A 57,039-nucleotide genomic window follows, 5' to 3' on the forward strand; every position below is an offset into this window, starting at 1 on the left:
CGTTCGGCCAGGACCTCGCCGAACTCGACGCCCTGGCCGAGCAGTGCGAGCTGCTGGGGACCGGCTACATCAGGATCATGTCCTACCCCAACGACGGGCTCGACGAGCGGGAGTGGGCGACCCGGGTCATCACCCGGATCAGCAGGCTCGCCGACCGCGCGGAGCGGGCCGGGGTCACGCTGGTGCACGAGAACTGCGCGGGCTGGGCGGGTTCGGACGGCGAGCGGATGCTGCGGCTCGTCACCGAGGTCGACAGCCCCGCGCTGCGCCTGCTGTTCGACACCGGCAACGGCATCGAGTACGGCTACGACGCCGCCGACCTGCTGGAGCAGATCCTGCCGCACGTCGTGCACGTCCACGTCAAGGACGGCGTCCGGACCGACGGCGGTGCCGTCTACACGCTGCCCGGCGACGGCGAGTCCCGGGTCCGGGACTGCCTGCGCAGGCTGCACACCGCCGGGTACGGCGGATGGCTGTCGCTGGAACCGCACCTGGCGGTCCGCCCGCACGAAGGTCTCCAGGCGGACGGGGATTCCGCGGCGCTGTTCGTGTCGGCGGCGCAGCGGCTGCACGACCTCACTCGGGAACTCCTGTCATGACGCGGTTATCCAACGAGGAACAAGATCTGCTGCTGCGACTGCTCCGCACCTGCACCGTCGGACCGTTGGAGGCCGAGCCCGACGATCCGCCCCCGGAGATCCGGCAGGCGCAGCTCGACTACGCACGGGCAGCGGAGAAGATCGGCCTGCGAGTCGTGCACCACGCCAGCCCTCCGCCCGGGACCGCCATCCGCGACGACGTGCCCGAAACGGTGCGGCAGGCCGCCCGGAACCCGGACTTCCTTGAACAGCAACCCAGTCTGGTGCTCCGCCTTGGTCCGGAGGCCCCTCGGGAACGCACCGTGATGTTCAACGTGCACCTGGACACGGTCGCCGGACTGGAGCCGGTCTCCTTCGACCGCTCCCGGTTCACCGGTCGCGGCGCGATCGACGCGAAGGGACCTGCGGTCGCGCTGCTCGCCGGAATCCGCGCGGCCAGAGCGCGCAGCCGTTCCGTCGGAACTGACGTCAGCGTCCTGGTCCAGGCCGTGTCCGGCGAAGAAGGCGGCGCGATGGGCACCTTCGGCACCCGCCCGCTGGTCGACGCCGGATTCGTGGGCCGCCTCAACGTCTTCTGCGAACCGACCGGCTTCCGCTACCTCCGCCGCGCGACCTCCGCGATGACCGCCTGCGTGCGGGTCGACGGGGACGGCGCGATCGACGACCGCCCCGACGCCGGCCACAACGCCACGGTTCTGCTCGGATTCCTCGCGCAGCACCTCGCGCGAACGCTCGACACCGGGGCCCGGTCCGGCCGGGTCTGCGTCGCCGGACTGCACACCGGCGACATGCACAACCGCGTGTACGGCTCCGGGCGCCTCCTGCTCAACCTCTCGTACGCGACCTCCGAGGAAGGCACCCTGCTGGAGCGGACCTTCGGCGACGCCCTGGCCGCCGGGCTCCGCGAGTTCAGGGCCCGGTTCGCCGCGAGCCGGGAATTCGCCCGCACCGCACGGGACTGCACGAAGATCACCACGCTCCACTGGCACAAGCGCGGTCTGCCGTGCCTCCGCTCGGCCCCGGACTGGGCGGACGAGCTGTTCGAGCGGTCCGGAATCCGGCGGTGGCCCGACGCCGACCCCGCCTTCACCTGCGACGCCATCTGGATGGACGGCGTCGCGGGCGCCCACACCGCCGTGTTCGGCCCGGGCTCCCTGGACGGCAACAACGCGCACGCCGAAGGGGAGTTCGCCGACCTCGCCGACCTGGAGGCGTTCGCCTCGGCCGTCTCCGACCTGCTCGTCAACTTCAACACCGGGAGGGGGAAGCGCGTATGACCATCCAGCGCACCGAAACAGGCACGGTCCGCGTCGACTACGCGGACCTGCTGTCGTTCACCACCGAACAGTTCGTCGGCAGGGGCATCCCGGTCGACCGGGCGCACACCGCCGCCTCGGCGCTGTGCTACGGCGACCTGACCGGCCTGGACTCGCACGGCCTGTTCAACCTGACCCGCCTCTACCTGCCGCTGTTCTCCCGCGACAGGGTCGATCCCGCGGCGCAGCCGCGCGTGCTGACCGATCTCGGCGCGTGCGCGGTCATCGACTCCGACCGGGCGCTCGGGCTCTGGGCCGCGGCGGAGGCGATGGACAGCGCGATCGACCGCGCCACCCGGCACGGCGTCGGGCTGATCTCGGTGCGCGGCGGAACCCACTTCGGCTGTGCGGGATTCCACGCCGCCAGGGCGGCCGAGCGGGGCATGATCGGCGTGATCGCCAGCAACTGCGGCGGGCAGCGTATCGCCCGCCCGCCGGGCGGTGCCGTCGCCATGCTCGGCACCAACCCGCTGAGCGTGGCCGCGCCCGCGCTCCCGGAGCACCCGTTCGTCCTCGACATGAGCACGACGGTGGTGCCCACCGGGAAGGTCCGCACCGCCGCCCGCCGCGGCGAGCCGATCCCGGAGGGCTGGCTGGTCGACGCGGGCGGTGCGGCCGTCACCGACCCGGCCGCGTTCGACCGGGGCGAGGCGTACCTGAACTGGCTCGGCGTGGACCGGAACACCGGTTCCTACAAGGGATTCGGGCTCGGTCTGGTCGTCGAACTGCTCTCCGCGCTGCTGTCCGGCTCCGGGGTCGGCCCGGCTCCCGAGGCGCTGCGCGGGGACGGCCGCCCGCACGGCACGGACGATGACATCGGGTTCTTCGTGCTGGCCATCGCACCGGAGATGCTGCGCCCCGGCCAGGACTTCACCGGTGCCGCGCGGTCGATGTTCGAAACGCTCACCTCCTGCCCGCCGGTGCACCCGGAGGAATCCGTGCGCTACCCGGGCTGGTGGGAGGCAGAGCGCGCGCTGGACCGCCGGCGCGACGGTGTCCCGCTCACCACCGCACTGCACGCCGAGCTGGTCGAGCTCGGGCTGGAACGCTGGGAGTCCGCCTGATGCGGATCGCGATCGTCGGCCTCGGCGTCATCTCGAAGTTCTACCTCGCCGCGATCGAGGAACTGCCCATGTGGGAGCTCGCGGCGGTGTGCGACGTCCGGGAGTCCGCAATGGACCCGCACCGGGACAGCGTCCCGTGCTTCAGCGACCACCAGCGGATGTTCGCCGAAACCGAGCTGGACGCGGTCGTCGTCACCGTGCCCAACGACGTGCACGGCGACATCTGCCGCGACGCGCTGTTCGCCGGAGTTCCCGTCTGCGTCGAGAAACCGCTGTCGGTCAGCGGTGCCGAAGGGCGGGAGCTCGACGCGCTGGCGCGCATGCGCAACGTGCCGCTGTTCACCGCGTTCCACCGCCGCTACAACGGGAACGTCCTCGATCTGCTGGCCAAGCAGCGCACCGCGGGCATCCCCATCCGGTCGATGACCGTGCGCTACCTCGAACTCATCGAGGAGCACATCGGGCAGGACACCTGGTACCTCGATCCGCAGCGCTGCGGCGGGGGCTGCGTCGCCGACAACGGGCCCAACGCTTTCGACCTGGTGCGCCTGTTCCTCGGTGACGTCGTGGTCTCCGACGTGTCGATCACCCGCGACGACCACGGCACTGACCGGCAGGCGACGGTCGCGCTGCGCACGAGCGCCGGAACGCCGGCGACGGTGGAGCTGGACTGGTCGCATCCGGGCGAGACCAAGGACGTCGAGATCGTCCTGGCGGACGGGACCACGTGGCGGGCGGACATGCTCGACGGCCACGCGGAGTTCAAGTCGTCGCTGTGGCACGAGTACCGCGGCATCCTGCGCGCGTTCGCCGAGGCGGGCCCGGTGCGCACCGGCAACGGCGGCCTGGCCGCGCTGGAACTGGTCGAGGACTGCTACCGGCGGGAAATGTCGATTCGGGAGGGATCGTGAGCAACTACGAGGAAGACGGCGCGAAGCGGGCCGTGCGCGGCACGCTCGTGAAGGTGCTGCTGCACCACCGGGACGAGCGCGGCATGTCGCTGGAGCCGCACGCGAGCCGCTGCGTGCAGCGCGGTGAGATCCACGAGCTCGTCACCACCGACCACGTCGAGACCGCTCCCGGTGCCCGCATCGACCGGGTCGGGTTCCTGGGCTTCGCCGAGATCACCGCAGGCGGGGTGATCGACCGCGGGGACCGGTTCTGGATCGGGGAGAACGTGGTGGGCACCGTTCTCGGCTTCGACGCGTGCCATTTCCCGAACCACTACAACATCCTGATCAGCACCAGAACTCCGGTCAGCGGCCGGGATCTAGGCCTGAGCCCGGAATTGCCGGTCGGATTCGAACCGGCCCTGGTTCCGGCGCTCTGACGAACACAGCGGGACCTGACAAACACGCCAGTCCGGCAAACACAGCAAAAGGCTCTCACGCAAGCGCCAAATAGGGCGTGATCGCGAATCTCCGCGATCACGCCCTATTTCTTTTTCTTCACCGGCCTCACGCACTCCGGATTCAGCTCGCGCTCTCCGACGGCATATTCCCAACGAATTCTCCGCTCGGAGATCTCAGCGCCGACCCCCGCCCGGCGGAAACAGCCGCGAACACGAAAACGGCCGGTGGCCCCGGAACGAATCCCGTAAACCACCGGCCGCACGTTCAGCCGGGGAACACCCGGCGAGCGTCAGAACCGATCAGCCGAGGAGCTCGACCTCGAGACGACCGAAGTGGTAGTCCCGCACGGCGCCGAGCAGCTCGTCGACCGACAGCTGGCCGTTGCCGTTGGTGTCCACCTTCTGGAAGGCCTCGGCGGCCTCGTCCGGGCTCACACCGACGCCCACCAGCCAGTTGGCGAACTCCTGGGCGTTGATCTGCCCGTCGCTGTTCTTGTCGCACAGGCCGATGATGCCCTGGACCACCGGGCCCAGCGCACGGTTGAAGCCCGCCTCGCCCTCCTGGAAGATCAGGTTCCCGGCGACGTTGAGGAACTGCTCCTTCGCGATGGAGTCGCTCCCGTTGGCGAGGTAGTCGAACAGGCCGCCGAAGGCGTCCTTCAGCTGCTGGACCTCGGGGGACGAGGCGTCCTTGCCGAACGCCTTCGCGATGTTCTGGGCCTCCCGGTCGAAGTCAGCCCGTTCGAGAGAGCCGTTGCCGTTGACGTCCCACTTGTCGAAGCGCTTCTGCAAGCGGTCGTTGGCGATGGCCGTAGTCATAAACCCGCACTTCCTTTCCCGATGGGATGACGCTACTGCAAATTGCCAGCGTCAACGGCTGAGTCCGAACTGGGAGACCCGCGGAGACCGCTGACGCCTTATCGCGTTGAACTTCTCTCGAAGCTCGACGCAATCCTATAATCCAGGCTCGACGCCCGTCAGTAACACTTTCTAGTGATACGGCGCCTACCTATCTGAAATGCATCGACTCCGGAGGCGCTCACAATAACGTGACGCGCCGCCCGAAAATCTGACCGCGCGTGTCGAGCAACGCGCATTCGGCTGACGACAGCACGGCGCGGTCGTAACACGAATGGTCCTGCAAGAGGATCGCCACATCAGAACGTCGCAACGCCGCCGCCAGATCGCTCTGGTGTGGAACGTCCGCACCGTCCACCGAGAACCGCTCGACGTGCGGATCGTGGTAGCTCACCGCGGCGCCGAGCGAGCGCAGTCCCCGCGCGATCGGCACCGCCGGAGTCTCCCGCGTGTCCGGCACATCCGGCTTGTACGAGACGCCGATCAGCAGAACCTCGGCCTCCTGCAACGGTTTCCCGGCGTCGGAGAGCATCCCGCGCGCCCGCGCCACCACGTGCTCGGGCATCCGGTCGTTGACCCCGCGGGCCGCCGACAGCATCGTGAACGCGAAGCCCTCGGCGTCGGCTTTGCTCGACAGGTACAGCGGATCGACCGGGATGCAGTGCCCGCCGACCCCCGGTCCCGGCGCGAAGGGGGCGAAGCCGAACGGCTTGGTGGCCGCGCAGTGCAGCACGTCCCACACGTCGATGCCGACCTGGTCGCAGAACAGCGCCACCTCGTTCACCAGCGCGATGTTGATGTAGCGGTAGGTGTTCTCCAGCAGCTTGGCCATCTCGGCCTCCCTGGTGCCGCGGGAGACGACCACCGAGTCGACGAGCCTGCTGTAGAAGGCGACGGCGAACTTCGCGCACAGCGGCGTGCACCCGCTCACGACCTTGGGCGTGTTGCGGATGCCGAAGTGGGGATTGCCCGGGTCGACGCGCTCCGGCGAGTAGGCGAGGTGGAAGTCGTCGCCGACGCGGAGTCCGCTGCCCCGCTCCAGGATCGGCCGCACCACTTCCTCCGTCGTCCCCGGGTAGCTCGTCGACTCCAGCACGACGAGAACACCCGGGTGCAGGTGCGGCGCCACGCTCTCCGCCGCCGCGCGCACCGCGCCGAGGTCCGGTTCGCCCTCCGTGAGACCGGTGGGCACGCAGATCACGACCGTTTCGGCGGAGGCGATCACCGCAGGGTCCGTGGTGGCCACGAACCCGGCCCCGACCATCGCCCGCACCGCGCTGTCCGGCACGTCGGCGACGTGCGAGCGGCCGGCGTTGAGCCCGTCGGCCACCTCCGCGCTGATGTCGAACCCGGCGACCGACATCCTCTCCTCGTAGGCCCGCCTGGCGAGCGGCAGTCCCACGTAACCCAGTCCGACCACGACGAGGTCGACGGACATTTCTCCCCCTCCTGCGAGATGACCACAACGACCGCGGGAAGGGTGGAGCCGCGGGGACGCGGCTCCACCCCGCCGGTCAGACCGAGAAGCTCGCGCTGGCCGGCGGAACGTGCACGCCGTACCCGGGCTGGACGACCATGCTCGGCCCGAGGCACAGCGGGTCCCCGTAGACCGTGACCGGCTCGTCGGTCTTGTTGATCAGCACGTGCGCCCCGAGCGGCAGCAGGTTGCAATCCGAGGGGTTCTCGTAGGTGCTGGCTTGCAGGATCTCGTTCGAGAACACGATGACGTCGCCGCTCGCCGCGGAGGCGGGCATGGCGGACGTTCCCACCAGCAAGGCCGCTCCGGCAAGCACCATGGCTACTCGTTTCATCTCTACCTCTCCCACACTGACGACCGCCCTTCGCGGTCGACGACTGGCACCCGCGCCGGGGCGCGGATGTTGCGATAACGCAGCGGTTTCCCCGCGGCCTACTTGCTCGCGCGGCTCGCGCTGGACAGCGCTCCGACGCTAACCATCATCACGAGCGCTCCGAGGATTCCGATGAATCCCGCCGTGCGCTCCGGGTTTTCGAGCGGACCACCGGAGTCCAGCCGCTCCGGCGGCGGCGCGGGCGGGACGCGATCGGCCTGGGCCGGGGCCACCGGCTGGGCCAGGGTCAGGACCGCCGAGTTCCGGGCCGAGCTGGTGAACGCCGCGACCACGCCGTCGACCACGGGCAGTCCGGTGGCCGACAGCGTCACCACAGCTCCCCGCCCCACCCGACAGGTGTACACAGTGGACTGATCAGGTTCGAGCCTGCCCACCGGCCGGACGCACGCGGCGGGCGATCCTCCTACGGCGACCTGCTCCAGCGGAACCGGGGAGGTGTTGCGCACCCGGACCCGGACCGTCGCCGGTCCGGTGTCCCCGCGTTCGGCCGGGACCTCTTCGAGTTCCAGCGCGATGGACGGCCGGAACCCGTTGGTCCGCAGCTCGGCGGACGCGGTCGCGATGCGGCCGGTGGTGTCGCGCCCGGTCACCGCCACCGACGTCGTCGTAGGCGCGGACTTCGCCGAGGTCCGGCAGATCGCCGTCTTCTCCGCGCTCGGCAACAGCATTCCGGGGATCGGGTCGCAACGCACGCCCTCGCCGGCCAGCGACAGCCCGGACAGGTCGACGTCGCCGATGTTGCGGATCCGCAGCTCGTGGACGGCGTCCGTGCCTTCCAGCACCAGCGCGCGGTTCTCCGCGGCCGACAGCTCGACCGCCGGAGGCGCGGGTGCGGGTTCCTCGACCCACCACACCACGTGCAGCGACCACGAATCCGCGCAGGGCGGTCCTCCGACGCTGACCGCGATGCCGTGCCGCCCGACCAGCGCGCCCAGCTGGGCCGCGAGATCCGCGCGGTCACCGGTGATGCGGTCCGGGATGAGCCGCGTCGCGCCGAAAAGCAGGGCAGGCGGGCCGTCGCAGTGCGACCCGGTCCACTCCAGGTCGGCCGCCGCGATCACGGCACCACGCGGGATGTCCAGTCTGGCGACCGAAGATCCGGTGCCGCGGATGGTCGTGTCACCGCCGGGTGTCGACCGGTCGACCTCCTGGACGCCCACCGGCATCGGTGCCAGGACCACGGCCACCACCAAGGCGGACAGGCACAGGCGGACCGCGCGCAGCGGTCGGTGTGACGGTGTGCTCCTGCGGCTCAAGGACAGCCTCTTCCGGAAAACGCCCGCGCCGCTGTGCCGCACGGAACTCTCGGATGTCGGACGCCGGAGAAGCTAGCTCGCGGAAAACCGTTCCACCGCAGCAGGGTTGCGGACCGAACTGCCTGCTCCCAGGCCCGGCGGGACAACGCGTGCCGGTTTCGCGAGATCGCGCGGGAAACGCAAGATCACCCAATGTAGTGAAGCTCGGAAAATTCGTTGCGCAGCAAGGTGATCCTGCTGCGGTTCCGCGGTTACCATCGCGGGCGTCGCCCTCGCGACCGCACGGCGCGCTGTCCCTGCTGCCGTGACTTCATCCCTTCCCGCAAGAGAAATCCGGGTTCCCGTGTTCTTCCTCCTGCTGCTCCTCGTCGTCCTGCCCGCTCTGCTCGTCGCCGGTGCGCTGCTGCTGGGCAGACGCCGGAAAAGAACCTCGGCGGAGTCCGACTCCGACTCGCTGGGGTTCGTCGGCGGCGTCCTCAACGCGCTGTTCACCGTCGTGCTGGCCTTCTACGTCGTGTTCTCCTGGCAGACCGGCGACGACATCGAGAAGGCGGCGACCGCCGAAGCCAACGCGCTCACCGACGCGCACTGGCAGATGAGCGCGGCGCCGGAACCCGCCGCCTCCACCATCCGCACGCTCCTGACGCAGTACGCGGCGCGGGTCGCCGACCACGAGTGGCCCGCGCTGGACGCCGGTCGCGCCGATCCCGGCACCGACGCGATCCTGACGTCGCTGCGCGCCGAGGTCATCGGACTGCCTGCCGACACCGAGCTGCAGAAGGCGGCGCGCGAGCAGGCGACCCAGGACGTCCGGCTGATCGACGAGAACCACCGGGAGCGCGTCGACCAGGCCACCGACGACCAGTTCTTCACCGTCATCCTGCTGATCGGCACCATCCTCGGTGCGCTGCTCATGGTGGTCTTCCCGCTGCTGGTCGGGATCAGCCCCACCACGGCGAACATCGCGAGCATGGCGCTGCTGACCGCGGTGCTCGGCTGCACGGTGTTCATGTCGCTGGAACTCCTGCATCCGCTGCACGGTGCGTTCGGGGCCGATCCCGATGCGTTCCGGATCGCTTTGGAAAGCCTCGGAGTTCCGGCGCCGACCGGTACCTGAGGGTTCCAGCGCCGAACGGGCCGGTCCGACCTCGCGTCGGGCCGGCCCGTTCGCTTGTCCGCCGTTCGCTCAGGCCGGGTGCAGGGTCGAATCCCCGTCGGCGACGACGAAACTCGCCTCCGTGCGGGCCGGGGCTCCGGCACTGGTCACGTACGGCAGCACCCGGAAGTCCGCCCTGAGCTCACCGCCGGAGATCAGGGTTCGCACGTATCCCCTGCGGTTCTTGTAGAACTTCAGGTGCGGGTTCTCGTCGAGCGCGACGTTCGACCCGTCGTCGCCGTCGCCTCCGCTGGTGATCGACGTGGCGACGAGCTCGACGCCGACGCTCGGCGCGTCCGGGCGGTCGTAGTCCTGCTTGATCTCCCCGGCCCAGTGCCGGTGCACGTCTCCGGTCAGCACAACGGGATTGCGCACTCCGGCGTCGACCCAGCCCGCGACGATCCGGTCGCGGTTGGCCGCGTAGCCGTCCCAGGCATCCATGCTGTGCCGTTCCTCCGGACCGGCCGCGAGGTCCCGTTCGGCGAAGAACACCTGCTGGCCGAGCACGTCCCAGCGGGCGCTCGACTGCCGGAAACCGTCGAGCAGCCACTGCTGCTGGTCCGCGCCGACGATCGTGCGGCGGGTGTCGAGCCTGCCGGTTTCGGCGCCGTCGCCGGAAAGCTGGTCGTCGCGGTACTGGCGGGTGTCGAGCATGTGGAAGGTGGCCAGGCCGCCCCACTGGATCCGCCGGTACAGCTGCATGTCGATGCCCTGCGGCGCCGACGTCCGCCGCAGCGGCATGTTCTCGTAGTAGGCCTGGAAAGCCGCCTTGCGGCGCTCCAGGAAGTTCGGGTCCGGCTGCTCCGGGACCTCGTCGGCCCAGTTGTTCTCCAGCTCGTGGTCGTCGAACACGACCAGCCACGGCGCCACCGAGTGCGCGAACTGCAGGTCCGGGTCGGTCTTGTACTGGGCGTGGCGCCGCCGGTAGTCGGCGAGGGTCATGGTCTCGGCACCGGCGACCTGCCGGACGGCGGTCGGCCCGGTCGGACCCTCGTACTGGTAGTCGCCCAGGTGCAGCACCAGCCCCGGCTGGTCCTCGGCGAGCCGCCGGTAGGCGGTGAAGTAGCCCGCGCCCCAGTTCGAGCAGGAGGCGAAGCACATCGTCAGCGGCGGGCCCAGCAGGCCCGGTGCCGGGGCCGTGCGGGTCCGGCCCGCCGGGGAGAGGTGACCGTCGGCCCGGAAGCGGTAGAAGTACTCGCGGCCCGGTTCGAGACCGGCGGGCTCGACGTGGACGGTGTGCGCCGACTGCGGCGTGGCGTCCTCGACGCCGCGGCGCACGATCCGGCCGAACCGCTCGTCCTCGGCGATCTCCCACTCCACCGGCACGACCCGGTCCGGCATCCCGCCGAGCCCGTTGTCGTCGAGCGGGCGCGGAGCGAGCCTGGTCCACAGCACGAACCCGTCGGGCGACGGGTCGCCGGAGGCCACGCCGAGGGTGAACGGGTCGTCCAGCCGGCGGGACGCCGTGGCCATTCCCGGGGCCATCAGGGTTCCGCCGAGAACGGCGGCGCCGGTGAGGACGGTCCGGCGCGACACCGGTGATCCGCTGGGTTCTGGCATGTGCACCTCCGGTCAGGTGTGACAGGACGGCACAGATCCGAACCCCACGACGTGAACACAGCCGCGGCCGGTGGTGAGCAGCAGGCGAAATCTCGGAGTCGCCTACGCCGCGACGCGGTAGGCGCGGGCGGCGTTGCTCGCCGCGATGCCCGCGACCAGCCGCTCGGCGTCACCACTGGTCAGCACGCCCTCCGCGATCCACTGGTCCACCAGGCGCCCGCACTGCTCGCGCCAGACCACGGCGCCGAGGTGGTGCAGCTCCGGGAGCCCGTAGCCGTCGGAGGAGTAGCAGACCGCGCGCCACGGCGCGATTTCCAGCGTTTCGGCGAGCACCGCCGCGGCGCGGGCGCCGACGTGCGGGATGGTCAATCCCAGATCCACCAGCACGTGCGGGAATACCTGGGCCAGGTACGCCGCGTTGCGGTGGTAGGGCCAGCAGTGCAGGAGGACCACGGTGACGCCAGTGTCCCTTGTGGACTTCAAGAGTCCGGTGAGCCGGGCGGGGTCGGCGCCGAGCAGGTGCAGGTCGGGGTCGCCGAAGCCGGTGTGGAACTGCAACGGCAGCGCCAGCTCCGCACCGATCTCGGCGCCGAGGTGGACCAGCCACCCGAGCAGGTCCGGGTCGGCCAGCCTGCCGCCTCCGGCGGACAGCCACCGCGACGCGGCGCAGGCGACCGTCGCCGGGCTCGGCCGCCGCTCCGGGACTTCGAGACCGGTGCGGTAGGCCACGACGCTCTTGAGCCCGGCCGCGTCCGCGGCTCTGGCGCGGAGTTCCCGCTCCACCGCGTCCGCGAACCCGCCCGCCGCGACACCGGTCGCCGCGACGTCCTCGGCGACCGCCTCCAACCGCACGATCTCCCGCACCGATCCCGCCGCCAGCTCGCCGAACTCGGCGAGTCCGGTCAGCTCCGCGGTGGCGAATCCGGTGTCCACCAACCACGTCGTGGTCCCGGAGGCGCGAAGCAGGCGGCGGGTGACCTCGCGCCATCCGAGTTCCCGGCGCCGGGTCAGGTAGTCCTCGGCCGCTGCGTGCGGCGCGAGGTCGAGCACCGGTGCGCACAGCCGGCGAAGGGTCACGCCCAGCATGGACTCGAACGGGGCGCGCGGCAGGTCGCCCTCGGTCATCAGCAGTTCGAAACCGACCCGGTCGAGGTCGGCGTCGCGGACGCCGTGGCAGTGCTGGTCGAGCAGCGCGAGGTCGTCGGTGAGCATCCGCGCCTACCAGTGCCAGCGGGTCAGGGCGGTCAGCTCGGCGGGGTCGGCGTCGGCGAAGCGCCGCGCCTCCGCCCGGCGGACGGTCACCACGGCGTCGTGCAGGACCTCCCCCATCGCCTCGGCCAGGACGGCCGAACCGGCCAGCGCCTCGGCCGACTCCGCGGCGGTGGCGGGCAGCCGCGGGATGCCGTGGCCCTCCGGGAACAGCGCGGGGTCACCGGCGATCTCCGGCGGAAGCCGCAGGCCCGCCCGCAGACCGGCGGCCCCGGCGGCGAGCACCGAGCCGACGACCAGGTACGGGTTCCCGGTGGCGTCGAGGCACTTCACCTCCGCGTTCGCCGCCCATTGCTCGGTCCCGGCCGTTCCGGTCACCAGGCGCAGGCCCGCCTCGCGCGTCTCCCGGCCCCACGCCTGCCAGACCCCGGCCCAGCGGGACGGCTCCAGCCGTAGGAAGCTCGCCGGGTTGCCGGCTCCGACCGCCTGCAGCGCTGGGAGCTCCGCCAGCACCCCGGCCAGGAACGCCTCGCCCTCCGGGCGGAGCCCGTGCGGCCCGGCGCCTCCGGCGAACAGGTTGCCGCGTTCGTCGTGGGCCGACAGGTGCAGGTGCGCGCCCGACCCGGGCAGTCCGGGGAACAGGCACGGCGCGAAGCTGGCGCGCCAGCCGTGCTCGTGGGCGACCCGCCGGACGGTGTGCCGGACCAGGATCGCGTCGTCGGCAGCGGTCACCGGATCGGTCGCCGCCACCGAGAGCTCCACCTGCCCGGCGGTGTACTCCGGGTGGAACTGCTGGACTTCCAGCCCCTGCGCGTGCAGCGCGGCGACCAAGTGGCGGGCGTAGCCGGCGGCCTGCTCCAGCCGCGTCAGGCCGTACGCGGCCCCGGTCAGCGCGGGTACGAACTCGTCGGTGCCGCCCTGCCCCAACGCCCATTCGTGCTCGAACGCCGCCCGCACCCGCAGCCCGAGGCGCCGGGCCTGCTCCGCGGCGAAGTTCCGCTGGCAGGCGGGGAAACGACCGCCCTCCTGCACGAACTTGTCGGCCGGGGCCCACGCCCACCCGAGCTGGGCGGCCAGCGGCACGATCCGGTCCAGGTCGGGGACGAGCCGCAGGTCCCCGTCCGGCCCGCCCAGGAACCGGCCCTGCTCCAGCACGTCGTCGAAGGTGAAGGTCTCGAAGCAGGGCGAGGCGCCGACGCCGTAGCGCTGCGCGGCGCCCAACCGGTCCAGCGGAACGGACTTCACCCGCACCACCCCGGCGTTATCCACAAAGGACAGTTCGGTCATCGAGACGCCTGCGGCGCGCAGCCGGGCGACGACGGCACCGAGATCGGGTCGCTCTGCCGCCGGAATCCGGGCTTGGCTCATCTGGTCCTCCCTGGCTCTCCCGCGAACGTACTCCCCGGGCGTTGAGCTCGCCGCCGTTGCTCATCACGCCGACGACGACGTGCGAGCCGGTCAGCGGAAGTCGTTGACGTAGTGGTGCAGGTGGCTCGCGCCTTCGAGCATCGCGGTCGCCTGCGCGGTGATCGCGCCCTGCCGGTCGGAGATGGCCGCGCGGAGCGCGTCGCTGCTGCCCGCGCGGCGCAGGTCGTCCAGCACCGATGCGATCTCCGGCAGCCGGTAGTGGGCCTGCCGGAGCATGCTGATCATCCGCGCGTCGCGGACGTCGGCCGGGGTGAACCGGCGGTAGCCGGTGGCCCGGTCGCGTTGCGGGAACAGCAGTCCGGCCGACTCCCAGGTCCGCAGCGCCGAGGTGCGGACGCCGACGAAGGCCGCGGCGTCGCCGATCGGCACGTCCGACCGCGGTAGCGCCGGGGTGTCCTGCTCGGCGATCGCCTCCAGGGCTTCGCCCGTCGCGCGGAGCGCGCGGCGCTGTTCGTGCAGGGCGGCGTGCCCCGCGTCCACCAAGGTCAGCGCGAGCGGCAGGTCGTCGTCGTGCACGGCGCGCATGATCGCCTGCGCGCGGTCCGGCCCGAAACCGCGCTGGAGCGCCCGGTACGCGAGCAGCGCGGCGCGGTGCTGCTCGCCGAAGGCGCGGTACCCGCTGTCGGTGCGCGGGACCGGCGGCAGGATTCCCGCGTCGGCGTAGTTGCGGACCTGCTGGGTCGAGATGCCCGCCACCCGCGCCAGGTCCACGGGGCGCAGTCTGCGTTCCATCCGCTCTCTTCCGAGGTTCCCGGCCGTTCCGGATTCGCGGCCCGTTCGCCCCATTGTAGAGAGGCCCACTGTCCGCTGTGGACGGAACTCGCGCCGATCAGGGCTTGCGCAGTATTCCGCCGTACTCGTAGTGCCCGAGCTCCTCGTCGGTCGCTCCGACGAAAGCGGCCAGCGGCGCCGGCACCGCCTCCAGCGGCGGCTGGTCCGGGTCGGGCCGCCAGTCCCGGAGGTTGACCATGCCCGGCTCGACCGGCTCCAGCCCGTCGAGCAGCGCGTCCACCTCGGCCGGGGTGCGGGTCTGCCAGGGGATGCCGGAGCCCTCGGCCAGCTCGCTCATCTCCGCTCCCCTGGCCGGGTCGTCGTGCACGATCTGGGAGAAGGCCAGGTAGCTGCCCGGGGCCGCGACCTCGTCGATGACGTGCCGGACGGTGTGCCGCACGCCCCGGCCGACCTGGTCGGAGTCCTTGAGGTAGTGCCCGGTGGACAGGAACAGCAGCGCGACCGGCTCGGCGAAGTCGATGAGCGCGCGGGTGTCGGGGTGGTCCACGACCGATTCCGGCTCTCGCATGTCGGCGGTGATGACGGCCGTCGCGTCGTTGTCGGCGAGCAGGGCTCGTCCGTGGACGAGCACGATGGGGTCGATGTCGACGTAGACCACGCGCGCCTCCGGGTCGAACCGCTGCGCGACCTGGTGCACGTTGTCCTCGGCGGGAAGCCCGAAACCCAGGTCGATGAACTGACGGATCCCGGCGTCGCGCACCAGGTGGCGGACCGCGCGGTAGAGGAACAGGCGGTTCTGCCGCGCGATGTCGACGCATTCCGGGAAGCCCTGCAACGTCCGCAGCATGAACTCGCGGTCGACCGCGAAGTTGTCCTTGCCGCCCAGCATCCAGCTGTAGGCTCGGGCCGAAGTCGGCCGGTCGAGCGGGATGGAGTCGTTCCCCGGTCGTTTGTCAGCTGGCCGTTCGCCCGTGGCCATGCCGCCCCCATTCCGGCAGCCCCATTTTCCGGCAACCCCATTTCCGGCGGCCCCATTTCGGCAGCCCCGCTTCCGGCAGCCCACTTCCAACCGCTGCCGGACGCTTCCGAACCCTACCGGAAGATCGACTTCGCGACACCGGCGCGAGAACCGCGCGGTCGCCACCATCAGCCGTTCGGCCCAGTACCCCGGCGCGTTCGGCGGGTCGGGGTCGCAGCAGCCGGGTCCTCGGGCCACGGGTGCTTCGGATAGCGGCCCCGGAGGTCGGCGCGCACCTGCGGGTATCCGTTGCGCCAGAACGATTCCAGGTCGGCGGTGACCGCGGCGGCGCGGCCCGCGGGCGAGAGCAGGTGCAGCACGACCGGCACCCGCCCGTCGGCGATGCGCGGCACGTCGCGCCAGCCGAAGACCTCCTGGAGCTTGACCGGCAGGACCGGCTGCTCGTCCTGGTAGTCGACCCGGATCCGGGAGCCGGAGGGGACTTCGACGCGGTCCGGTGCGAGCTCGTCCAGCCTGCCGGCCTCAGCCCACGGGACCAGCCGGCGCAAGGCGCTGCCCGCCGGGATACCGCGCAGGTCGGACCGCCGCCTGGCCCCCGAGAGCTCGGGCTCCAGCCACTGGTCCGCGGTGGCCAGCAGCGCGGCGTCGTCGGTCGCGGGCCAGGCGTCGCCGAGCGCGGAGCGCAGGAACCCGAGGCGCTGGCGCAGCCGCCGCGCGTCGTCGGTCCAGTGCAGCAGTTCCAGCCCTTCGGCACGCAGGCCGTCCAGCAGCGCCCGGCGGACCTCGGCCGGATCCGGCTCCCGGATCGGACGTTCGGCCAGCGTGATGGCGCCGAGGCGTTCCACGCGGACCGCCCGCACGTCGCCGTCGGTCCAGCCGACCTCGTCGGAGGTCGTGACCAGCGCGGGAGCCGCGTCGCGGGCCAGTGCCTCGTCGGCGGGCGCGGCCAGCCGGACCGTGCCGGAGGCGCTGCCCGGCGCGCGGTCGGCGACGGCGATCGCGAGCCATTCCGAGTCCTGCAGGCCCGAGTTCCCAGGCACCTCCACCGCCGTGCCGGACGCCATCAGGTACACCGGCGACCCCGCCGACCGGCGGCGGGCCAGACGCTCCGGATGCGCGAGGGCGACGACCTGCGCCGCGTCGCCAGTGCCCGCGTGCGGCTGCACCGACGACCGCAGCCTGCGCACTTCCCGTCGCCAGCGATCGGTTCCCGCAGTGCCTCGGCGCAACCGCGCGAGCGCCTCCACGACGTCGGTTTCGGTTGTCAGGGCGTCGTTGTCGAGCAGGGCGACGACCTCGGCGGTGATATCGGTTCCGGCCGTTTCCCGGCCGTCGAGCAGCGCGCGGGCCAGCCTCGGGTGCAGGCCCAGCTCGGCCATCCGGCGCCCCCTGCCGGTCACCGCGCCGGAGCGTTCCAGCGCCCCGAGACCGCGCAGCACCTCGCGCCCGGCCGCGAGCGGGCCCGCGGGCGGCTCGTCCCACCACGTCAGCGCGGAGCCGTCCGGGGTTCCCCAGCAGGCCAGCTCCAGCGCGAGCCGGGTCAGCTCGGCGGTGCGGATCTCCGGTTCCGGGTAGGCGGGCAGCGTGCTGTGCTCGTGCTCCGGCCAGCAGCGGTAGACCGCGCCCGGCGCCTCCCGTCCGGCGCGGCCCCCGCGCTGGTCGGCGACCGCGGCCGACACCCGGACCGTGGCCAGCCCGGACAGCCCGCGCCGGGTGTCCACACGCGACACCCGAGCCAGGCCGGAGTCGACGACGGCGCGCACGCCCGGCACGGTCAGGCTCGACTCCGCGACCGCGGTCGCCAGCACCACGCGTCGCCGTTTTCCGATGCGCAGAGCCGAATCCTGCTGGGCGTGGGGCAGCCTGCCGTGCAGCGGAAGAACATCCACATCGGACCCGTCCAGCAAGCCGGCGACCCGGCGGATCTCCCCCGCTCCGGGCAGGAACGCCAGCACGTCGCCGTCCTGCTCGGCCAGCGCGGTGCGGACACCGCGCGCCACGCAGGACTCGATCCGCTCGCCGCGGCCCGGCGGCAGGTAGGTGGTGCGCACGGGGAACGTGCGGGCCTTCGCCTCCAGGACGGGCGCGCCGCCGAGGAGTTCGGCCGCGCGCCCGGACGCCACCGTCGCCGACGTCGCCAGGATCCGCAGGTCCGGCCGCAGCCCCTCGCGCGCGTCGAGCAGCAGTGCCAGCAGCAGGTCGGCGTCGAGGTGCCGCTCGTGGCACTCGTCGAGCACCACCACGTCAACACCGGCGAGCTCCGGGTCCGACTGGAGGCGCCGCACGAGCAGCCCGGAGGTCACCACCTCGACGACCGTGTCCGCGCCACGGCGCCGCTCGCCGCGCACCGAGTACCCGACGCGCTGCCCGACGTCCTCGCCGAGCAGCGCGGCCATCCGCTCGGCCGCCGCCCGGGTCGCCAGCCGCCGCGGCTCGGCCACCACGACGCGCGCTCCCCGCTCGGCGAGCGCGAGCGGCACCAGCGTCGTCTTGCCGGTGCCGGGCGGGGCGACCAGCACCGCGGTGCCGTGCTCGGACAGCGCGGCGGAGACGTCGTCGAGGACCGCGCGGACGGGGAGATCGGGGAACTCGGGCATAGCGGGACCATCCTGCCCGACCGCCGGGAACCCCCGCGGACCGCTACTGCCCGGGCGTCACTGCGGTGGCTGCTGTTGCGGCTGGGGCGGCTGCTGGGGCTGGGTGAACGCCTTGCACTCCGGCGCCTGCTGCGCCGCGTCGTTGAGCTCCTGGTTGTCGCCCAGCTTCGCCAGCGCGGCGTCGAGGTTGAGCTGCTTGCCCTTGTCCAGCTCCTGCTGGACGGCGTTCATGCCCTCCTGGAACCGCTGCCGGTCGGTCGGGTCGGCCTGGGCCGCCTTGTCCTGGGCGGTCCGCAGGATGTCGCGGACCTGGACGAACCCCTGCTCGAAGCTGTCGCTGACCTGGTCCGCGCCGGAGACCGGGGACGGTCCCATCGACTGCAGCCCGCGGACGGTGTCGTCGGCGGCCTGCGCCGAAGCACCGATCTGGTCCTGCACGGACTGCTTGTAGCGGGCGGTGTTGGACTTGTCGACGCCGGGGAGCTTCTGCTGGGCTTCGGAGAACCGGGCGACCTCACCGCACATCCGGCCCACCCACGCGATCCCCTCCGGCGAGGGGGCCGCGGCCTGCGGTGCCGGTGGCGGGGCGGGCTGGGTGGCCGGGCCGCCGCCCTGGGCGCACCCGGCGAGGGCCAGCGGAACGGCGGCGAGTGCCGCGACGGACGTCGAACGGATCTTCATTCGCACTCCACGGAACAGATCGGAGTTGCCTCACCGTGCAGCCCCGACTCTCTCCCATCCCCACCCGCCCGCCGAAACCCGGGGTGCCCGATCGAGTGAAACCCCTGCGCACGGCCCCTGGAGGCGCGGGCTCGCACCCGTCCACACTGGACGGACGCACGCCCGGCGGAGCCGGTGCTCAGCCTCCCAGCCCGCTGACGTTGAGCAGCTGGTTGGACACGCCGCGGACGTCGCTGATCTTGCCCGGGGCAGAGCTCCTGAGGATCCTGGCGTCGGCGACCGGTTCGCGCGGCCTGCCGTTGAGCTCGAGCGCGAGCGCCCCGGCGACGTGCGGGGTGGCCATGGACGTGCCGCCCATCTCGCCGCTGCCACCGCCCTGGGTGGTGGAGGTGATGGTGCTGCCGGGCGCGAACAGGTCGGCGCAGCGGCCGAAGTTGGACGATCCGGCCTGGTAGATGCTGCGCGCGTCCGGCGGTCGGACGCGGCCACCATGAGCGCGTCGGGCGCGCTTGCCGGGCTGGTCCCGCAGGCATCCTTGCCCTCGTTGCCCGCGGCGTCCGCAGGTCCGAGGCGTCGGCGTCGTTGTCATCGATGCGTGGCGGTACCGATCTGTTGGGAGCTGCGGACGATCAGACCGGCCACTGTGGGTGCAGGCGGTTCCGGGCCTTTCGAGGGGGCGTCGCCCCGACCGCCGCACCGACGAGTCAACCGGCGACTTCCTGACGTGGTGTCGCATTAACGTGACAAGTTGTCATATCCTTCGGGCGGTCCGTCGGACCAGCACGCGACCCAGAGCCTCCGGGAGCACCGATGCCGCAGACCGCCGAGCCGATGGGAGCGCGGTTCTCCGCCGCGCTCCGGACGACGACCTGGGCCGACCACGAGCAGGCCGAGTCCGCCGGCTACATGCGGGCGATGCTGGCGGGCGAGCTCCCGGTCACCGCCTACACCGACCTGGTCGCCCAGCACTACTTCGCCTACCGGGTTCTCGAAGAGGCCGCCGCGGCGATGCGCGAAGACCCGGTGGCCGGCCGGTTCGTCTTCGACGAGCTGACCCGGCTGCCCGCGCTGGAACGCGACCTGGAGCACCTGGCGGGCGCGGACTGGCGGGAGCGGATCCGGCCGAACCGGGCCACCGAGCGGTACTGCGAGCGGATGCGCGAGGTGTGCTTCGACTGGCCCGGCGGGTTCGTCGCGCACAGCTACACCCGCTACCTCGGCGACCTGTCCGGCGGGCAGGCGATCCGCGTCGCCGTCGAGCGGACCTACGGCTTCACCGGCGGCGACGGCGTGCGCTTCTACCTGTTCCCCGGCATCCCGAAGCACCGCGAGTTCAAGGACGGCTACCGGCGGCGGCTGGACGAAACGGGGTGGTCGGCGGTGGAGCAGGCCCAGGTCATCGACGAGGTGCGGGTGGCCTACCGGCTCAACACCGAGGTGCTGGTCGAGCTGGGGCGGTCATGAGGCGGGCAGCCGGCGGGGACGTCCGTCCCGGTCCAGCCGCGCGCCGAGCCCGCGCAGCACGAACGCGGTGGTGACCTCGATGGCCCGCTCCAGCCGCTGCCCGGCCAGCCCGGCCGCGCGCTGCGAGATCGTGCCCGCCAGCACCGGCATCAGCACGTCGAGGTCCTCGCGCGGCAGGTAGCGCTCCCGCATCGCACGTTCCAGGATGTCGCGCAGCTGGTCCCAAAGCGGGGCGACGTGCTCGTACATCTGCCTGCGGCCGGCCTCGGAGAGCACGCCGGACAGCGCGCCCGCGGACAGGTGCTGGGTGGCCAGCTCGGTGAGCTGCATCCGAATGAAGGCCCGCAGCTGGTCGACCGGGTCGGACCGGGCGGCCAGGTCGCGGACCAGGCGGTCGACGTAGCGCTGCGTCTCGTGGTGGGCGTGGGCAAGCAGCAGCGTTTCCTTGTCCTTGAAGTAGTTGTACATCGCCGTGCGGCTCACGCCCGCCCGCGCCGCGACGTCGGCCAGGGTCAGCGCGGCGTACCCGCGTTCCTCCGCCAGCCGCGCCAGCGCGGAGAAGATGCGGTCGTGCATCTGCTCGCGGTGCTCCTCCAGCGAGCTTCCGATGATCTTCGGCACGGTGGCTGTCTCTTCGCGCTCGAGGGGTGCCGCGGGGCACCCGCGAGGTCACTGGTGGTCGCCGCCGGTGCGCGGCGGAACTCCGAGAATGTCACACGCTTCGCGGTGCATCCGGACCACCTCGGCCCGGATCTCGGCGCGTTCGGTCAGCGGCCTGCTCCACGGGATCCGCACCTCGACACCACCCTCGCCCGCCTGCGCGTCGAACGAGATGGCCTCGCCGTCGACGCCGGTGGCGGTCGCGCTGGTGGCCTCCGGCAGCCCGCCGAGCGCCCGGACGATGAGCAGCGAGTCCGCGGCGTGGTCCTCGTTCATGTGCCGCACGACCGCGTCGACCACCTGCTGGTCGAACGGATTGGGCTTGCTCATCGGCGCTGTCCTCCCGGAGTCGGCGTCAGGACAGCATGTCACGAAACCTTGCCGTTGACCCCGGTGAGGGCGAAGAACTCCTGCCGCGAACGGGCGTCCTTGCGCAGCGTGCCGAGCAGCGTGGAGGTCACGGTGCTGGAGCCGGTGGCCTGCACCCCGCGCAGCGTCATGCAGCTGTGCTCGGCTTCGATGACGACCCCGACCCCCTTGGGCCGCAGCTGCTCGCGCAGCCAGTCGGCGACCTGCTTGGTCAGCCGCTCCTGGACCTGCGGGCGGCAGGCGAAGTGCTCGACGACCCGGGCCAGCTTGGACAGCCCGAGGATCCGCTCGCCGGGCAGGTACCCGACGTGGGCGACGCCGACGAACGGCAGCAGGTGGTGTTCGCACACCGACCGCACCGGGATCGACCGCGCCAGCACGAGTTCGTCGTAGTTCTCCTCGTTCGGGAACGTCGTCAGGTCGAACGGCCGCGGCGTGAACAGCTCCGCGTACGCGCGGGCCATCCGGCCCGGCGTGCCCCGCAGGCTCTCGGAGTCGGTCGAGATGCCCAGCGCCCGCAGCAGGTCCCCGGCCGCCTTCTCGGCGGCGGGCAGGTCGATCTCGCTGTCGGGCTCGTGGACGACGTGCAGGGCGGGGGCCGGTGCCATGGTGTTCCTCGAATCGGTTGCGGGCAACGCTCCGGGAGGGATGCCGATCAAGTCTCTTTTCGCCAACGAAGATTAGTCTTATTCTCGTAATCGGGTCAACGCCGCAGCACTTCGGCCTTGGGTCGGGAAAGTGTGCACCACAATGTGCGATGGAGGCGATACCGTGTGGGGATGAGCGAGCGACCGGGGTTCTCCGTGGCGGCGGTGGCCGCGCTGGACGACGACCTGCGACGCGGGATGTACGAGTTCATCCGCCGCGCGCACCGGCCGGTGACCCGGGACGAGGCCGCCGCGGCGGTCGGCATCTCGCGCAAGCTCGCGGCCTTCCACCTCGACAAGCTGGTGGACACCGGCCTGCTGCGCGCCCGGTGCGAACCGGTGGACGGGATCCGCCGGGTCGGCCGCGCGCCGAAGGTCTACGAGCCCGCCGAAACCGAGATCCGGGTCAACATCCCGCCCCGGCACCACGACCTGCTCGCCGACATCCTCCTCGACGCGGTGCTCACCGAAGGCGAGCAGGAGAACGCGCACCAGGCCGCGCTGCGCACCGCGCGGGAGCGCGGAGCAGCCCTCGGCGCGGAGCAGCGCCCGCGCGGGCCGGGGCGCCTGGGCGCGGAGCGCGCGCTGACCAGGAGCGCGGAGGTGCTGGTGGACCTCGGTTTCGAGCCGGAACGGCAGACGCCGACGTGCGTGCGGCTGCGCAACTGCCCGTTCCACCCGCTCACCGGGAAGTCACCGGAGCTGGTCTGCGGGATCAACCGCGCCTTCCTCGAAGGCTTCCTCACCGGGCTCCGGGCGCACTCGGTCGAAGCCGTTCTCGCTCCGCAGCCCGGGGAATGCTGCGTCTCGCTGCGCAGCACGTGACCCGTCGCGCGCCAGGTCTCGGAGGTTCGCGCTCTTCTCCTGGTTGCACTGCGCACACAGGAGTTGGAGGTTCTCCTCGGTCGAGCCCCGGCCTCACGACCGGCGGAACGCGCGGCCGATGGGCAGCCGGTGGTCGTGGACGACCTGCGGCCGGGAGGACAGGTGCTTGAGGCTGGTGGAGACCATGAACAGGAACGCGACGACGCTCGCCTCCTGGTAGCCGGGATCGCCCGGGCGCGGCGGGTTGAAGTGGGCGTTGAGCAGATCGTGCGCGGTGAGCTGGTCCTCGCCGCGCAGGGTCGCCTCGACGCGGTCGACGAAGGCGTCCACCTCCGCCTTGTCGAGCGCGGGTTGCTGCGCGGTGGGGGCTTGCAGGACGTCGGCCGGTCGCGGTGACCCCGGGACGGGGAGCGGGGCTTCCGGTCCCGGGAGGGGATTCCTGTCGACCACGTCCGGATTCCTGTCCGCAGGGGAAGGATTCCCGTCCGGCCGGAGCAGGCGCCCGCCCGTCGACGCCGGATCCTTGCCCGCGAGAACCGGGTGCCGGCCCGTCGACGCCGGGCCATCGCCCGCCGGAGCCGGGGTATCGCCCGCCCGAGCCGGGCCATCGCCTGCCGGAATCGAGCTATTGTCTGCCGGAGCCGAGCCATTGCCCGCCCGAGCCAAGCCATCGCCTGCCCGAGCCGAACCATCTCCTGCCGGAGCCGAGCCATCGCCTGGCGGAATCGAGCGTCGGCGCGCCGGGAGCAGCTGACCACCCACCGGAGTCGGACGATCGCCCACCGGAACCGGGTGCCGGCCCGTCGAAGCCCGGCGGTCGCCCACCGAAGCCGGATCATCGCCCACCGGAACCGGGTGCCTGCCAGTCGAAACGGCCCGGCCCCGTGCCCGGCCCGAACCCTCCTGAGCCGGGTCCTCCCCGGCCGGAGCCACCTTCCGCCCACCCGAAACCGGGCTCTCCCTGGCCGAAACCGAGCTCCGCCCGCCCGAAACCGGGTTCCGGCCACCCGAAACCGAGCTCTCCCCACCCGAAACCGGGCTCTCCCCGGCCGAATCCTTCTTCCCCCCGCCCGAGCCCGGGCGCTTGCGCACCGGAGCAGACCGCCTCCCCGCCGTAGCCGAGTTCTCCCGCGCGGGAGCGGACTTCTCCCCCGCCGGCTTCGGCTTCCCCTTGCCCGCCGCGGAGTTCTCCTCCTCCCCGGCCCGGCCGGACTCCCGCACCTCCTGCTTCAGCAGCGCCAGCGCAGCCTGGTCCAAGAACTCGTCGACCTGGGTCTTGCGGTATCCGCGCTTGCCCTTCTTGCCGGAGCTGAACCGGACCTCCAGCACGTCCCGCGCGGTGACCAGCCTGCGACCGGCCAGCGTCTCGGCGACCAGGTCTAGGAAGTCGTCGACCTCGTCCTCGTCGTAGCCGCGGTCGCGGCGCCGCGTCGTGGCGAACGCCGCCTTGTAGACGTCGTCGGGGGTGAGCATCCTCGTGCCTCCAGGGCAGCCGCGCCATCCTCTCCGGACGCATGCCCGGCGCGCCGACGCCGGGCCCCCGACCGCCCGTTGTGCCCGAACAGCTTGCCCAACGTCCCGCGCGAGATCAAGGTCCGTCCACTTCGCGCGCGGGCGGACTTCTCGGCGCAACCCCGCGGAAATCTCCCGATCAACTCTTCTTGACCCCGGCTTGGCGCGACCGTAGCCTGCACTCCCAGGATCGACGTAGGACGTCCCACGTCCACGTGGCACTCGTCCACCGTCCTCGCGAAACCGCCCCGGGAGGCACCGTGAGTCCCCTCGTTCCCCGACACCCGGTCAGCCGCCGCTCCTTCCTGCGCTACAGCGGGGCGCTGAGCGCCGCGGCGGCCGTCTCCGCGACGGTCGGCGCCTGCGGCGGCCCCGCCTCGACCACCACCACCGGCGACGACAAGGACCTCGTCACCGCGGTCATCGGGTACGGCAACGACCAGACCTGGGATCCGACGATGACCGCGTCGGCCTTCGCGATGGCCGCCAACAACCACATCTACGAGGGGCTGGTCGACACCGACCCGGTCACCCGCGAGCCCTACCCCGCGCTCGGCACCGCGCTGCCCGACGCCGCGGGCACCACCTGGCGGTTCGCCCTGCGGCCCGGCGCCAAGTGGCACGACGGGCAGCCGGTCACCGCCGAGGACGTGCTGTTCACCTTCGAGCGGGTGCTGAGCCCGGCCGCGAACGTGCTCACCCGCTCGTTCTTCGCCACCTGGCTCCAGGAAGTGCGCAAGGTCGACGACAACACCGTCGAGCTGGTCCTGAGGTTCCCGTTCCCGGACGGGATCGAGCGGCTGACCATCGCCAAGATCATGCCCAGGCACGTCTACGGCGCACCGGGCGGCTGGGACGCCGCCAAGGCGGGCAGGGCCGTCGGTTCCGGCCCCTACCGGCTGGTGGAGCACAACCCCAAGTCCAACAGCAGGTTCGAGGCGTTCGCCGAGTACAACGGTCCGCGCCCGCCCGCCGTGCGGAAGATGAACTGGCTGTCCATCGTGGACGCTTCGGCGCGGGTCGCCAAGATCTCCGGCGAATCCGCCGAGGCCCAGATCGCCGAGAACATCCCGTACGCCAACATCGACCAGCTCCGCCAGGGCGGGCTGACCGTCGAGGGCGGCAAGGGCATGAACCACATGTTCCTGATGTTCAACACCGCGCAGAAGCCCTTCGACGACAAGCGGGTCCGGCAGGCGCTGTTCCACGCCATCGACACCCGCAAGATGATCGACGTCGCGCTCAAGGGCCACGGCACCCCGGCCACCAGCTTCCTCAACGAGCAGAACCCGGCCTACGCCAGGGCGAGGACCGTCTACGACTACGACCCGGACCGCGCCAGGGCGCTGCTGGCCGAGGCCGGGGTGTCCGGCCTGTCGGTGACGCTGATGGCGGTCAACGTCAGCTGGCTCGCCGACTGCCTGCCGACCATCGCCAACTCCTGGGAGGCGGTCGGCGTCCGGACCGTGCTGGAACCGCAGGACACCAGCGCGCTGTTCACCAAGATGGACCAGTCGCAGGACTACCAGGTGGTCGCCGCGGCCTCCAACCCCAACCAGTTCGGTCTCGACCCGGACCTGATCCTGCGCTACAACTACACCTCCGGCGGCACCTGGATGAAGTACACCAAGTGGGACTCCAGCCCGGACGCCCGGGCGCTGTTCGACCTGATGGACCAGGCGACCCGGGAACCCGACCCGGCGCGCAAGCTCCAGCTGGTGCACTCCTACCTCGACCTCGTCGCCGACCAGGCCGTGCTGTACCCGGTCGTGCACAACGAACTGATGAGCGCCTGGAACGGCCGGCGGGTCGACGGGGCGCAGGCACTGCCCTACCCGGGCGTCAACTTGTTGCAGGCCAAGCGAATCTGAGGTTGCACCCGTGGTCGTGATCGCCCGGATGCTGGTGCGCCGGATCCTCGTCCTGATCCCGCTGCTGCTCGGCGTCATCCTGTTCGTCTTCATCATCATGCGGTTCTCCAACAACAAGCCGGAGTACGCCTACTTCCAGGGCGCCAACCCGACACCCGAGCAGATCCACCAGTTCCAGCTGGAGAACGGCCTGCTCGATCCGCTGCCGCTGCGCTACCTCCGGTTCGTCGGCGAGCTGCTGCGGGGCGACATGGGCACCAGCGTGCTGACCAACGCGCCGGTGCTGGACTCGGTGCTCACCGCGCTGCCGCTGACCCTGCAGCTGACCTTCCTGGGGCTGGCCCTGGCGGTGGTGCTGGCGCTGGTGTTCGGCGTGGTCGCCGCGCTGTTCCGGGACCGCTGGCCGGACCAGGTGATCCGGGTCGTCTCGCTGGTCGGGGTCGCGGCACCGGCGTTCTGGATCGCACTGCTGGTGATCCAGTGGCTGGCGGTGGGTCTGGGCTGGTTCCCGACCGGCGGCTACGTCAACCCCAACGACTCCTTCGGCGGCTGGCTGGTGTCGATGACGCTGCCCGCGGTGTCGCTGTCGCTGCCGGTGGCCGCCCAGCTCATCCGGATCGTGCGCACCGCCGTGGTCGAGGAGCTCGACCGCGACTACGTGCGCACCGCGATCGGCAACGGCCTGCCGCCGGTGGTGGTCGTCGGGCGCAACGTGCTGCGCAACGCGCTGATCAACCCGCTGACCGTGCTCGGCCTGCGGGTCGGCTACCTGCTCGGCGGCGCGGTGGTCATCGAGACCATCTACTCGCTGCCCGGCATGGGGCAGCTGATGATCAACGCGGTGCGCAACGGCGATCCGGCCGTCGTGCAGGGCGTGGTGCTGACCATCGCGACCGGCTTCGTCGTGGTCAACCTCGCCGTCGACGTGCTGTACCTGCTGGTCAACCCCCGACTCAGGAGCGCGGCGTGATGCGCAGCGGACTCGCGAATCGACTCTCCCGCCCCGGCGTCCGGTTCCGCCGCCTCGGCGCGCCGTCCTGGATCGCCGTCGGCCTGCTCGCGGTGATCGTGCTGGCGGCGGTCCTCGCCCCGGTGCTGGCACCGCACTCGCCCTACGCGCAGGAGGCCACCACCGCCGCGCCGAGCGCGGCGCACTGGATGGGCCTGGACAGCGCCAACCGCGACATCCTCAGCCGGTTGCTGTTCGGCGCCCGCTGGTCGCTGCTGATCGGCCTGGGCGCCACCCTCACCGCGCTCGTCGCGGGCGCGGTCGTCGGCGCCGTGGCGGCGACCGCGCGCGGGTGGATCGCCGAGACGATCATGCGGGTGCTCGACGTCATCATGGCGTTCCCCGGGATCGCGCTGGCCGCCGTGCTGGTCGCGGTGTTCGGCGGGAGCATCCCGGTGCTGGTGCTGGCGATCGCGTTCGTCAACACCCCGCCCATCGCACGGGTGGTCCGGGCGAACGTGCTCGCCCAGTACGGCGAGGACTACGTGGCCGCCGAGCGGGTCATCGGCGCCCGCGCCCCGCACATCCTGGTCCGCCACGTCGCGGTCAACTGCGCCGCGCCGGTGCTGGTGTTCTGCACCGTGATGGTGGCCGAGGCGATCGTGTTCGAGGCGTCGCTGTCGTTCATCGGCGCCGGGGTCCGCCCGCCCGACCCGTCGTGGGGCAGCGTGATCTCCGACGGCAAGAACATGGTGCTGACCGGCGGCTGGTGGGCCACGGTGTTCCCCGGCGCGCTGATCCTGATCACCGTGCTGGCGCTGAACATCCTGTCGGAGGGCATCTCCGACGCCTGGGCCGCACCCGCCGCCCGCGGCGGCTCGGCGCCCCGGTCCGAGGCCGGCGTCCGGACGGGCACCGGGGAGGTCACCGAACTGCCCGGCCTGCCCGACGCCGCGCGGCGCCTCGCCACCCGGGCCCGACCGCTGCCCGGAGGTGATCCGGTGCTGGAGGTCCGCGACCTGGCCATCGGGTTCGACGACCGGCACGCCGGGGTCGACATCGTCGACGGGATCTCCTTCGACGTCCGGCCCGGCGAGGTGCTCGGTCTGGTCGGCGAGTCCGGTTGCGGCAAGTCGCTGACCGCGCTGACGGTTCTCGGGCTGCAGCCGCGCGGCGCGCGGATCAGCGGCGAGATCCGCTTCCGGGCGGGCGACGCCGAACCGGTCGACCTGCTGGCGCTGCCGCGCAAGCAGCGGCGGCGGCTGCTCGGCCACGACATCGCGATGGTCTACCAGGACGCGCTGTCCTCGCTGAACCCGGCGATGACCATCAGGGCGCAGCTCAAGCAGCTGGTGCGGCGCGGCGGCAAGCACAGCCCGGCCGAGCTGCTGGAGATGGTGGGCCTGGATCCGGCGCGGACGCTGGCCGCCTACCCCAACGAGCTGTCCGGCGGGCAGCGCCAGCGGGTGCTGATCGCGATGGCGCTCTCCCGCGAGCCGCGGCTGATCGTGGCCGACGAACCCACCACGGCGCTGGACGTGACCGTGCAGGCGCAGGTGATCCAGCTGCTGCTGCGGTTGCGGGCGGAACTGGGCTTCGCGCTGGTCCTGGTCTCGCACGACCTGGCCCTGGTCGCCGACGTCACCGACCGCACGGTGGTCATGTACGGCGGGCAGATCGTCGAGACCGGGGTGACCTCCGAGCTGGTCGGCGAACCGGCGCACCACTACGCGCGCGGGCTGCTCGGTTCGGTGCTGTCGCTGGAGTCCGGTGCGCGGCGGATGACCCAGATCCCCGGCGTGGTCCCCTCCCCCGCCCACTTCCCGCCGGGCTGCCGGTTCGCCGACCGGTGCCCGATGGTGACCGAGGTGTGCCGGGAGCGGACCCCGGTCCTGGACGGCGGGCGGACGCACGCGGTGGCCTGCCACCACCCGGCGACCGAGCTCGTCCCGCTGGCCGCCGCCACCACCGCCGAGACCGACCACGGGGAGCCACGATGACCGAGACGCTGGTCGAGCTCAGCGACGTCCACGTCACGCACAGGGCGCGCTCCGGCGGGCTGTTCCGGCGGGACCGGGTGCACGCGGTCACCGGCGTGGACCTGACCGTGGCGGCCGGTGAGACGGTCGGGATCGTCGGCGAGTCCGGGTGCGGAAAGTCCACCCTGGCCCGGGTGGTGGTCGGCCTCCAGAAGCCGACCTCCGGCGCGGTTTCCTTCCGCGGCACCGACATCTGGTCGCTGCCCGCGGCCGGGCGGCGTGCCGCGATCGGCGCCGACATCGGCATGGTCTTCCAGGACCCGGCGACCGCGCTGAACCGCAGGCTGCCGATCCGCCGGGTGCTGCGCGACCCGCTGGACGTGCACGGGCGGGGCACCGGCCGGGAGCGGGACGACCGGGTGCGGGAACTGCTCGACCTGGTGGGCCTGCCCGCCGGGGTGGCCGACCTGCTGCCGGGGCAGGTGTCCGGCGGCCAGCGGCAGCGGGTCGCGATCGCGCGGGCGCTGGCGCTGCGGCCCCGGCTGCTGGTCGCCGATGAGCCGACCAGCGCGCTGGACGTGTCGGTGCGGGCGCAGATCCTCAACCTGCTGCTGGACCTCAAGGACCAGCTGGGGCTGGCGATGGTGTTCGTCTCGCACGACATCCAGACCGTGCGCCGGATGAGCGACCGGGTGGTGACGATGTACCTGGGCCGCGTGGTCGAGGAGACGACCGCGGAAGCGGTCAACAGTGGCACAGGCATCGGGGAAGCCCGCCACCCCTACACCCGGGCGCTGTTCTCGGCCGCGCCCGGCCTGCTCTCGCCGATCGAGCCGATCCCGCTGAGCGGGCCGGTCCCGTCGGCCACCCGGCCGCCGAGCGGCTGCCCGTTCCGCACCCGCTGCTGGCGGGCCGACGAGATCTGCGCGACCGAGATGCCGGGGCCGCGGGGCGACGGCGCGGGCGGCGTCGTCCGCTGCCACCACGCCGTCGAGCCGGGCACGACCGACCTCGAACTGCTGGAGCAGGCTACTGGCCCGCACCGGTCCTGGAGATGATCTCCTCGATCACCGCGGACTTGGCGTCGGCGTAGTCCTGGACGTACTCCCAGCTGCGCGCGGCGAGCTCCCGCTTGGTGCGCAGGTAGCGGTCCCGTTCGTCCGGATTCGCGCGGAGGTGGTCGCGGAATGCCACCATCCGCCCGATCTCCGGGCATCCGTCGCTGAACACGTGCAGGTTCACCGCCGGATCCCGTCCCTTGAGCAGCCGGTGCTCGTGCCAGCCGGGCTCGCGGACGTGCAGCGCGTAACCGGCGGCTTCGAGCTCGGGCACGTAGGCGTCCTCGGCCGCGGAATCGGCGACGACGAGCACGATGTCGAGGATCGGCTTGGCGGCGAGTCCCGGCACCGAGGTCGATCCGACGTGCTCGACCCGCAGCGCACGGGAGCCGAGGGCGGCGCGGATGCGTGCTTGCTCCCGCTCGTAGCGCTCCGCCCACGCGGGGTCGTGCTCGTCGAGGGTGATCGAACCGTCGGCGCGGTCCCGGTTCCGGACGTACTCGGGTTCGTCGGTCATGCCGCCCAGTATCGGGGTCGGCCAGTATCGGGGCCCCGCGGCTAGCGGATCCGCCCGGCGAGTTTCTCCTTGCCCGGACCAGAGAGTTCGTCCACCACCCCGCGCCTGCCCGCGACGGCGAGCAGAAGTGCTTCCGCCGGGCCGCGCACCTCGGGTCCGCGTCCGGTCGTCCAGTCCAGATCGGTCGGGACCAGCCGCAGGCCCCGGGCGCGCCAGAACGCCCCGACGGGCGGGGCGACCAGCGCGAAGCGCAGCGCCGCACGCAGCCGGTCCGGCGGGATCTCGCGCGGACGCCCCAGCGGACGGCGGATGTCCTGGTGGTGGATCATCCCGTCGAGGAGCGCGATCCTCCCGCCGAACGCGGCGGTCAGACCTCGCGGCGTGGTGTGCGCCCGCACCAGCGCGAGCAGCGCTTCGGGGCCGCGCGGGGCGTACTCGGCGACACCGGCGGCGTTCGCCCGCCGGATCCCGCCGCGGCCGAGCCGGCGCACCAGCTCCCGTCCCGTCAGCTCGTCGTAGCTGATCACGTGCGCGACCACGTCCTGGACGCTCCAGCCCTCGCACAGCGTGGGCGCTTCCCACTCCCGCGGGGTCAGCGTCGCCAGGAACTCCGCGAAGTCCTCCCGCTCCGCGCGGGCGAGGTCCATCAGGCTCGCGCGTTCCGGTGGCCGTGTTACCGACATGCCGGAGAGCATGCTCGACGGGGCGCCCGCGAACAAGCTCAACCCCTCGGATCGAATGGGATCCCCTCCGGCTTGGCCTTCTCCAGGTTGTCCTCGAAAGCGCCGTCCTTGATGGCCAGGCTGGCGCTGCCGAAGTCGGCTCCGGTCAGCTTGTCCCTGATGCCGTCCGGGAAGTTGTTCCAGCTGACCAGCGCCGGGTGCTGCCAGGTGCCGTAGTGGTTCTCCGGCTGCTCGTCGGCGTTGGCGAACCGGAACGCGTGCGTGCTGGCGCCGTCCTTGTGGTAGACGATCTTGGCGTGGGTGCCCTCCCACGAGACCTCCTCGGCGGGACGGGTGGAGTACTCGCCGTGCGCCGAGGCCGACACGTACTTCGCCTGGTCCTCGTGCACCCACACCACGACGTGCTCGATGTCGTGCCGGTGCCCGAAGGCGTCGTGCACGCCGTCGAGTGCCTGGTCCTTCTCGAAGTACAGGTCGTAGAGGTACGCGCACCAGCCGCTGTCGTCGCACTTGGCGCGGGCGTAGGAGTTGGTGTTGTCGAGGTCGGACTGGTCGTGGCAGTTCCCGTTGAGCGAACCGGACGGTTCCAGGCCCTCGGCGATCGTCCCGTCCGGACCGATCGCGGGCGTCGGGTAGCAGCCGTCGCCGTCGTAGTCGAACGCCGGCTGCCACTTCCCGTCCGGCTCGGCGACCGACGACGGCAGCGCCGAGGGCGGTTCGGCGTGCGCCTGGAGCGGCGGGAGGACGAGGACCAGCGCCGAGGCGCCGATGGCGGCGCGCGCGGCGAAGGCGGCCGGTTTCCGGCGCATGCCTGCTTGCATGGGAGGACCTTCCTGGTCGGCTGGCGGCGGGATCAACGGACCGTCCACTGTGGCCAGTTCCGGCCCGGGAGCGTTCCCATGGTGCTTCGGGGAACATCACGAGCAGGATGCCCAGACCGAGCCGCCGGCACTACCGGCTGAAAGGCCGAATTCCCTCTCGCGCGGGCTGGCCACTCCCCTTTCCACACCATATGCTCGGCGTCACTTTTCGCCGTTGACCGTCGCCGGGGCCCGGCAGCGGGGAGGACGTCCCGATGAGCGGAATGCACGCCGATCTGTCCCTCGTCGATCCGCTGGTGGTGAACCTGACCCACCGCGCCGCGCTGGGCGACGTGCTCACCAGGGGCGCGCAGACCTACGGCGACCGGACCGCCGTCGTCGACGGCGATCACGAGGTGTCGTACCGGGAACTGGACGCCCGCGCCAACGCGGTGGCGCGCGGGCTGCTGGCCGACGGGCTGGAGCGCGGTGACGCCGTCGCGCTGCAGATCCAGAACCGGTGGGAGTTCGTGGTGACCTTCTTCGCCTGCGCGAAGATCGGCGTGGTCGCGATGCCGCTGAACCTGGCGCTGCCCGCGGCCGACATCGCCTACCAGCTCGCCGACAGCGGGGTGCGCGCCGTGGTGGCCGAGGAGGCTTTCCTCCCGGTGCTGGAGGAAGCGCTGCACACCGCCGAAGAGGCGGCGGTGCGTTCGGTGCACGTGATCGGCTCCGCGCCCGCCGAGGTCGCGGGCCGCCGCGCAGCGGACTTCCGGGCACTGCTCGACAACGACACGGCCACCGTGGAGGTCGTCGTCGAGGACCGCGACATCCTGCACTGCCTCTACACCTCCGGGACCACCTCGCTGCCGAAGGGCGTGGTCACCAGCCACGTCGCGGTGCTGATCGCGTCGCTGACCTCGGCTCTGGAGTTCGGCCTGCCGCGCGGGCGCAGGGGTGCGGTGATGCCGATCGTGCTGCCGCTGTTCCACGTCACCGGGCTCGACGTGCTGTTGCTCCCGATGCTGGTGACCGGTGGAACGGCCGTGCTGCACCGGGGTTTCGACCCCGAGACCCTGCTCGACGACCTCGCCGTCCGGCGGGCCACCCACGTGGCTCTGCTCCCGGCGATGTGGGGCGCTCTGCTCGACCACCCGCGGCTCGGCGAGATCGACACCACCTCGCTGCGGGTGGGCATCTACGCGATGGCGCCGATGCCCGCGCAGCGGCTGGAGGCGATCCGGGCGGCGTTCCCGCGGGCCGACGTCATCCTGGGCTCCGGGCAGACCGAGACCACGCCGCTGTCCGAACTCCAGTGGCCCGAGCACCAGGGCGAGAAGGACAACTCGTGGGGCCCGCCGGTGGCCACCACCGACGTGCGGATCATGGGCCCGGACGGCGGTTTGCTGCCGCCCGGCGAGGAGGGCGAGATCGTCTACCGGACGCCGCAGCTGATGGACGGCTACTGGAACAACCCCGGGGCGAACGCGGAAGCCTTCGCGCACGGCTGGTTCCACGGCGGTGACGTCGGCTACCTCGACGAGGAGGGCGTCGTCTGGTTCACCGACCGGACCAAGGACATGATCAAGACCGGCGGGGAGAACGTGTCCTCGGTCGAGGTCGAGCGGGCAGTGCTCGCGCACGAGTCCGTGGCCGAGTGCGCCGTCATCGGGATGCCCGACGACCGCTGGGGCGAGGCGGTGACGGCGTTCGTGGTCGCCGCGCCCGGCCGCACCGTCGACCCGCAGGAACTCCGGGCGGTCTGCAAGCGGAACCTCGCCGGGTTCAAGGTCCCCAAGCACTTCGAAGTCGTCGGCGCGCTGCCCAAGACGGCCACCGGCAAGATCAGGAAGCACGAGCTGCGGCGAAGCTGAATCCGGTGGCGGTCCGGGGTTTCGCACTGCGACCATCGCGCCATGACCGGCTTCGGACCCGCCATCGACACCCGGCCGCTGTACCCGCGCGAGCGGGGGCTGCTGCTCGACCTGCTCTCGGCACTGCCCTCGGCAGACTGGGACTGCCCCACCGTCTGTCCAGGGTGGACGGTGCACGACATCGTCGGGCACGTTCTCAACGACTACCTGCGGCGCCTCTCCGGCAGCAGGGACGGCCACCGGGGCGCCGTCTTCGCCGACGACGAGACGCTGCCCGCGTACCTGGCGCGCACCAACGAGGAATTCGTCCGCGCCGCCCGGCAGTGCAGTCCGGCGGTCATGACCGGGCTGCTGGCGCACCTGGGCCCGCAGCTGGACGAGCTGTGGGCGGCCCGCGACCTCGACGCCCCGGCGGATCTCGACGTGTCGTGGGCGGCCGACGACCGCCCCAGTCCGGCCTGGCTCGACATCGCCCGCGACTACACCGAGTTCTGGGTCCACCAGCAGCAGATCCGCGACGCGGTCGAACGCCCCGGCGCCGAGGATCCCGAGCTGATGGCTCCCGTCATCGACACGTTCATGCGGGCTCTGCCGCACTCGCTCCGCGACCAGGACCGGCCGATCGGGACCGCCGTGGGCTTCACCGTCACCGGTCCGTCCGGTGGTGACTGGCTCGCGGTCAGCACTCCGAGCGGATGGCGGCTGGGCTCCGGCGCCGACCTGGCCGCGCGGGTGACGATGGACCAGGACGCGTTCTGGCGGCTGGCCACCCGCGGCATCCCGGTCGAGGCCGCCCGGGAGCGGTCGAGCGCCGAGGGCGACCGAGAGCTGGTCGCAGCCGCGACCTCGCTGCTGGCCATCGTGCGCTGACCGCGGAAGTGATCTTCGACGGGGTTGCTTGACAGCCCGACGCGCGGACTGCGAATGTCACCGCACAAGTTCATGCGACGGCGCCCAGGAAGCCGGTGCGAATCCGGCACGGTCCCGCCACTGTGAATGGGGAGCCGCCCGCGCACGATTGCCACTGCCGGTGAAACGGTGGGAAGGCGCGCGGACGGCGAAGATCCATGAGTCAGGAGACTGACGTCGTCGTGCCGATTCGCACGGGGTCGCGGAGCCCCGGAGGAGGTACTTCGACGTGCCGCACCACGTCGCGCGCAGCGCTGCCGTCCCATGCCACCGGACCGGTCCGTCCCGTCCGGCGCACTTCTCCACACCGGAACCGCAGAACTGATCCACCCACCTCGCGGTGGAACCCGGTCCTGCTCGAAAAAGCCGATTCCGTGGAGAATCCCGTTGCTTCCCACTACAGCCCCACCCCGTCCTGCGCCGCATTCGGCCCTGACCGCGGTGGCCGACCGAGTGCGCGCGGCCGATCCGGACCGCCCCGCCGAGGCGCGCCTGGACCACGTCCGGACCTCGGTCGCCTTCATGACCGTCCAAAGTGCACACCACGTCGGCCGGAGCTCCGGCTACGCGAACTCCGTGCTCAGCCTCCGGATCGGCGGCGCGATCGGTTCCTGCGCCGTGGAACCGGGCGAGCTCGATCCCGGCGCGGTGCGCGATCTGGTGGGCAGGAACGTCGCCGAGCTGCTTGAGCACCCCGAGCCCGCGGTGCGGGTCGCGGTCCTCGACGCCTATCTCGCATTCCTGCTCCCGCACACCGAACACCCCGGCAGCAGGACGGTTCGCGTCCCTGGCGGGACGTCGCTGGCCAAGTCCACTGCTCGCGCGCGGGAGGTCGCGAAGCTCGTGCCGCTTGCCGAGGGCGACACCGTCGCCGTGATCGGCGTGGTGAACTCGCTGCTGGCCGCCCTGCGCGAGCGCGGCGCACGGTGCGTTCCGTGCGATCTCAAGGGCGGTCGCACCGAGTGGGACGAGCCGATCGTGCCGGACCACCGGCAGGCGATGACCGGGGCGCAGGCGGTGCTGGCGTCCGGAATGGTGCTGGGCAACGGGACCTTCGACGAGATCTCCGCGTTCTGCCGCGAGCAGCGGCTGCCGCTGGTGCTGTTCGCGCAAACCGGCAGCGCGGTACTGCGCGAACTGCTCGGCGCGGACGTGCACGCCCTGTCGGCCGAGCCGTACCCGTTTTTCTGGCTGACCGGTGACAGCACCGACATCCACCTCTACGCGGCGGAAACCGGTGAGCGCCCGTGACCGCCGTCAGCACCTCCTGGACCGCGGGCGGCCCCAGGTGCCGTTCCGTGCTGGAACTCGTCGGCAACACCCCGGTCCTGCGGATCGACGCCCCGCTCCCCCGGCCGCACCCGGGTTTCTGGGCGAAGCTCGAAGGTTTCGCCCCCGGCGGGATGAAAGCCAGGGCGGCGCTGTCGCTGATCCGGGGAGCGCGCAGGCGTGGCGAACTGCTGCCCGGGGCGACGGTCGTGGAATCCAGCAGCGGCACGCTCGGCATCGGCCTGGCCTGCGTCGGGTCCGCACTGGGCCACCCGGTGGTGGTCGTGGCCGACAGCGAGCTCGACGGGATGACGCACGCCCTGCTGCGGGCGCACGGCGCCGAGGTCGAGATCGTGCGGCAGCCCCACCCCACCGGCGGATGGCAGCGCGCCCGGCGTGACCGCGTGGCGCGGGTGCTGTCGCGGCGGCCGGGCGCCTACTGGCCGGACCAGTACAACAACCCCGACAACCCGGCCGGGTACGCCGCGCTCGGCAAGGAGCTCATCGGCCAGTTCGAGCGGCTGGACGTCCTGGTGTGCAGCGTCGGAACCGGCGGGCACAGCGCGGGAATCGCGTCGGTGGTCCGCGAGCGCTGGCCGCACATCAGGATCGTCGGCGTGGACTCGGTCGGCTCGACGGTGTTCGGCCGGACCGCCGCGCCGCGGCTGATGCGCGGGCTCGGCAGCAGCATCCACCCGCGCAACGTCGCCTACGAGATCTTCGACGAGGTGCACTGGGTCGGCCCGGCCGAAGCCGCCGACGCCTGCCGCAGGCTCGCCGCGGGTTCGTTCGTCACCGGCGGCTGGAGCACCGGCGCGGTCGCGCTGGTGGCCGCGTGGTGCGCGCGGGAACTGGGGTCGGACCTGGTGTGCGGGGTGTTCCCGGACGGCCCGCACCGGTACTGGCAGACCATCTTCGACGACGCCTATCACCTCGACCACGGCCTGGTCCCCCGGGCGAGTTCACCATCCGAAGTGGACTCCGGCTGGACCAGGACGCGCGAGGTGGCCGACCCGTGCGGCGGAGCCGGTTGCGAGACCTGCGGGGACCGGACGTGAGGGCCGCGGACTTCCGGCAGCTCTCGCCCGCGTCGCGGCTGCTGGTGATCAACCAGTTCGGCATCAACGTCGGCTTCTACATGCTGCTGCCGTTCCTGGCCACTTACATGAGCGGCCAGCTCGGCCACGGCGCCGCGGTGATCGGCCTGGTGCTCGGGGTGCGGAACCTGAGTCAGCAGGGGATGTTCCTGCTCGGCGGCACCGCGGCGGACCGGCTCGGCTGCCGGCCGATGATCATCACCGGCTGCGCGCTGCGGGTGGTTTCCTTCGGGCTGTTCGGCGTGTTCACCGCGCTGCCCGGGCTGTTCACCGCCGCCGTGCTCACGGGTCTGGCCGGTGCCCTGTTCAACCCGGCGGTGCGCACCTACATCATGCACGAGGCCGGGGAGCGGCGGGCCGAGACGTTCGCGGTGTTCAACGTCTTCGCGCACGCGGGCACGCTCGTCGGCCCGCTGCTCGGCGCGGCCCTGCTCGCGGTCGACTTCCGGGTGACCGCGCTGGTGGCGTGCATCGCCTTCGCCGTGCTGACGGTCGCGCAGATCGTCGTCCTGCCCCGCCAGGACCGCGCTCCGCAGCGCGGCAGCGTCCTGGGCAGCTGGCGCGAGGTGGTCACCAACCGGCGGTTCCTGGCGTTCACGCTCGCGCTGTCGGCCTACTTCGCGCTCTACAACCAGCTCTACCTGATGATTCCGCTTGAGGCCCAGCGGGTTTCCGGGCTCAGCGAGGCGGTCGCCGCGGTGTTCGTGGTGTCGACCGCCATCGGCATCGCCGGGCAGGTGCGGATCACGCGGTGGTGCCGGGAGCGGTGGAGCGCGGGCCGGTCGGTGGCGATCGGGCTGGTGTGCATGGGGACCTCGTTCGTGCCGGTTCTCGTGAGCGGCCCGCTGATCGCGGCGGGCGAGCCGGACCGGCCGGGGATCGCACTGGTGTGCCTGCCGGTGCTGCTCACGACTGTGCTGTTCACGATCGGCCAGGCCATCACCAATCCGTTCGCGATGGAACTGCTGCCGATCGTGGGCAGCGAACGGCTGGCCGGCACCTACTACGGCTTCTACTACCTGGTGTCCAGCGTGGTCGCGGCCGGGGTCGGCTGGCTCGCGGGCGCGCTGCTCGACGTCGTCGGCGGGCCCGCCCCGTGGCTGGTGCTGCTCGCGGTGGGACTGGCCGGTGGGATCGGGGCCGCGGCGCTGGAACGACGCGGGTGGCTGATCCGGGAACCGGCGACGGCAGAAGGGAAAGCGGCGTGAGACTCGACCGCAGAAGTCTGTTCAGGGGCGCGCTGGCCGCGCTCGCGGTGTCCTCGGCCTCCGCCTGCGGCGGCGCGTCCGGCTCGGGTGGCCGGCTGCGGGTGGCGTTCCCGACCGCGGGAGCCAAGGAAACGCTCGACCCGCACACGAGCTCGCTGTTCGTCGACCAGGCGCGGGCCAAGGCGCTGTTCGACACGCTGGTCGGCTACGCCGACGACATGAGCGTGGTGCCCCGGCTTGCCGAGTCGTGGGAACCCGACGCCACCGGCACCCGGTGGCTGGTCCGGCTGCGCCAGGCGCGGTTCCACGACAACCGGCCGGTCACCGCCGACGACGTGCTCTACAGCTACCGGCGCATCGCCGACCCCGCCACGGCTTCGCCCGCCCGGCGGCAGTTCGCCGCCGTCGACTTCGCCGCCAGCCGCGCGCGGTCGGCCACCGAGCTGGAGCTCGTGCTGCGGGCGCCGGACTTCGAGTTCCCCTCGGCGTGGGGCGCGCCCGCGACCGAGATCATCCCCGCCGGGACAGGGGATTTCGCGGCGCCGGTCGGCTCCGGGCCGTTCCGGTTCTCCTCGTTCCAGCCCGGCCGCCCCGCCGTGTTCGCCCGGTTCGACGGGCACTGGTCCGGCGCCGCGACACCCGCCGAGCTGGAGTTCGTGCCGATCAACGACGAGAGCGCCCGCGTGGCCGCGCTGATGTCGGGCCAGGTGCACTACATCCACGACGTCAGCGCGAACTCGGCGAGCCTCCTGCGAGGCGACAACCGCGCCCGGCTGCTCGCCGCGCCGCACGGCACCATGCAGGCCGTCGCGCTCAAGGTCGACCGCCCGCCGTTCGACGACCCGCGCGTCGTGCGGGCCGTTCTGTCCGGAGTGGACAGGCAAGCGCTGCTCGACATCGCGCTCAGCGGCCACGGCAGGCTCGGCAACGACCTGTTCGGCAAGGGGCTCAAGTACTACCCGGAGGACTTCCCGCAGCGGCAGCGGGATCCCGGACTCGCGCGGTCGCTGCTGCGGGAGGCGGGTGCCGACGGGATGGAGTTCGAGCTGCTGACCAGCGCGGCCGACCCCTACTTCGAGCCGGCCGCGACGCTGATCTCCCAGCAGCTCGGCGACATCGGCCTGCGGGTCAGCCCGCGCGTGGGCCCGTCCGAGACGTACTTCTCCGACATCAAGAACAACGGGGTCGCCGCCCACACGAGAACCGCCACCCTGCCGGTGCCGACGTTCCTGGCCCAGCGCATGCGCGGTGACGCGGGCAGCAACAACTACACCGGGTACCGCTCGGCGGAGTTCGACGCGCTGGCCACCCGGGCCGCGAGCACCGCCGACGAGGCGGAGCGGACGCGGCTGCTCGCCGACGCCCAGCGCCTGGCCCGCGACAGCAGCGGCCTGCTGGTGTGGGGGTTCAGCGACTGGAACGTCGCGGTGGCCGACGGGGTGACCGGGGTCCGGCCCGCACCGCCGAACTCGCTGGACTGGGCGCGGTTCGACCGGGTCTCCCCCGGCTGATGGCGCGGTTCGCGCTGCGGCGGCTGGTGGTCGCCGCCTGCCAGCTCGCGGCGGTCGCGGTCACCGTCTTCGCCCTGACGTCGGTCCTGCCGGGCGACACCGCCGTGGTCGTCCTCGGCGAGCACGCGACCGACGAGCAGGTGGCGGCGCTGCGCGAGCGGCTGCGGCTGGACGTTCCGCCGTGGCAGCGGTTCGCGGAGTGGCTGGCCGGGTTGCCGCGCGGCGACCTGGGGACGTCGCTGCTGACCGGCACCGCCGTCTCCGACGAGATCTCCCGCGGGTTCGCCACCACCGCGTTGCTCGCCCTCCTGGCGCTCGCGGTGGTGATCCCGCTGGCGCTGGCGATCGGGGTCGGCACGGGGCTGCGCCGGGGTTCCGCGCTGGATCGCGGGCTCAACGGTGTGGTCGTGATGCTCGACTCGATCCCGGAGTTCGCGCTCGCCCTCGTGCTCGTCGCCCTGTTCTCGCTGCACCTCGGCTGGCTGCCCGCGACCGCGGCGGGCGCGTCGGGGTGGTCTCTCGCCGCCGAGCCCGCGGTCCTCGTGCTGCCCGTGGGTGTCCTGGTGTGCAAGCAGTTGTGCGCGCTGGCGCGGCAGGTGCGCGTCGGCGTGGCCGAGGCCGACAGCGCGGAATACGCGATGCACGTCAGGCTCCACGGCCTGCCCGAACGCGCGGTCGTGCTCCGGCACGTGCTGCCCAACGGGCTCGCGCCGGCGGTGCAGCAGCTTGCCCGGGCGGTCGACGGGCTGCTCGGCGGAGTCGTGGTGGTCGAAGCCGTGTTCGCCCTGCCGGGGATGGGTTCCGGGTTCGTCGGTGCGGTCATGGCGCGCGATCTGCCCGCAGTGCAGGGATACGCCCTGGTCTTCGCGATCACCACGATCGTGCTGAACCTGCTCGCGGACCTCGCCTCCCGAAGGCTCGTCCCACAACGCGAGGTGGTCGCGTGAGGCGCTTGTCCCTGCTCGCCGGGTCCGTCCTGCTCGGCGTTCCCGCGCTCACCGCGCTGTTCGGTCCGCTGCTCGCGGGCCCACTGCGCTCGCAGGCCCGGCCGTTGCTGTCGCCGAGCCCCGGTTTCCCGCTGGGGACCGACGTCCTGGGCCGCGACGTCCTCGCGCTCGCGCTCAGCGGCGGCGCTTCGCTCGTCGCGCTCGCGGGCCTGTCGCTCGCACTGGCCTACCTGGTCGGCGTACCGCTGGCGCTGCTGGCCACCGGGCGCGGCGGCGGATTCCTGCTGCGCTTCCTGGACTTCGTGCTCGCCCTTCCCGGGCTGCTCGTGCTGCTGGTGCTGGCCGCGTCCGGCTGGCGCGGCGCGGTGCCGCTGACCGCCGCCATCGCCGTGCTCCAGCTGCCCGCGGTGGTGCGGATCGTGCGCACCGCCGCGCTGGCACCCGGCTGCCGCGCGGCGGTGGAGGCGATGACGATGCAGGGCGAGACCTGGTGGCGGATCCGCGTCGGCTACCTCGGGCGGGCCGTGCTGGGCCCGGTCCTGGTCGACGCGGGAACCCGGCTCGGCCTCGTGCTCTACCTGCTGGCGTCGGCGAACTTCCTCGGCCTCGGGCAGGCGCCGTCGGCCAGCGACTGGGCCGTGCTGGTCGAGCGCAACAAGCAGGCCCTCTTCCTGCAACCGTTCGCGGTCCTGGTGCCCGCGCTCCTGCTGGTGTCGCTGTGCGTGGGGACCAACCTGCTGGTGGACCAGGCGCTCGCGCGCCGGAACGGGAACCCATGAGCACACCGGTCCTGCGCGCCCGGGATCTCGGCGCCCGCGCCGGTGCGGACCGGCTGCTGTCCGGTGTGGACCTCGACGTCCTTCCTGGCCGGGTGACCGCCGTGATCGGCGCGTCGGGCAGCGGCAAGACCACGCTGGGACTGGCGCTGCAGGGCGAGAACCGCCCCGGCATCGCGCTGACCGGAGCGGTCCGCCTGCACGACACCGATCTGCTCGGACTTCCCACCGCCCGGCGCCGGGCCGCTCGCGCGACCGCGATCGGGTACCTCCCGCAGCACCCCGCCGCGGTGCTCAACCCGGTCCGCCGGGTCGGGGGTGTCCTGGACGAGCTGGCCTCGGTCCGGCATCCGGCCCGTGCGCAGCGCGCGGAGGCGGTCGCCGAGGCTCTGGAGTCCGCCCGGGTGGATTCCGGTGCCCTGCGCCGGTATCCGCACCAGCTCTCCGGCGGCCAGCAGCAACGGGCCGCCCTGGCACAGGCGCTGGTCGGCAGGCCCGCCGTGCTCGTCCTCGACGAACCGGCGACCGGGCTGGACACCATCACCAAGTCCGAGATCGCGGGAACTCTGGCCGGGTTGTCCGCGCTCGGCACCGGAATCGTGCTGCTCACCCACGACCTCGGGCTCGCCCGCCGGCTCGCCCACGACGTCGCCGTTCTCCGGGATGGCCGGGTCTGCGAAATCGGCCCGGCGGACCAGGTCCTGACCTCCCCGGACCACCCGTACACCCGGAGCCTGCTGGCGGCAGCGCCCGGACCGCCCGCCATCGCGCGCATTTCCGGCGCCGAATCCGGGCTGCACGCGGAGCGCATCGGGAAAACAGCCAGGAACGGCAAGAAGTTGCTGGAAACCGTCGACCTGCGCGTGCCGCCGGGCCGGCGCGTCGCGATCGTCGGCCGCTCCGGAGCGGGCAAGACCACGCTGGCCCGCTGCCTCGCCGGGCTGACCCGCCCCGACACCGGGCGGATCCGGCTCGACGGCGTCCCGCTCTCCCCCGGCATCCGCGGCCGCGACCGCCGCGAGCGCACCCGGATCCAGTACGTCCACCAGGACTCCCGCGCCTCGTTCGACGAATTCCGTTCCGTCGCCGCCCAGCTCGCCAGAACTGCTCGGCTCGCTCGCGGGCTCGGCCGCGAGCAGGCCCGTGCCGAAGCGGAACGCGCGCTCGAACAGCTCGGCCTCACCGCGTCGCAGATCGCCCGGCGGCCGAATGCCTTGTCCGGCGGGCAACTGCAACGCGCCGCGCTCGCCCTCGCCCTGCTCGCCGATCCCGCGGTGCTGATCTGCGACGAGATCACCTCGGGCCAGGACCCGGCCACCCGGGCCGCGCTGCTCGGCCGGCTTGCCGGCACCGCGGCCGGGCTGGTGCTGATCAGCCACGACCTGTCCGCGGTCGCCGGGATCGCCGACGAGGTCCACGTGCTCGACGAAGGCCGCCGCGTCGAGCACGCGCCCACCCGCGTCCTGCTCTCCCGGCCGCGCACCGCACCCGCCCGCGCGCTGATCGGCAACGCGGACCTGGATGACTCCGACGGGTGATCTTGGCGGGGCCGTGGAACTCGCGGTCCGGCTCCGGCGTTAAGCTGCCGGGTCGCCATGGCGGGACACCGCGAGCGGATCACGTCACCGTGCGGAGTCGTATGCTCACCCATCGCTTGGTGTTGGTGGTTCCACACGACTTTCGGTGGGCAGCGTGAGCCGATCTCGACATATCGATACCGGTCGGTAACCGAGATCGTGGTCCCAGCACGGGGCGACGGCCCAAGAACAAGGTCAGTGACGCAGGAGGCTCGGTCAGGTGTTCAGTCGTGTTGCAATCGTCAACCGCGGAGAGGCCGCGATGCGGCTGATCCATGCCGTGCGGGAGCTCTCGGCTGAGACCGGGCACCGGATCGAGACGGTGGCCCTCCACACCGACGTGGACCGGTCGGCCACCTTCGTGCGCGAGGCCGACCTCGCCTACGACCTCGGCCCGGCAGCCGCCCGCCCCTACCTCGACCTCGGCGTGCTGGAGCGCGCGCTGGTCGAGACCGGCGCGGACGCCGCCTGGGTCGGCTGGGGCTTCGTCGCCGAGGACCCGGCGTTCGCCGAGCTCTGCGAGAAGCTCGGCGTGGTCTTCGTCGGCCCCAGCGCCGAGGCGATGCGCCAGCTCGGGGACAAGATCGGCGCGAAGCTGATCGCCGAGGACGCCGGGGTGCCGGTGGCGCCCTGGAGCCGCGGCGCGGTCACCGACCTGGACATGGCGGTCCGGGTGGCGGGCGAGGTCGGGTACCCGCTGATGCTCAAGGCGACCGCGGGCGGCGGCGGGCGCGGCATCCGCGTGATCAACGACGAGCAGGAGCTGGTCGACGCCTACGAGCGCACGAGCATGGAGGCCGAGCGCGCCTTCGGCAACGGCGCGGTCTTCCTCGAACGGCTCGTCACCGGCGCCCGGCACGTCGAGGTGCAGGTGATCGCCGACGGGCAGGGCACCGCGTGGGCGCTGGGGGTCCGGGACTGCTCGGTGCAGCGGCGCAACCAGAAGATCATCGAGGAGTCCTCGTCGGCGGTGCTGACCGCCGAGCAGAGCGCGGAGCTCAAGGCCGCCGCCGAGCGGCTCGCCAAGGCCGTGGACTACCGGGGCGCGGGCACCGTCGAGTTCCTCTACCACCCCGGCGAACGGCTGTTCGCCTTCCTGGAGGTCAACACCCGCCTGCAGGTCGAGCACCCGATCACCGAGGCCACCACCGGCATCGACCTGGTCAAGGCCCAGCTGCACGTCGCGGCGGGCGGCAGGCTGGAGGGCGAGCCGCCCGCCGAGTCCGGGCACGCGGTCGAGGCCCGGCTCAACGCCGAGGACCCGGACCGCGACTTCGCCCCCGCCCCCGGCCGGATCGCCCGGCTGTCCTTCCCGGTCGGCCCCGGCATCCGGGTCGACACCGGGGTCAGCGAGGGCGACACCATCCCCGCCGACTTCGACTCGATGATCGCCAAGATCATCGCCTACGGCGCCGACCGCGAGGAGGCGCTGGGCAGGCTGCGCCGGGCGATGGCGCAGACCACGGTCGTGGTCTCCGGCGGCGCGACGAACAAGAGCTTCGTGCTGGACCTGCTGAACCGGCAGGAGGTCGTCGACGCCACCGCCGACACCGGCTGGATCGACCGGGAGCGCGCCGCGGGCGGGCTCCGCTCGCACCGGCACTCCGCGATCGCGCTGGCCGCCGCCGCGGTCGACGCCTACGAGGACTCCGAGCTCGTGGCCCGCCAGCAGTTCCTGGCCAGCGCGCACGGCGGCCGTCCCCGGATGCGGCACGAGACCGGCAGGCCGCTGGAGCTCAAGCTGCGCGAGGACAACTACCGGGTGCTGGTGGCGCGCGTGGGCCACCAGCGCTACCGGGTCGGCATCGACAACGGCGGCGAGCTGCTCTCCGCCGACGTCGAGATCGAGCGGTTCGACCGCCACACCGGGCAGATCACCGTCAACGGGCAGCGGTTCCGGCTGGTGACCGACACCCACGGCCCGGTCCACCTGGTCGAGATCGACGGCGTCACGCACCGGGTCAGCCGGGACGAGGGCGGCGTGGTCCGCTCGCCGGCGCCCGCGCTGGTGGTGGCCACCCCGGTCGAGGTCGGCGCCGAGGTCGAGGCGGGCGCACCGGTGCTGGTGCTGGAGAGCATGAAGATGGAGACCGTGCTGCGCGCGCCGTTCCGCGCGCGGCTGCGGGAGTGCCTGGTGACCACCGGCAGCCAGGTCGAGACCGGCGCCCCGCTGCTGCGGCTGGAGCCGCTGGCCGACGACGACGCGGCCGACCAGGACACCGGCGGCAGCGGGGTCGAGCTGACCCTGCCCGCCGAGCCGGAGCTCGACGCGCGAGAGCGGGCCGCCCGCGGTCTCGCGGACCTGCGGAACCTGGTGCTCGGGTTCGACGTCGACCCCGGCGGCGAGCGCCCGGTGCTCGACGGCTACCTGAAGGCCCGGACCGCGCTGGCCGAGGCGGGCGCGCGCCCGCTGGACGGCGAGATCGAGCTGCTGAAGGTCTTCGCCGACCTCTCCGAGCTCAGCCGCAACCGGGCCGCCGCCGACGAGGCGAAGCCGGACGTGCGGGTGCACAGCCCCCGCGAGTTCTTCCACACCTACCTGCAGAGCCTCGACGTGGACCGCGCCGGGCTGTCCGAGACGTTCAAGCAGCGCCTCGCGCGGGTGCTCGGCCACTACGGCGTGCACGAGCTGGACCGCACCCCCGAGCTGGAGGAGGCGGTCTTCCGCATCTTCCTCGCCCAGCAGCGCGCCGCGTCCGACGTGGACGCGATCACCACGCTGCTGCGCCAGTGGCTGTCCGAGACGCCGCCCGCCGGGGCGACCCGGACCGCCGCCGGGCTCGCGCTGGAACACCTCGTCGCGGCCACCCAGCTGCGCTTCCCCGCGATCGCCGACCTCGCCCGCACCGTCGTGTTCCGCTGGTTCGCCCAGCCGATGCTGCGGCGCGGCCGCGCGGAGGTCTACGCGGGCGTGCGCAACCACCTGCGCCACCTCGACTCGCACCCGGACGCCGCCGACCGGGCGGAGCGGATCTCGGCGATGGTGGCCACCTCCGAACCGCTGGTCCGGCTGCTCGGGCAGCGGATCGGCCGGGACGGCACCGACCCGCTGCCGCTGCTGGAGGTGCTCACCCGCCGCTACTACGGCACCCGCGCGCTGGAGACCGTGGACACCCGGAAGCTGGCCGGATGCCCGGCCGTGCTCGCCGAGTACCGGGGCGAGCTGCCGGACGTGGTGGCCGTGGCGGCCGACTTCACCGCGCTGTCCGACGTGGTGGGCGCGATCGGCGAGCTGGCACCGGACGGCGACCTGGTCGCCGACATCTACGTGGTGTGGGGCGACCAGCCCGACGACACCGACGCGATGGCCGCCCGGCTCGGCGAGGTGCTGGCGGCCCGGCCGCTGCCGAGCCGCATCCGCCGGATCACCACCACGGTCGCGGGCCGCAGCGGCGCGGTCATGCACCACCACTTCACGTTCGAGCCGTCCGAGGACGGGGTCGCCGAACAGCGGCTCATCCGCGGCCTGCACCCGCTGATCGCCGACCGCCTCCAGCTGGAGCGGCTGCGCGGCTTCGACCTCACCCGGCTGCCCTCGCCCGACGAGGAGGTCTACCTCTTCCGCTGCGCCGCCAAGGAGAACCCGGCCGACGAGCGCCTGGTGGCCATGGCGCAGGTGCGGGACGTGACCCCGCTCCGCGACGACGAGGGCAGGCTGGTCGCGCTGCCCGCGGCGGAAGGCGTGCTGACCGCCTGCCTGGACGCGATCCGGCAGGCGCGCTCGCGCCAGCCCGCCAAGCAGCGGTCCAGCACCAACCGGATCGTGGTCTACGTCTGGCCGTCGATCGAGCTGCCGGTCGACGAGCTCAACACCGTCGCCCAGCGGGTGCTGCCCACCACCGCGGCGGCGGGCCTGGAGGAGGTGCTGTTCCTCGGCCGCAGGCGCGACCCGGAGACCGGTGAGTCCGGGGAGGTCTCGGTGCGGATCGGCTACGGCGTCGGTTCCGGCGCCGGGTTCTCCGTCGGTGAGCCGCCGACCGAGCCGATCGAGCCGCTGGACAGCTACCGGCAGAAGGTGCTGCGCGCCGCCAAGCGCGGCACGGTCTACCCCTACGAGCTGACCGGGATGCTCACGGGCCCGGACGGCAGCTTCGTCGAGCACGACCTGGACGCCACCGGCGCGCTGGTGCCGGTCGACCGGCCCGCGGGCGGCAACTCCGCCGCGATCGTCGCCGGTGTGGTCTCGACGCCGACCGAGCTGCACCCCGAGGGCGTCACCCGGGTCGTGCTGCTGGGCGATCCGACCAAGGCGCTGGGCGCGCTCTCCGAACCGGAGTGCACGCGGGTCATCGCCGCCCTGGACCTGGCCGAGCGGATGGGCGTGCCGCTGGAGTGGTTCGCGCTGTCGGCCGGGGCCCGGATCTCGATGGAGTCGGGCACCGAGAACATGGACTGGGTGGCCGCCGCGCTCAAGCGGATCGTGCACTTCACCCAGGACGGCGGCGAGATCAACGTCGTGGTGGCCGGGATCAACGTCGGCGCCCAGCCGTACTGGAACGCCGAGGCCACGATGCTCATGCACACCAAGGGAATCCTGGTGATGACGCCGGAGTCGGCGATGGTGCTGACCGGCAAGCAGTCGCTGGACTTCTCCGGTGGCGTGTCGGCCGAGGACAACCTCGGCATCGGCGGCTACGACCGGGTGATGGGCCCGAACGGCCAGGCGCAGTACTGGGCCCCGGACCTCGCCGGTGCGCGGGACGTGCTGATGGCGCACTACGACCACACCTACGTCGCCGCGGGCGAGACCGCGCCGCGCCGGGCCGGCTCCACCGACCCGCACGACCGGGACATCTCGGACTACCCGCACGAGCTGGCAGGCAGCGACTTCACCACGGTGGGCCAGATCTTCTCCGCGGAGGCCAACCCCGACCGCAAGAAGTCGTTCGACATCCGCACGGTGATGCGGGCGGTGGCCGACCAGGACCACCCGGTCCTGGAGCGCTGGGCGGGCATGGCCGACGCCGACACCGCGGCCGTGCAGGACGTGCACCTCGGCGGCCGGCCGGTGTGCCTGCTGGGCATCGAGTCCCGCCCGGTGGCGCGGCAGGGCTTCCCGCCCACGGACGGCCCGGACACCTACACCGCCGGAACGCTGTTCCCCCGCTCGTCGAAGAAGGCCGCGCGGGCGATCAACGCGGCCAGCGGCAACCGGCCGCTGGTGGTGCTGGCGAACCTGTCCGGGTTCGACGGTTCCCCGGAGTCGATGCGCAAGCTGCAGCTGGAGTACGGCGCCGAGATCGGCCGGGCCATCGTGAACTTCTCCGGCCCGATCGTGTTCTGCGTGATCTCCCGGTACCACGGCGGCGCGTTCGTGGTGTTCTCCAAGGCCCTCAACCCGAACATGACGGTGCTGGCCGTGGAGGGCTCGTTCGCCTCGGTCATCGGCGGTGCGCCCGCCGCGGCGGTGGTCTTCGCCGGTGACGTCAACGACCGCACGGCCAAGGACCCGCGGGTGCTGGAGGCCGAGGAGGCCGTCACCGCTGCCGCCGACGCGGACCGGGCGACGGTGAGCCTGCGGCTGGCCGAGGTGCGGGCGGCGGTGCGCGCCGAGAAGCTCGGCGAGGTCGCCGCCGAGTTCGACCGGGTGCACAGCGTCCAGCGCGCCGTGGACGTCGGGTCGGTCGACGCGATCGTCAGCGCCGCCGAGCTGCGGCCCGCGATCATCGAGGCGATCGAGAAGGGCCTGAGCTGACCGCGGTGGTGTCCCCGGCCCGCGCCGGGGACACCACTCAGGTGCCTGCCTTCAAGCCGCGGCTCAGCCCACCGCACGGAACGAGCTCAACGACCACCCAGGTAGCCGGCTGCCGCGTCGGCGTCCATGAACCACAGGTGGAAGTCGCGCGGGTCGTCGAACCCGTTGACGAACCGCCGCGCGATCCGCTTGTTCCCGCCCGCGGCGCCGATCAGTTCGAGCATGTGCGGTGACGGGTCGAGCAGCGCGTTCGTCCAGTCGGTGACGAACCGCGCGTAGTCCCAGTAGACCTCGAACGCCTCGCGCATGAACTCCGCGTCGAACGGCCGGTCGCCGTGCTCGACGATGCTCCGCAGGTACGAGGCCGCGCACTTGCCCGCGTTGTTGGAACCCTGCCCGGTGATCGGGTCGTTGAGCACCACGACGTCGGCCATGCCGAGCACCGGCGCCCCGGACGGCAGGACGCCCACCGGGTGGCGGACGGTCGGTGCGAGCCGGCCGGCGAGGATCCCGTTGTCGTCGGTCAGGGAAACGTCCCCGGCCCGGGCGGCCTCCCAGGGCACGAACGTGTCGAGCACCCACTTCGACCTGGCCAGGTGTTCGGCCGGGCCCCGCACGTCGTCCCAGCAGTCCATGGGACCACCGGGCACGCCCTCGAAGACCATGATGTCGCAGGGCCCGTTCGTGGTCAGGCCCGGGAACACGAAGTACTCGCCGACTCCGGGGATCACGTTGAACGACACCGCCGGGAAGTCCGGCAGCTCCCGCAGTCCCCGGACGTAGGTCAGCGCCAGAGCCCGTTGCGGTGCGTCGTGCGCGGATCTGCTGTCATCGCGCGGGAAGAGCTTCGCGATCTCCGCCTTGCCCGCCGCCACGACGACGAGGTCCGCGTCCGCGGCGTAGTCCTCCAGATCGTCCACCTCGGCTTCGGCGTGCTCGACCCGGCCGCCCCGCCGCTCGAACTCCGCCATCCACGCCGACATCTTGAGCCGCTGGTCCACGGCCTGCGCGGGGAGGTCGAACCGCGCAGCCCAGTCGACCGCCGTACCACCGCCGCCGTCGGCGACGCGGACCGCGATCCCCTCGACCGCCGGGCACTCCCGGTCCCAGAAGCCGAGGCCCAGCGACCGCTCGCGGGCGAGCGCGGAGCCGAACATGCACTGCCCCGACATGACCCGCCCGTCGCGGATCCGCTCCGCCGAGCGGCTGGACACGACGGTCACCTGGTAGCCCGCGTCGAGCAGCCCCACACCGAGCTGGAGTCCGGCCTGACCGGCTCCGACGATCACGATCCTGCGCATCGGCGCACCTCCGCGTCCCGGGTCGGCGACAACCTACCGGCCGGACAGCGCCCGCGGACTGCCCCATCCGGGCGGAGTTCGCCCACCGTCCTCTGTGGCCGGACGCTCACCCGCTGACCGCGCCGAACGTGCCGAGCAGGAGCTCGGTGAGCAGCCGGGCGTCCGCGCCGAAGGCGACGTGGGCGTTGGGGTCCAGCGAGCTGCCGGGACGGGTGTCGATGACCGTGCGGCCGATCGTGAGCGGGCTGGCGGTGTCGACCTCGACCGGCAGGTGCCGAGTGGTGAGCAGGTCGGGGCGCACCAGGTAGGCCGTGCACACCACGTCGTGGACCGGCGCCGCGTTCCCGCCCTCGACCGCGGTCCGGTAGGCGGCGATGCGCCGCGAGACGAACCGGGACGCCGCCACGCCCGCCGGCGTCCCCAGCGCGTCGAGCGCGGCGCAGTCCTCCTCGGTGACCAGCGCCTGGTGGGTCGCGTCGAGCGGAACCAGGGTGAGGCGGCCGAACCCGGCCGACAGGACCAGGGCCGCCGCTTCCGGATCCGCCCAGATGTTGAACTCGGCGGAGGCGGTCACGTTCGCGACGGCGTGTCCCCCGCCCATCGCGACCACCTCGTCCACCGCCTCGGTCAGCGACGGGTCGACGGCGAGCGCGGTGGCGATGTTGCTCATCGGCCCGACCGGCACCAGCGTGAGCTGCTCGGTGGTCGAGCGCAGGGTCTCCACCAGGAACTCCACCGCTCCGGTGTCCTGCGCCTTGCTGCTCGGCTCCGGGATCGGCAGCGCGCTGCCGTGCGGATCGTCGTCGGAGTCGCGCCCGAAGTGCCTGGACGCGGGGAAGCCCCGGCGCGCGATCGGCCGGGCGAGCCCCGGGAAGACCGGGATGTCGGACCTGCCGATCCAGTCCAGCACGCGCAGCGTGTTGTCGGTGGTGCGGGCCAGCGGCACGTTGCCGTTGACCGTGGTGACGCCGATCAGGTCGAGTTCCGGGTGCAGTGCGGCGAACATGATCGCCACCGCGTCGTCGGTGCCGGTGTCGACGTCGAGGATGATCTTTCGTGCCACGGGATCTCCGTTCTGCGCCAGTGCGGACACCCACATCGTAGACAGCGCGGGCGATCAGACGGACCGGCCACAGTGGACGGATTCAACGCACCCGGGCGCGCCAGAGGAAGACCACCGCGACGACCCCGGCCGCGCACGGCAGCAGACCGGCGAGCGCGACCGGCAGCGGCAGCACCCTGGTCCCGTACTCCTCCACCGTCAGGTTCAGCGCGGCCAGGCCCGCGGCACCCAGCAGCACCACGATCGCGACCGGTCGCACCCAGCGCCGCCCGGCGCGAGCCGCCCAGCTCAGCCCGAGCCAGCACACGACACCGACGGCGTACAGGGCGAGCAGGTAGATCACCATGAACGACCCGCTGCCCGCCGCGACCTCGGCGCCAACGTAGGGCGCCTCCAGCTCGAACACGTGCTTGCTGACCGCGTCACCGCCGAGCGCGGTCACCACCGCGGCGACGACGGTGAGGGCCAACCCGGCGTACATGGCGACTACGGCGTTGCGCATGGCGGCGGACGTCTCCGGCTTGGTCATGACTTCCTCCTGGGCATTGCCCCTGGTGGGCGTTGCTAGCCTCGCAGTGCGAACTTAGAACTTGGAACTTGAGACACCGTATCCCAAGTACGGAAGGACGGCCACCATGACCTCGGGCAAGCCCCCCGCCGGCGCCGACAAGCCCCCTGCGACCTCCAGTAAGCCCCCCGCGACCTCCGACAAGCCCGCCGCAGGGCTGCCCCGCCGCAGGCAGCGCCTGTCCGACCAGGAGACCGAGCAGCGGATGCTGGCCGCGGCGCTGGGCATGGTCCACCGCGCCGGGCTGACCGTGAGCCTCGACCACATCAGCTTCGAGGACGTCATCCGCGAGGCCGGGGTCTCGCGCAGCGCCGTCTACCGCCGGTGGCCGTACAAGGACCTGTTCTTCAGCGATCTGCTCAAGGAGCTGGCCAAGGGATCGAGCCCGGCGATCGCGGGTACCAACCCGCGGGCCGTCACCGCCGTCAACCGCATCCTGCTGGAGCGCCTGGACTGGCTCACCGACCCCGGGCGCCGGATGGCGCTGGCGGGCGAGGCACTGCGGCAGTCGGCGCTGGCGGAGTTCGAGACCTTCCACGAATCCCCGGAGTGGCGCACCTACTTCGCGCTGCACGCGACGTTTCTCAGCCTCCCTGACGGGGACCTGCGCGACGACGTGCAGACGGCGCTCACCACAGCGGAGCGGGCGCTCATCACCGGGCTCGCGACCTCCTACGAACGGGTCACCCAGCTCCTCGGGCTGCGGCTGCGCCCGCAGCACGGCGCCGGGTTCACCACGATCGCCGGGCTGGCCAGCGCCCTCATCCGGGGGCTCGTGCTGATGGCGCCGACCAATCCGGCCGTCGCGACCGAGCGGTTCGACGCGAACCCCTTCGGCGCACCGGAGCAGGCGAGCTGGTCGCCGCCCGCGCTCGGCATGGCGTCGGTGGTGCTGAGCCACCTCGAACCCGACCCGGAGGTCGAGTTCGACGAGCAGCGCCTCGCCACCGTCCGCGAGGCCATCGAGCGCGGGGACTGGGCGAAGGGCTGATCAGGTCCACATCGGACAGTCCTGGTCCGGCATATGCCAGCAGATCTTCGAGACCGGTCCCGGATAGCGGTCCCGGTGCACTATGGTTGCGCCGTCCTGCCCACGGGTTGGCCCGGCTCGGGGAAGCGGAGGGGCGATGCGCAGCGGTCAGCTGGTCGGCGGCCGGTACCGGCTGGAGGACCAGATCGGATCCGGCGGCAACGGGGTGGTCTGGCGGGGCACCGACGAGGAGCTGTACCGGAAGGTCGCGCTCAAGCACGCGGTTTCCTGGGACGGCGGCGCCGGTTCCGAGCACATCGGCCGCCTGAAGCGGGAAGCCAAGATCCTGGCGCAGGTCAACCACCCCAACGTCGTCACGGTCCACGACGTGGTGTCCGACAACGGGCAGTGGTGGCTGGTGATGGAGCACGTGCCCGCCCGGGACCTCGCGGCGCACGGGACGCTGCCGCCGCAGCGGGTGGCCCGCATCGGCGCGCAGCTGGCCTCGGCGCTGGCGCGGGTGCACGAGAGCGGCATCGTGCACCGCGACATCAAGCCCGGCAACGTGCTGGTCACCGAGGACGGCCATCCGAAGCTGGGTGACTTCGGGATCTCCCGGGTCGTGCACGGCGAGGTCACGCTGACCGACAGCGCACTGATCACCGGAACCCCCGGCTACCTCGCGCCCGAGGTGGCCAGGAGCGAGGATCCCACCGCCGCCTCGGACGTCTTCTCCCTCGGCGCCACGCTGTTCGCCGCCGTGGAAGGCGTCTCGCCGTACGGAACCTCCGACGACGCCCGCGTCCTCGTGCGGCGAGCGGCGGCAGGCGACGTCGACGCACCGCGCCGCGCCGGAGCGCTGGGGCCTGCGCTCTCGGCGATGCTGAAGGTCAATCCCGCGAAGCGGCCGACCGCGGCGCAGGTCAGAACGATGCTGGAGAACATCACCGAGGACGAGCCGCGGGCCCGCTGGTGGCCGAAGGCCGTCGTGGGCGTCGCGCTGGCGGCGGTGCTGGCGATCGGTGCCTGGCTGGTTTTCGGGCCGCCGTTCGGTTCGGCCGACGACATCCCCGCCCCGGCGTCAGCGCTCGGCGACCCGCTCACCGCGGACCCGTGCGCTCTCATCGACCCGGTCCCGCTGGCGCGGTTCGGCGACGCCGACGAGGACGCGAACTACGGCAACTTCAACAGGTGCGACGTCATCGTGCGCTCGGGAGAGAGCGAAGTGGACGTGGAGGCACTGCTCATCAACGCGGAACTCCCGCCCCAGGAGCGGAACGCGTCGGTGCGCGGGTTCGGACTTGTGCGTGAACCGCCCGAAGGCCGCGAGTGCGCCCGGACACTGCTGCTCTCCGACCAGGTCCACGTCCGGATCACCGCCGACCAGGACGGCAACGGCCCGGCGGACCTGTGCGGCATGGCCGACACCGCCGTGGACACCGCGACCGCGGCGCTGTCCGGAGGCGAACTCCCGCGCAGACCCGCCCCCGATCCGGGTTCGCTGATCGACGCCGACGCCTGCGGGATCCTCGACAACGAGGCGCTGATCCGGTTCCCCGGTGTGGACGCCAACAACCCGGACCCGGGCTTCGGCGGCTGGACGTGCCGCTGGCGCAGCACCACCAGCCCGCTCTCGCTGCTGGTCCGGTTCGACCGGGACCAGCCGCCCAACGCCGACGACGGCAGGCCCGTCCGGCTCGGCGGCCGGTCGGCGTTCGTCGAACCCGGCGGTTACGGCGAGCAGTCCTGCCAGGTGAGCGTGGTGCACCGGCACTTCACCGGGACGGACGGGGAAGACCTGGCGGAGCTGATGCTCGTCGTTGTCACGGGCGAGCAGCCGCCCGACCGGCTGTGCGAGCTGGCGACCGGCCTCGCCGAACCCGCCGCGCTCCGGCTGCCACCTGCCTGATCCGGGAGCGGTCCCGAGCGGGCCTGCCATCCTCTCCGGACAGCTGGAAGCGGGCGCTTTTTCGGAGGGTGACGTGAACGGCAACCTGAAGATCGCTGGGGGTCGTCCGCTTCCAGCCGCGCACAGCAGCCTGGTGCTCGGCGTGCCGGACTCGGCACCGGGCACCATCCACGCCCTGGCGCTGTCCGGCGGCATCGCGGTCCGGCCGCGGGAGGGACGCACGATCCTGTTCGGACGCAACCGCCCGGAGGTGCACGTCTGCATCGGCGAGGACGACCGGCGGGTCAGCAGGCACCACGGCCTGCTGACCTGCCACCGGGACCGCTGGTGGGTCGGCAACACCGGGCGGCTGCCGATCCGGCTGCCCGGCTCCCGGCTGCTGTTCACCGATGACGAGCCCGTTCCCGTCGCGGAGGGCTACACCCCGCTGTTCGTGCGCGGTTCGGGCGGGCGCGAGCACCTGCTGGAGCTGTACGTGGCGGGCCCGGACGGACGGCCGCCCGCGTCCCGGCACGCCGATCCCACCCAGCCGCCCCGGACCTGGCGGCTGTCGGCGACCGAGAAGCTGGTGCTGGTGGTGCTGGCGCAGCGCTACCTGCTGCACGAGGCGCACCCGCAGCCGCTGACCTGGCGGCAGGCGGCGCTGCACCTCGCCGAGCTGCAACCGGAAGCGGGCTGGACGGCCAAGCGGGTCGAGCACGACGTGGTCGCGGTGCGGTCCAGGCTGTCGCGCGACGGCGTCACCGGGCTCACCCGCGACGAGGTCGGCGAGCCGGTCGGCAACACCCTGAACGACAACCTGGTCCGCGAGCTCATGGCCAGCACCACCCTGGTTCCCCCGGACCTGCGGCTGCTCAGCGATCCTTGAGCCGGCAGCTCCGCGAACGGCGCGGGGTTCAGGAATCCGACCGCCAGGATCGTGCGCAGCGTCAGCGCTTACTGCTGGCCAGGGCCAGCCGTCAGGTCATGGAGCACTGCGGCGACATCGTCACGATGAGCACCGGCGTCCACGACAGCCTCGTCACCGACGCCGGCTGGTCCCTCGACGACTACGAGCGCTGGCTCAGGGAAACGTTGATCAACGCGCTTCTGCGCTCCGAATGACCGTCACGTAGACCAGCTGTCGAGCAGGTGGTAGCGCAGCCCGCGGAGCGGGCGGACGCCCGGTGTTCCGGCGAAGATCTCGTAGAGCTCGTCGTGGTTCCCGCTCTCGGTCGCTTCCAGGTGCGCTTGCTCGGTCGTCCACTCCGTGTAGTTGAGGACCCGGGTGCCGTCGGTGCTCAGGTGGAAGTGCGCCGAGATCGCTCCGGGGTGTCCGTCCTCGTCCGGCAGCGCGGCGATGAGCGAGTCGACGAAGGTCCGCTGCCGCTCGGGTCCGTCCACATCGAACACCGCGGTGACCAGGCAGCCCGGCACCCGCGCTTCGTCGGTCCGGGCCAGGCTGCGGTAGAGCCGGTAGCGGACACCGGTCTCGCCCACGGGCTCATCCGCCCACTGCGCGTAGGTCAGAACGCTCTCCCCGTCAGTGCTGGCGAACCAGCTGACCGACACGAGACCGCTGTGCCGCACCCGGTCGTCCGCGCGGACCAGATCCCGCTGCCGCTCAACCCCTCCGGCGTACTGCGGCGTGATCACAGCAGTGGTCACGTCCGGCCGCGCGACGACGGGGAAAGTGCTGTCTGCCAAGGAGGCTCCTTTGCCGGCGGGGTCGCCGGATTCTGCCCCGGCAGCAGAGCTCTCAGCCACCGGTTTTCGCGCGGTGCTCAGCCGTGAACCGGCGTCGGACGCAGCCCGGCGACCGCCCAACGCCGTTGTGCGACAACGGGATCGGCTTCCGGAGCCGGGCTGTCGTGGCGAGCGCGGGCGAGCGCGATGAAGGCGCGCTGCCGCCGCGCGCCCAGCTTCGCGCGGCGGCGGCTCCGGCGGGTGCGCATCGCGGCCAGCTCCTCCGGAGTGATCACGTCGGGGTGCTCGCCCGCGAGGTTGGCGGCGAACCACCGCCACGACAGCCGGTCCGCCCATCCCACGACGACCGCGAACGCGGCCAGGATCACCGCGGTCTTGACCGCGATTCCCAGGAATCCGTCCAGCACGGTCTCGAACCACAGCAGCGGTGAGTTCCAGAACCAGTGCGCCGCGTAGGCCAGCGCGAACATCCCGCCCGCCACCAGCCACCGGTGGGCTGCCGACCGCCCGGCACGGGTCAGCACGTAGCCCACGCCGAAGCCGGCGAACCCGGAGAACACCCAGTGCGACGCGAGACCCGCCGCCGACCGGGCCACCAGCACCTCCACCGCGGCTCCGGCATCGCTGTTGGGCGCCTCGGAGGCCGCGAGCAGGCAGTAGCTGAGGTTCTCGACCAGCTGGAAGCCGA

50 protein-coding genes, 1 pseudogene and 1 riboswitch (2 of these 52 only partly in view) are annotated in these 57,039 nt (G+C 72.3%); of the genes and pseudogenes, 26 read left to right on the forward strand and 25 right to left on the reverse strand.

Features of this window, described 5'->3' with window-relative positions; translation table 11 throughout:
- The 5 genes in view from ABD691_RS17305 to ABD691_RS17325 are tightly spaced (each overlapping or abutting the next) and all read left to right on the forward strand, a layout consistent with a single transcriptional unit that may run on beyond the window.
- Positions 1-599: the 3' portion of a sugar phosphate isomerase/epimerase family protein gene (locus tag ABD691_RS17305; protein ID WP_344680875.1), read on the forward strand. Its footprint begins 238 nt before the window's first position; only the last 599 of its 837 coding nucleotides appear in the window; the start codon falls outside the window, past its left edge; it ends in the stop codon at positions 597-599.
- The gene (locus ABD691_RS17310) at positions 596-1,876 is read left to right on the forward strand and encodes a M20/M25/M40 family metallo-hydrolase (RefSeq protein ID WP_344680877.1); all 1,281 of its coding nucleotides are present in this window, start codon (positions 596-598) and stop codon (positions 1,874-1,876) included. Before ABD691_RS17305 ends, ABD691_RS17310 begins: the two co-directional genes overlap by 4 nt.
- Positions 1,873-2,979: an Ldh family oxidoreductase gene (locus tag ABD691_RS17315; protein WP_344680879.1), complete on the forward strand. Its 1,107-nt coding sequence runs from the start codon at positions 1,873-1,875 to the stop codon at positions 2,977-2,979. Before ABD691_RS17310 ends, ABD691_RS17315 begins: the two co-directional genes overlap by 4 nt.
- On the forward strand, positions 2,979-3,890 hold the full coding sequence (locus ABD691_RS17320; RefSeq protein ID WP_344680881.1) for a Gfo/Idh/MocA family protein: 912 nt from the start codon (positions 2,979-2,981) through the stop codon (positions 3,888-3,890). The genes ABD691_RS17315 and ABD691_RS17320 overlap by 1 nt, the downstream gene beginning before the upstream one ends.
- A complete protein-coding gene (locus ABD691_RS17325; RefSeq protein WP_344680882.1) occupies positions 3,887-4,309 on the forward strand; it encodes a DUF6917 domain-containing protein in 423 nt (140 codons plus the stop codon). The genes ABD691_RS17320 and ABD691_RS17325 overlap by 4 nt, the downstream gene beginning before the upstream one ends.
- 321 nt (positions 4,310-4,630) lie before the next feature.
- Here the strand turns inward: ABD691_RS17325 and ABD691_RS17330 are convergent, their stop codons facing one another.
- From ABD691_RS17330 to ABD691_RS17345, 4 genes are all read right to left on the reverse strand, one after another.
- Complete coding sequence (locus tag ABD691_RS17330) at positions 4,631-5,149, reverse strand: EF-hand domain-containing protein (RefSeq protein WP_344680883.1); 519 nt, start codon at positions 5,147-5,149, stop codon at positions 4,631-4,633.
- A 220-nt stretch (positions 5,150-5,369) separates the two neighbouring features.
- The gene (locus tag ABD691_RS17335; protein ID WP_344680885.1) at positions 5,370-6,626 is read right to left on the reverse strand and encodes a nucleotide sugar dehydrogenase; all 1,257 of its coding nucleotides are present in this window, start codon (positions 6,624-6,626) and stop codon (positions 5,370-5,372) included.
- Positions 6,627-6,702: 76 nt separating this feature from the next.
- Entirely contained in the window at positions 6,703-6,999 is a 297-nt protein-coding gene (locus ABD691_RS17340) for a hypothetical protein (protein ID WP_344680887.1), read from the reverse strand.
- 98 nt (positions 7,000-7,097) lie between these two features.
- Positions 7,098-8,240, reverse strand: coding sequence for a hypothetical protein (locus ABD691_RS17345; protein ID WP_344680889.1), 1,143 nt, complete (start codon positions 8,238-8,240; stop codon positions 7,098-7,100).
- 379 nt (positions 8,241-8,619) lie between these two features.
- Here ABD691_RS17345 and ABD691_RS17350 point away from each other — a divergent pair, with 379 nt between their 5' ends.
- Entirely contained in the window at positions 8,620-9,432 is an 813-nt protein-coding gene (locus tag ABD691_RS17350) for a bestrophin-like domain (RefSeq protein WP_344680891.1), read from the forward strand.
- A gap of 69 nt (positions 9,433-9,501) precedes the next feature.
- Here ABD691_RS17350 and ABD691_RS17355 read toward each other — a convergent pair whose 3' ends face one another.
- From ABD691_RS17355 to ABD691_RS17390, 8 genes are all read right to left on the reverse strand, one after another.
- Positions 9,502-11,031 (reverse strand): alkaline phosphatase D family protein, encoded by a 1,530-nt coding sequence (locus tag ABD691_RS17355; protein ID WP_344680893.1) that lies wholly within the window; start codon positions 11,029-11,031, stop codon positions 9,502-9,504.
- Between the two features lie 102 nt (positions 11,032-11,133).
- Positions 11,134-12,243, reverse strand: coding sequence for an amidohydrolase family protein (locus ABD691_RS17360; protein WP_344680895.1), 1,110 nt, complete (start codon positions 12,241-12,243; stop codon positions 11,134-11,136).
- 6 nt (positions 12,244-12,249) lie between these two features.
- A complete protein-coding gene (locus ABD691_RS17365) occupies positions 12,250-13,608 on the reverse strand; it encodes a type I glutamate--ammonia ligase (RefSeq protein ID WP_344680896.1) in 1,359 nt (452 codons plus the stop codon).
- A gap of 90 nt (positions 13,609-13,698) precedes the next feature.
- Complete coding sequence (locus ABD691_RS17370) at positions 13,699-14,400, reverse strand: MerR family transcriptional regulator (RefSeq protein WP_344680897.1); 702 nt, start codon at positions 14,398-14,400, stop codon at positions 13,699-13,701.
- 97 nt (positions 14,401-14,497) lie between these two features.
- Positions 14,498-15,547, reverse strand: coding sequence for an SAM-dependent methyltransferase (locus ABD691_RS17375; RefSeq protein ID WP_344681324.1), 1,050 nt, complete (start codon positions 15,545-15,547; stop codon positions 14,498-14,500).
- Positions 15,547-17,976, reverse strand: a complete 2,430-nt coding sequence (gene hrpB / locus ABD691_RS17380) for an ATP-dependent helicase HrpB (RefSeq protein WP_344680898.1) — start codon at positions 17,974-17,976, stop codon at positions 15,547-15,549. Before hrpB ends, ABD691_RS17375 begins: the two co-directional genes overlap by 1 nt.
- Positions 17,977-18,033: 57 nt before the next feature.
- Entirely contained in the window at positions 18,034-18,657 is a 624-nt protein-coding gene (locus ABD691_RS17385; protein ID WP_344680899.1) for a hypothetical protein, read from the reverse strand.
- A 178-nt stretch (positions 18,658-18,835) separates the two neighbouring features.
- Entirely contained in the window at positions 18,836-19,246 is a 411-nt protein-coding gene (locus tag ABD691_RS17390; RefSeq protein ID WP_344680901.1) for a S8 family serine peptidase, read from the reverse strand.
- Positions 19,247-19,467: 221 nt separating this feature from the next.
- On the opposite strand from ABD691_RS17390, the gene ABD691_RS17395 reads away from it, so the two are divergent.
- Complete coding sequence (locus tag ABD691_RS17395) at positions 19,468-20,121, forward strand: biliverdin-producing heme oxygenase (RefSeq protein ID WP_344680903.1); 654 nt, start codon at positions 19,468-19,470, stop codon at positions 20,119-20,121.
- Here the strand turns inward: ABD691_RS17395 and ABD691_RS17400 are convergent.
- From ABD691_RS17400 to folE, 3 genes are read right to left on the reverse strand one after another with little or no spacing between them, the layout of a single operon-like run.
- Entirely contained in the window at positions 20,116-20,742 is a 627-nt protein-coding gene (locus tag ABD691_RS17400) for a TetR/AcrR family transcriptional regulator (RefSeq protein ID WP_344680905.1), read from the reverse strand. The two genes, ABD691_RS17395 and ABD691_RS17400, sit on opposite strands and share 6 nt — an antisense overlap.
- A 48-nt stretch (positions 20,743-20,790) precedes the next feature.
- Positions 20,791-21,111 (reverse strand): DUF2470 domain-containing protein, encoded by a 321-nt coding sequence (locus tag ABD691_RS17405; protein WP_344680907.1) that lies wholly within the window; start codon positions 21,109-21,111, stop codon positions 20,791-20,793.
- A gap of 38 nt (positions 21,112-21,149) precedes the next feature.
- Positions 21,150-21,758 (reverse strand): GTP cyclohydrolase I FolE, encoded by a 609-nt coding sequence (gene folE / locus ABD691_RS17410; protein WP_344680909.1) that lies wholly within the window; start codon positions 21,756-21,758, stop codon positions 21,150-21,152.
- 171 nt (positions 21,759-21,929) lie between these two features.
- Between folE and ABD691_RS17415 the strand changes: the two genes are divergently transcribed.
- Positions 21,930-22,622: a helix-turn-helix transcriptional regulator gene (locus ABD691_RS17415; RefSeq protein ID WP_344680911.1), complete on the forward strand. Its 693-nt coding sequence runs from the start codon at positions 21,930-21,932 to the stop codon at positions 22,620-22,622.
- Positions 22,623-22,649: 27 nt separating this feature from the next.
- Here the strand turns inward: ABD691_RS17415 and ABD691_RS33760 are convergent.
- Positions 22,650-22,706: pseudogene (locus ABD691_RS33760) on the reverse strand (HNH endonuclease); the annotation flags it as partial.
- 9 nt (positions 22,707-22,715) lie between these two features.
- Complete coding sequence (locus ABD691_RS17420) at positions 22,716-24,095, reverse strand: DivIVA domain-containing protein (protein WP_344680913.1); 1,380 nt, start codon at positions 24,093-24,095, stop codon at positions 22,716-22,718.
- A gap of 299 nt (positions 24,096-24,394) precedes the next feature.
- Here ABD691_RS17420 and ABD691_RS17425 point away from each other — a divergent pair, with 299 nt between their 5' ends.
- The 4 genes from ABD691_RS17425 to ABD691_RS17440 are packed head-to-tail and all read left to right on the forward strand — an operon-like array spanning position 24,395 to position 29,991.
- Entirely contained in the window at positions 24,395-26,005 is a 1,611-nt protein-coding gene (locus ABD691_RS17425; protein WP_344680915.1) for an ABC transporter substrate-binding protein, read from the forward strand.
- A 10-nt stretch (positions 26,006-26,015) separates the two neighbouring features.
- Entirely contained in the window at positions 26,016-26,975 is a 960-nt protein-coding gene (locus tag ABD691_RS17430; RefSeq protein WP_344680917.1) for an ABC transporter permease, read from the forward strand.
- On the forward strand, positions 26,975-28,954 hold the full coding sequence (locus ABD691_RS17435; RefSeq protein WP_344680919.1) for a dipeptide/oligopeptide/nickel ABC transporter permease/ATP-binding protein: 1,980 nt from the start codon (positions 26,975-26,977) through the stop codon (positions 28,952-28,954). The genes ABD691_RS17430 and ABD691_RS17435 overlap by 1 nt, the downstream gene beginning before the upstream one ends.
- The gene (locus ABD691_RS17440; RefSeq protein ID WP_344680921.1) at positions 28,951-29,991 is read left to right on the forward strand and encodes an oligopeptide/dipeptide ABC transporter ATP-binding protein; all 1,041 of its coding nucleotides are present in this window, start codon (positions 28,951-28,953) and stop codon (positions 29,989-29,991) included. The genes ABD691_RS17435 and ABD691_RS17440 overlap by 4 nt, the downstream gene beginning before the upstream one ends.
- On the opposite strand, the gene ABD691_RS17445 is transcribed toward ABD691_RS17440, so the two are convergent.
- Genes ABD691_RS17445 through ABD691_RS17455 form a run of 3 tightly spaced genes read right to left on the reverse strand, consistent with a single transcriptional unit; the run spans position 29,963 to position 32,000 of the window.
- Positions 29,963-30,508, reverse strand: a complete 546-nt coding sequence (locus ABD691_RS17445; protein WP_344680923.1) for a GrpB family protein — start codon at positions 30,506-30,508, stop codon at positions 29,963-29,965. The two genes, ABD691_RS17440 and ABD691_RS17445, sit on opposite strands and share 29 nt — an antisense overlap.
- A 41-nt stretch (positions 30,509-30,549) precedes the next feature.
- Positions 30,550-31,191 carry a maleylpyruvate isomerase family mycothiol-dependent enzyme gene (locus ABD691_RS17450; RefSeq protein WP_344680925.1) on the reverse strand — a complete coding sequence of 214 codons (642 nt, stop codon included), beginning with the start codon at positions 31,189-31,191 and terminating at the stop codon, positions 30,550-30,552.
- Positions 31,192-31,229: 38 nt separating this feature from the next.
- Complete coding sequence (locus tag ABD691_RS17455) at positions 31,230-32,000, reverse strand: NPP1 family protein (RefSeq protein WP_425565110.1); 771 nt, start codon at positions 31,998-32,000, stop codon at positions 31,230-31,232.
- Positions 32,001-32,266: 266 nt separating this feature from the next.
- Between ABD691_RS17455 and ABD691_RS17460 the strand changes: the two genes are divergently transcribed.
- The 10 genes from ABD691_RS17460 to ABD691_RS17505 all read left to right on the forward strand — a co-directional run bounded on the left by ABD691_RS17460 (position 32,267) and on the right by ABD691_RS17505 (position 48,854).
- Positions 32,267-33,865: a class I adenylate-forming enzyme family protein gene (locus ABD691_RS17460; RefSeq protein ID WP_344680929.1), complete on the forward strand. Its 1,599-nt coding sequence runs from the start codon at positions 32,267-32,269 to the stop codon at positions 33,863-33,865.
- A 42-nt stretch (positions 33,866-33,907) separates the two neighbouring features.
- Positions 33,908-34,735: a maleylpyruvate isomerase family mycothiol-dependent enzyme gene (locus ABD691_RS17465; RefSeq protein WP_344680930.1), complete on the forward strand. Its 828-nt coding sequence runs from the start codon at positions 33,908-33,910 to the stop codon at positions 34,733-34,735.
- Between the two features lie 63 nt (positions 34,736-34,798).
- Positions 34,799-34,968: riboswitch (cobalamin riboswitch) on the forward strand.
- 247 nt (positions 34,969-35,215) lie between these two features.
- Complete coding sequence (locus tag ABD691_RS17470; protein WP_344680932.1) at positions 35,216-36,025, forward strand: Rossmann-like domain-containing protein; 810 nt, start codon at positions 35,216-35,218, stop codon at positions 36,023-36,025.
- A complete protein-coding gene (locus ABD691_RS17475) occupies positions 36,022-37,101 on the forward strand; it encodes a PLP-dependent cysteine synthase family protein (RefSeq protein ID WP_425565097.1) in 1,080 nt (359 codons plus the stop codon). The genes ABD691_RS17470 and ABD691_RS17475 overlap by 4 nt, the downstream gene beginning before the upstream one ends.
- Complete coding sequence (locus ABD691_RS17480) at positions 37,098-38,348, forward strand: MFS transporter (RefSeq protein WP_344680934.1); 1,251 nt, start codon at positions 37,098-37,100, stop codon at positions 38,346-38,348. The genes ABD691_RS17475 and ABD691_RS17480 overlap by 4 nt, the downstream gene beginning before the upstream one ends.
- Before the next feature lie 218 nt (positions 38,349-38,566).
- The gene (locus ABD691_RS17485) at positions 38,567-39,859 is read left to right on the forward strand and encodes an ABC transporter substrate-binding protein (RefSeq protein WP_425565111.1); all 1,293 of its coding nucleotides are present in this window, start codon (positions 38,567-38,569) and stop codon (positions 39,857-39,859) included.
- Positions 39,859-40,806 carry an ABC transporter permease gene (locus tag ABD691_RS17490; protein WP_344680937.1) on the forward strand — a complete coding sequence of 316 codons (948 nt, stop codon included), beginning with the start codon at positions 39,859-39,861 and terminating at the stop codon, positions 40,804-40,806. Before ABD691_RS17485 ends, ABD691_RS17490 begins: the two co-directional genes overlap by 1 nt.
- Positions 40,803-41,585: an ABC transporter permease subunit gene (locus ABD691_RS17495; RefSeq protein WP_344680939.1), complete on the forward strand. Its 783-nt coding sequence runs from the start codon at positions 40,803-40,805 to the stop codon at positions 41,583-41,585. Before ABD691_RS17490 ends, ABD691_RS17495 begins: the two co-directional genes overlap by 4 nt.
- Positions 41,582-43,120, forward strand: coding sequence for an ABC transporter ATP-binding protein (locus ABD691_RS17500; protein WP_344680941.1), 1,539 nt, complete (start codon positions 41,582-41,584; stop codon positions 43,118-43,120). The genes ABD691_RS17495 and ABD691_RS17500 overlap by 4 nt, the downstream gene beginning before the upstream one ends.
- Positions 43,121-43,379: 259 nt before the next feature.
- Entirely contained in the window at positions 43,380-48,854 is a 5,475-nt protein-coding gene (locus ABD691_RS17505) for an ATP-binding protein (protein ID WP_344680943.1), read from the forward strand.
- A gap of 86 nt (positions 48,855-48,940) precedes the next feature.
- Here ABD691_RS17505 and ABD691_RS17510 read toward each other — a convergent pair whose 3' ends face one another.
- From ABD691_RS17510 to ABD691_RS17520, 3 genes are all read right to left on the reverse strand, one after another.
- Positions 48,941-50,155: a styrene monooxygenase/indole monooxygenase family protein gene (locus ABD691_RS17510; protein ID WP_344680944.1), complete on the reverse strand. Its 1,215-nt coding sequence runs from the start codon at positions 50,153-50,155 to the stop codon at positions 48,941-48,943.
- A gap of 106 nt (positions 50,156-50,261) precedes the next feature.
- Entirely contained in the window at positions 50,262-51,218 is a 957-nt protein-coding gene (locus ABD691_RS17515; RefSeq protein ID WP_344680946.1) for a nucleoside hydrolase, read from the reverse strand.
- A gap of 82 nt (positions 51,219-51,300) precedes the next feature.
- Positions 51,301-51,747 (reverse strand): hypothetical protein, encoded by a 447-nt coding sequence (locus tag ABD691_RS17520; RefSeq protein ID WP_344680948.1) that lies wholly within the window; start codon positions 51,745-51,747, stop codon positions 51,301-51,303.
- Between the two features lie 106 nt (positions 51,748-51,853).
- Here ABD691_RS17520 and ABD691_RS17525 point away from each other — a divergent pair, with 106 nt between their 5' ends.
- From ABD691_RS17525 to ABD691_RS17540, 4 genes are all read left to right on the forward strand, one after another.
- Positions 51,854-52,777 carry a TetR/AcrR family transcriptional regulator gene (locus tag ABD691_RS17525; RefSeq protein ID WP_344680950.1) on the forward strand — a complete coding sequence of 308 codons (924 nt, stop codon included), beginning with the start codon at positions 51,854-51,856 and terminating at the stop codon, positions 52,775-52,777.
- A 136-nt stretch (positions 52,778-52,913) separates the two neighbouring features.
- Positions 52,914-54,665, forward strand: a complete 1,752-nt coding sequence (locus ABD691_RS17530) for a serine/threonine-protein kinase (protein ID WP_344680952.1) — start codon at positions 52,914-52,916, stop codon at positions 54,663-54,665.
- A gap of 73 nt (positions 54,666-54,738) precedes the next feature.
- Positions 54,739-55,533, forward strand: coding sequence for an FHA domain-containing protein (locus ABD691_RS17535; RefSeq protein WP_344680954.1), 795 nt, complete (start codon positions 54,739-54,741; stop codon positions 55,531-55,533).
- Entirely contained in the window at positions 55,530-55,769 is a 240-nt protein-coding gene (locus ABD691_RS17540; RefSeq protein WP_344680956.1) for a hypothetical protein, read from the forward strand. The genes ABD691_RS17535 and ABD691_RS17540 overlap by 4 nt, the downstream gene beginning before the upstream one ends.
- 3 nt (positions 55,770-55,772) lie before the next feature.
- On the opposite strand, the gene ABD691_RS17545 is transcribed toward ABD691_RS17540, so the two are convergent.
- Positions 55,773-56,351, reverse strand: a complete 579-nt coding sequence (locus tag ABD691_RS17545) for an antibiotic biosynthesis monooxygenase (protein ID WP_344680958.1) — start codon at positions 56,349-56,351, stop codon at positions 55,773-55,775.
- A gap of 77 nt (positions 56,352-56,428) precedes the next feature.
- Positions 56,429-57,039, reverse strand: the 3' portion of a protein-coding gene (locus ABD691_RS17550; protein WP_344680960.1) for a PrsW family intramembrane metalloprotease. The gene runs 466 nt beyond the window's last position; the window shows 611 of its 1,077 coding nt (coding positions 467-1,077); its start codon lies off the right edge, out of view; its stop codon occupies positions 56,429-56,431.

The sequence above is a fragment of the Saccharopolyspora taberi genome (genome assembly GCF_039534165.1).
Classification (GTDB): domain Bacteria; phylum Actinomycetota; class Actinomycetes; order Mycobacteriales; family Pseudonocardiaceae; genus Saccharopolyspora_D; species Saccharopolyspora_D taberi.

Excerpts from the sequence above, each read along its gene's own strand:
- ABD691_RS17330 (WP_344680883.1), bottom strand. The coding sequence starts at position 5,149 with ATGACTACGGCCATCGCCAACGACCGCTTGCAGAAGCGCTTCGACAAG.
- ABD691_RS17450 (WP_344680925.1), bottom strand. The coding sequence starts at position 31,191 with ATGTCGGTAACACGGCCACCGGAACGCGCGAGCCTGATGGACCTCGCC.
- ABD691_RS17340 (WP_344680887.1), bottom strand. The coding sequence starts at position 6,999 with ATGAAACGAGTAGCCATGGTGCTTGCCGGAGCGGCCTTGCTGGTGGGA.
- ABD691_RS17445 (WP_344680923.1), bottom strand. The coding sequence starts at position 30,508 with ATGACCGACGAACCCGAGTACGTCCGGAACCGGGACCGCGCCGACGGT.
- ABD691_RS17485 (WP_425565111.1), top strand. The coding sequence starts at position 38,567 with ATGAGCGTGGTGCCCCGGCTTGCCGAGTCGTGGGAACCCGACGCCACC.
- ABD691_RS17455 (WP_425565110.1), bottom strand. The coding sequence starts at position 32,000 with ATGCGCCGGAAACCGGCCGCCTTCGCCGCGCGCGCCGCCATCGGCGCC.
- ABD691_RS17500 (WP_344680941.1), top strand. The coding sequence starts at position 41,582 with ATGAGCACACCGGTCCTGCGCGCCCGGGATCTCGGCGCCCGCGCCGGT.
- ABD691_RS17375 (WP_344681324.1), bottom strand. The coding sequence starts at position 15,547 with ATGGTGGCGACCGCGCGGTTCTCGCGCCGGTGTCGCGAAGTCGATCTT.
- ABD691_RS17315 (WP_344680879.1), top strand. The coding sequence starts at position 1,873 with ATGACCATCCAGCGCACCGAAACAGGCACGGTCCGCGTCGACTACGCG.
- ABD691_RS17310 (WP_344680877.1), top strand. The coding sequence starts at position 596 with ATGACGCGGTTATCCAACGAGGAACAAGATCTGCTGCTGCGACTGCTC.
- ABD691_RS17320 (WP_344680881.1), top strand. The coding sequence starts at position 2,979 with ATGCGGATCGCGATCGTCGGCCTCGGCGTCATCTCGAAGTTCTACCTC.
- ABD691_RS17440 (WP_344680921.1), top strand. The coding sequence starts at position 28,951 with ATGACCGAGACGCTGGTCGAGCTCAGCGACGTCCACGTCACGCACAGG.
- ABD691_RS17465 (WP_344680930.1), top strand. The coding sequence starts at position 33,908 with ATGACCGGCTTCGGACCCGCCATCGACACCCGGCCGCTGTACCCGCGC.
- ABD691_RS17405 (WP_344680907.1), bottom strand. The coding sequence starts at position 21,111 with ATGAGCAAGCCCAATCCGTTCGACCAGCAGGTGGTCGACGCGGTCGTG.
- ABD691_RS17435 (WP_344680919.1), top strand. The coding sequence starts at position 26,975 with ATGCGCAGCGGACTCGCGAATCGACTCTCCCGCCCCGGCGTCCGGTTC.
- ABD691_RS17360 (WP_344680895.1), bottom strand. The coding sequence starts at position 12,243 with ATGCTCACCGACGACCTCGCGCTGCTCGACCAGCACTGCCACGGCGTC.
- ABD691_RS17530 (WP_344680952.1), top strand. The coding sequence starts at position 52,914 with ATGCGCAGCGGTCAGCTGGTCGGCGGCCGGTACCGGCTGGAGGACCAG.
- ABD691_RS17460 (WP_344680929.1), top strand. The coding sequence starts at position 32,267 with ATGAGCGGAATGCACGCCGATCTGTCCCTCGTCGATCCGCTGGTGGTG.
- ABD691_RS17370 (WP_344680897.1), bottom strand. The coding sequence starts at position 14,400 with ATGGAACGCAGACTGCGCCCCGTGGACCTGGCGCGGGTGGCGGGCATC.
- hrpB (WP_344680898.1), bottom strand. The coding sequence starts at position 17,976 with ATGCCCGAGTTCCCCGATCTCCCCGTCCGCGCGGTCCTCGACGACGTC.
- ABD691_RS17385 (WP_344680899.1), bottom strand. The coding sequence starts at position 18,657 with ATGAAGATCCGTTCGACGTCCGTCGCGGCACTCGCCGCCGTTCCGCTG.
- ABD691_RS17420 (WP_344680913.1), bottom strand. The coding sequence starts at position 24,095 with ATGCTCACCCCCGACGACGTCTACAAGGCGGCGTTCGCCACGACGCGG.
- ABD691_RS17520 (WP_344680948.1), bottom strand. The coding sequence starts at position 51,747 with ATGACCAAGCCGGAGACGTCCGCCGCCATGCGCAACGCCGTAGTCGCC.
- ABD691_RS17335 (WP_344680885.1), bottom strand. The coding sequence starts at position 6,626 with ATGTCCGTCGACCTCGTCGTGGTCGGACTGGGTTACGTGGGACTGCCG.
- ABD691_RS17510 (WP_344680944.1), bottom strand. The coding sequence starts at position 50,155 with ATGCGCAGGATCGTGATCGTCGGAGCCGGTCAGGCCGGACTCCAGCTC.
- ABD691_RS17415 (WP_344680911.1), top strand. The coding sequence starts at position 21,930 with ATGAGCGAGCGACCGGGGTTCTCCGTGGCGGCGGTGGCCGCGCTGGAC.
- ABD691_RS17390 (WP_344680901.1), bottom strand. The coding sequence starts at position 19,246 with ATGACAACGACGCCGACGCCTCGGACCTGCGGACGCCGCGGGCAACGA.
- ABD691_RS17525 (WP_344680950.1), top strand. The coding sequence starts at position 51,854 with ATGACCTCGGGCAAGCCCCCCGCCGGCGCCGACAAGCCCCCTGCGACC.
- folE (WP_344680909.1), bottom strand. The coding sequence starts at position 21,758 with ATGGCACCGGCCCCCGCCCTGCACGTCGTCCACGAGCCCGACAGCGAG.
- ABD691_RS17365 (WP_344680896.1), bottom strand. The coding sequence starts at position 13,608 with ATGAGCCAAGCCCGGATTCCGGCGGCAGAGCGACCCGATCTCGGTGCC.
- ABD691_RS17490 (WP_344680937.1), top strand. The coding sequence starts at position 39,859 with ATGGCGCGGTTCGCGCTGCGGCGGCTGGTGGTCGCCGCCTGCCAGCTC.
- ABD691_RS17355 (WP_344680893.1), bottom strand. The coding sequence starts at position 11,031 with ATGCCAGAACCCAGCGGATCACCGGTGTCGCGCCGGACCGTCCTCACC.
- ABD691_RS17395 (WP_344680903.1), top strand. The coding sequence starts at position 19,468 with ATGCCGCAGACCGCCGAGCCGATGGGAGCGCGGTTCTCCGCCGCGCTC.